This is a genomic window from Sphaerotilus uruguayifluvii (assembly GCF_013294065.1).
In the GTDB taxonomy this organism is placed as follows: Bacteria; Pseudomonadota; Gammaproteobacteria; order Burkholderiales; family Burkholderiaceae_C; genus Sphaerotilus; species Sphaerotilus uruguayifluvii.
On the sequence record NZ_JABSNM010000022.1, the window covers coordinates 1 to 52,923 of the forward strand.

Here is a 52,923-nt window from a genome sequence, read left to right on the forward strand (position 1 = left end):
TTTTTCTTCAAGCACCCTTGCAAGTGCTTGTCAGCATTGACGAATTCCGAGCGCAGAGTCTGACCGGCTTCCCTGATGTTGAAGGGATTGAGACCACAACGTCGAGCATGTCCGTGCGGTACTTCTGTCTGACCGGCTTCCCTGATGTTGAAGGGATTGAGACGGTGACACCAACGCGGATACCGGCGGAAAAGACGGTCTGACCGGCTTCCCTGATGTTGAAGGGATTGAGACGGTGATGACGAATGCAAAGTGTTCCACGATAGTCTGACCGGCTTCCCTGATGTTGAAGGGATTGAGACTGGACGTGGTAGCGCACTGAGCCAGGGCTCTCCGTCTGACCGGCTTCCCTGATGTTGAAGGGATTGAGACAATTCGAATTGCGCGAACTTCGACATGTTAATGTCTGACCGGCTTCCCTGATGTTGAAGGGATTGAGACACCACCTTGCAGCCCGAAGGCTCCAGAATGGCGGCGTCTGACCGGCTTCCCTGATGTTGAAGGGATTTTCTGAAACCCGCTTCTCGGCGACGAGGGCGGGTTTTTATTTGGGCGGCGCAGGGCGGGCGGCGGCAACCTTGCCAAACGGCGAGGGCTCCGGACGGGCATGGGACATTCTGTTCCCGACCACACGAGAGACCGCTCTCAGCAAGGAAGACCGATGAGTTTCAGGAAGAAGACCCCGATGACCGCCACGCTGCTGCTGGGCGCCGCGATCGCGCTGATGAGCGCGCCGCCCACCCGCGCGCAGAGCCCGGCCGCCGCCCCGAGCGTGGTCGTGCCGGACCTGAACGACAAGTGCTTCGGCGACATCGACCGCACGCTGCGCGCCGCCGGCCTGAAGCCCAAGACCACCGCCGTGCACGGCCCGGTCGATGCCGACGCCGCGCCCATCGGCTGCGCCTACCGCCAGAGCCCCAAGGCCGGCACCCGCGTGCCGCGCGGCAGCACGGTGCGCTACCGCAGCTGGTACGAGGCCGGCTGAGACCGCCCGCCCAGCCCGAGACAGCCCCCATTCCATTCATTCATTCATTCAGGGAGGACCCCATGACGACGATCCGTTCCACCTCGCTCGGCCTGCTGATGGCCGCCACGCTGCTGACGCTGGGCGCGCCGCGCGCCTTCGCCCAGCAGGAGACGAAGACGATCCCGACGCGCTTCGGCGCGCTGCAGATCAGCGACATGAACGCGCTGAGCTACCGCGGCCGCCCCTTCGCGCCGCCGATCGAGGGCGAAGGCGACCTGAACCCGCTGCGCACCTTCGTCCAGGGCGACCGCGACATCGTGCTGGTGCAGGACAACGCCGGCACGGCCTGCCCGGCCCAGCTCGTCTTCGTCACCGTGCGCCGCGAGGGCGTGCGCGCCACGCCGAAGTTCGGCTCCTGCAGCGACAGCTTCCAGATCCGCAGCAGCGGCGACGGCGTGATCACCGTGACCATGCCCGGCCACGCCGGCCCGTTCGAGCCGCCCGCCGAGCAACGCCGCGCGGCCGCCCGCCGCCATGTCTTCGTGCTGGCGGCCGACGGCACGCTGACCGAGAACGGCAAGCCGGTCCCGACGCACCCCTGATCCCCACCCGGACACACGCATGATCCTGCTGCCCCTCGATCCCGTCGCCGCCCCCGCTCCGGCTGAGGGGTCGCCGCTCGACTGCGTCGTCACCCGCCACGCCGGCGCGGCCGAGTGGGTGCAGCGCCGCCTGGGCCGCCCGGTGCGGGTGGTCGAGCACCTGCACCCGCACGAGATCGTGCCCGGTGCCCGCTACCACGGCGTGTTCCCGCTCAACCTGGCCGCGGCCATCTGCCGCGCGGGCGCGCAGTGCTGGGCCATCTCGATGCAGGTGCCCCCGACGCTGCGCGGCCAGGAACTGGGCGCCGACCAGCTCGACGCGCTCGGCGCCCGGCTGGTGCGCTACCAGGTCAGCGAGCTGCCGCCGCACCAGAACTGAACCGCCCGGCGCCCCGCGCTACAATGCGCCCCGCCGGTTCAGACCGAACCCCGTGGAGACGCCCCTCGCCGACAGTCAGCTTTTCGCCTCGTCGTTTTTTCTTCAAGCATCCTTGCAAGTGCTTGTCAGCATTGACGAATTCCGAGCGCAGAGGCTGACCGGCTTCCCTGATGTTGAAGGGATTGAGACGTGAACCATTCTTCACCACGACGGGTGAGGCTGACCGGCTTCCCTGATGTTGAAGGGATTGAGACACGTGCGCACCGACGAAGGCAGATAGCAGCACGGCTGACCGGCTTCCCTGATGTTGAAGGGATTGAGACCATGATTACATCCGAGCCATAGAGGAATTCAGCGGCTGACCGGCTTCCCTGATGTTGAAGGGATTGAGACAAGCTCAGAACGCTCATGATTTCTTCCTTGTGCGGCTGACCGGCTTCCCTGATGTTGAAGGGATTGAGACTCTTGCCGGCTACGCTGCATCGAATTCCTGATGGCTGACCGGCTTCCCTGATGTTGAAGGGATTGAGACGGGGGGTGGTCCCCAGCGAAGCAATTGCCAAGGGGCTGACCGGCTTCCCTGATGTTGAAGGGATTGAGACGTGCTGTTCATCGCTGACCATCCCAAACGACTCGGGCTGACCGGCTTCCCTGATGTTGAAGGGATTGAGACGATCTCTTCACCGTAGGTCAGTGTGGTCTCCCGGCTGACCGGCTTCCCTGATGTTGAAGGGATTGAGACTGGCTGCACTGCTCGCATCCTGCTCGCGACGGGCTGACCGGCTTCCCTGATGTTGAAGGGATTGAGACTCCGTGTACGGCGTCGGCCTGTCGATGACCTGGGTCTGACCGGCTTCCCTGATGTTAAAGGGATTGCGCCGGTCTGGTGGGCGGCTCACGCGTCGCCCACCTGCCCCGCGATTTCCAGCAGCTGTTCCGGCGTCGGCCGGTCCCATCCGTCGCCGATGCGGGTCGTGGCGTAGAAGCGCACCATCTCGTGCAGCACCATCGGATGCTGCCAGCCGTTGGTCTGCAGGCGCTTGCGGATGGTGGGGTGGACGCGGCGCGCCTCCATGTCGAGCAGCAGCGACTGCACCAGGCGATCCTGCTCCGCCGTCGGCAGGGCCTCCAGCTCAGTGACCACATGCGCACGCCGTCGGCGCTGCCATTCCTCATGCCAGCGCGCCTGCCGCTTCTGCTCGGCCAGCTTCAACGCTGCATCGGAAAGATCACGGCGCACCGGGGCAGCCGCAGCCGATGAGCGCTCGGGCACCGACGGCGGCGCAGCCTCGGGCGTCCGGCCGAATTCCTTGCTGCGCTCGGCCGCCAGCACGGTGCGCAGATAGCGCGCCGGATCGCGCAGCGGCTCGGGATAGGCCGAGGCCACGCGCCGCGCCAGCATCTCGACGGCCGATCGCATCAGCGCCTCGCCATGCTCGGCATGCAGCTGCGCCGCCGTCAGGTCATCGACCTCGAGCTGGTGCAGCCGAGCCGCCAGCGCCGGATCGATCGCGGGATGCGCACGCGCCGCGGCCGCCGGCCCGCCGGGCTGCTCCCGCAGTCGCACCTTGAACTGGAGGTCCGAGATGAAACGCCCCGACCGGGATTCGACCAGTTCAACCACCAGATCGGTCACCGCGTTGACCTCGGCGAGCGCTGGCTTGAGCACGTCGCGCTTGAAGAATCGGTATTCCTGGCTGCGGGTCTCGTCAGTCTCGGGCTTGCCGCTCAGCACCGGACGCCACCAGGACCACGGCTGACGCGCCGTCTGGCCGACCTCGCGGTAGCGCGAGCAGATCTCGTACAGAGCGATCGCCCCATGCGAGCGCAGCTGCGCGATGATCTCCAGCGACAGCTTGGCGAACACGCTGGGCCGCAGCAGCTCCTGGCGCAGCTTGACCGAATACGACCACTCGAGCCAGACCTGCCCGCGCACCTTGCGCAGCTCGGCATGCCCGATGAGCCCGCTGACCGCCCAGGTGCCCACCTCGCCGCTGGAGGGCGACTGCCACTCCACCAGGGTCGCCGCCATCGCGCGCAGGTGCTTCTTGATGAGCCCGGTGTCGTTCGAGTCGAAGTCCAGCGAGCGGATGATCGCGCTCATCGGGGCGCGATAGACCTCCTGGTCGACGCCCTGCTCCTGCGCCATGCGCAGCATGACGTTGTAGGACTTGCGAAACAGCGGCGTGATGCGCTGGCTCTGCGGGACGATGGCCAGCGCATTGACCGGCTTCTTCAGCAGGTCGGGATCGACACCCGACTTCGGCGCGGCCTCCGGCGTCAGCGGATCAGAAATCATCTCGTACAGGGAAGACACCATCGGCAGATCTCGGCAGGCACACGCGGGAATCCAGCCATCCCGCACGGCCGGACTGTAGCCGACCCGCAACCCAAGATCCCGAAAACACGCACTTCATGACGACGCCGAGCACTCACAAGCAAAGGGCCGGCAGCCCAACCATCGTCAACGCCTGTACCCGGCGATTTCCCTGTTCCACCTCACATCACTTCCCGTTCCACCTCACATCGACTCCCGTTCTACCTCACACATCCTCCCGTAACAGTTCACGCAAAATAACGCAAGTCATTGATTATTAAGGGTGTTTTTCGACCTAAAGGTATTAAAGGAGATTAAAGAGATTAAAGAACGCGAGAAAAATTTTTTCGGGGAAATTCCAGGGGCATGACGAGGTCTCGGCACAAGCAGGCAAAGACCCTGATCAACAGCGCGGGTGTTGAACGGTTCAACACCTCCTGATCACCGTGCTAGGCTGATGCCATTGGAGGTTCACAGACATGGAACAGCTCAACATTGACGGCCAGAAGAGCATCAGCCTGGGTGCGATTGCTCACCAGGCTGGACGAGCCACGGACATGATGACCCAGGTGCGCAGCGCGATGTTGTCACCCACTTCACGAAAGACCGCGCCCACATTCAACCTCAGCCAGCTGGCCCTCATGCTCGATGTCGAGAAGAGCACGCTGACACACAGGATGAACAAGGGCGATTTGCCCAGCGGGAAGCTCAACCCGTCGGGCACCCGACGGGAGTTCACGCTGGCTGAAGCGCGCGTCTGGATTCGTGAGTACCGCAAGGACAGATTGCGTCCGGCCGGGGCCGAGGCCATCACGATCAGCGTCGGCAACTTCAAGGGCGGCGTCGGCAAGACCACCACCGCGATGACCCTTGCGCAAGGGCTGACCTTGCTGGGTCACAAGGTCCTTGTCATCGACACCGACCCGCAGGGATCGCTGACCACCCTCTTCGGCAAGCTGCCGGATGCGGAGGTGACGGAACAGGACACCATCCTGCCGCTGATCCTGGGCAACGAGGACTCGATCCGCTACGCCATCCGTCCGACCTACTGGGACGGCATCGACCTGGTTGCCGCCGCACCGGCGCTGTTTGGTGCCGAGTTCGCGCTTCCGTCACGGCAGACGCAGGAACCGGAATTCGAGTTCTGGAACGTCCTGCACTATGGCGTCGACGATGTCCGGCCCGATTACGACGTGATCGTCATCGACACCCCGCCCTCGCTGTCCTACACGACGATCAATGCCTTCATGGCCTCGAACGGCATCGTCATGCCGCTGCCACCCAACGCGCTCGACTTCGCGTCGGCCGCGCAGTTCTGGTCGATCTTCTCGGACCTCACCGACGAACTGCTGACCCGGCGCGGGCTCGACAAGGAATTCGACTTCCTCCACATCCTGCTGTCGCGCGTCGACTCGTCCGATGTCACTGCCAACATCGTGCGTCAATGGATCCAGACCACCTACGCCGAGAAGGTGCTGCCGGTCGAGATTCCGAAGACCGCTGTGACCGCCACCGCCTCGGCCGAGTTCGGCACGGTCTACGACGTCGAGCGGTATGACGGCAATGCGAAGACGTTCAAGCGCGCACGCGATGCCTATGACCTGTTCGTGAGCTATGTCGAGACCTCGATCCAGTCGGTCTGGCGCAAGCAGGTGCACAGCCCGACGCTGCCGCAGATGGCACCTGTTGCGGCCAATCGAACTCGTAGGGGCAAGTGATGGCGAAGAAAATTTTTGAGAAGGCTGGACTGATCAATCTGCCGAACAAGCCTGCGGTGGCCGCATCCGATGTACCGGACAGTCCTGCGCAGGATCCCCGGCCCAAGACGGCGCCGGGAGCCATGTTGCAGTTCATGGGGCAACAGTCGGCCGCGGTCCGAGAGGTGGAGGAGCTTCGGACGCGACTGCAGGAGTTCGACGGCGCACAGGTGGTCCGCATGCTCGAACCTGCTCGGGTTGCGCCATCGCGTTGGGCCAATCGCCATGAAACGTCCTTCGCAGATGCCGAGTTCGCCTTGCTCAAGGACGAGATCCGCAGTGCGGGCGGCAATGTCCAGCCGATCAAGGTCCGTCCGCTGAAGCCTGGGCAAGTGTTGAACGGTTCAACACCTGGGGCTGTGGCTGACTTCGAGCTGATCTACGGTCACCGGCGCCATCGTGCCTGCCTCGAGCTGGGTCTCAAGGTGGCAGCACTGATCGAGCCGATGAGCGATCAGGAACTGTTCCAGCAGATGGACCGCGAGAACCGCTCTCGCAAGAACCTCAGCCCATGGGAACAGGGCTGCATGTACCGCAAGGCGCTCGACGAGGGGCTCTATCCGTCGCTGCGAAAACTGGCCGAAGCTGTCGGAGTCGACGTCGGCCAAGCCTCGCGAAGCGTGGCCTTGACCCGGCTGCCTGCGGAAATCATCCAGGCCTTCCCTTCGCCCAACGAGATCCAGTACCGCTGGGTGAAGGAACTCGCTGATGCAGCACAGCGTGATCCAGCAGGCATGCTTGCGGCGTCCCGCGAGATCGCCATGTCCCCGATGGCCGTGTCGTCAAAGGCGATCTTCGAACAGTTGATCTCCGAGCGAAATCAGCCTGCAAAAAGTGTTGAACCGTTCAACACTCCTGCTGAACCAGCGCAGGCTGCGTCGGTTGATCTGGTCGTCAGTGGCAAAGTTTTGGGGCAGATGCGCTACCGGAAGTCTGGTGGGGTCAGTATCGATCTGGACAACGTGACGTTGGATGAAGAGCAGAAGACCGAACTGCTGTGCCGGTTGGAAGATGTCTTGAGAGAGGTCTTGAAGTGGTAGAAAAGACCTGACGCAAATATGCTTGCGGCCAACGCCTTGATACGGTGCCAAAATGGAAAGATATCAAGATCATGGGTTCATGAGGGTATCCGTTGCGTATGGCGCGTATGCACCCGGACCTTTCCATGCTGACGGCTTGCGGGCGCATCGGAAAAGCACAAAAAAGAACATGAAAAGCGAGATATAGGTGTTGCATCCCATGTGATCATGTACCCACCCGCAGTTGGCCGCTGTTCAAAGCCAGAGACCTGATGCGGGGCGTCATCGAATCACTTCGACAGGACTGCGCGACATGAGCGAAATCCACCCCCAGGCCCGCACGACTCCTCGCACACGAGCCGAGATCAAAGCCAGTTCTGCTTCCCTGACGGAACTGGCCGAGCGCTACAACGTCAGCGTGGCCACGGTGCGCAAGTGGAAGCGCCGTGAAACGCCCGAGGATCTCTCCCACCGTCCGCACTCCTTGAGCACGACGCTCACCGCCGCGCAGGAGGCCATCGTGGTCGAGTTGCGCCGCCTGGTCCTGCTGCCGCTGGATGATCTGCTGGTCATCACGCGCGAGTTCATCAACCCGCACGCCTCCCGCTCTGGCCTGGACCGCTGCCTGCGTCGCCACGGCGTGGCCAACCTGCGCGCGTTGCAGGCCGAACTCGTCGGCGAGGATCCTGCGCCTCCCAAGACGTTCAAGGACTACGAGCCGGGCTTCGTGCATGTGGACATCAAGTACCTGCCGCAGATGCCCGACGAGGCTGCGCGCCGCTACCTGTTCGTGGCCATCGACCGCGCCACACGCTGGGTGTTCCTGCGCATCTACGCCCACCAGAGCGAGGCCAGCAGCACGGACTTCCTGCGCCGGCTCTGTCAGGCCGCGCCGATGAAGATCCAGACCGTGCTGACCGACAACGGCAGCCAGTTCACCGACCGTTTCACCAGCAGGACCAGAACCCCCAGCGGCCAGCATGCCTTCGACCAGCGGTGCCAGGCGCTTGGAATCGAGCACCGGCTGTGCCCGCCGCGTCACCCCCAGACCAACGGCATGGTCGAGCGCTTCAATGGCCGCATCAGCGAGGTCATCGCCCAGACCCGCTTCGCCTGCGCCGAAGAACTCGAGACCACTCTGACCCATTACGCGGCCACCTACAACCACCGCATTCCCCAGCGGGCTCTCGATCATCTCTCTCCCGTTCAGGCACTCAAGCAGTGGCGCACTCGCCGGCCCGACTTGTTCGTCAAGCGGGTTTATGAACAGGCGGGACTCGACATATAGGCAGATCGGCAGCACCGGGGAATGCGATCAGCGATCGCCCGGGCACACGAGAAGTTCGCATCGATTAATATGCCGGCCTTTTCACCTGCCCCGCGCGAAGAATGTTCTTGAACGTGCACGAGAACACGGCTTATTCCAGGCTGCCTCACCCTGACGATTTCGGGGTAGGCTTTTGCTTGCGAGGCCAGACCATCACGAGGGTGGATTCGCGTCGCCGCGAGCAGGCGGTTGAAAAGCTGATGGCCGAGCGGGGGCTGTCACGATGCCAGGCGATGCGCCTGCATCGTCAGCAGCGCAAGGACGACATGCGCCCTGCGTGCGACAAGATGCGCGAGGTCTTTCGCCACAACCTGCGGCGCGACCACGAGCACCATCGCTGCCGCAAGCCCATCGACGCGACGCGGTCCGGGCTCAATCAGCTCCTGATCGGACCTGCCTGCCCCGACCAGGCCACTGCACACTGGGAGGCTCTGGCCGGTGAGCGGCCCTTCCGCACCAACGGCGTGCTGGCCCTCGAGCATGTGATCCAGCCTCCGCCTGAGCTCGACATTCCCGCTTTCTGGGCCAGCGTCCAGACCGTGCTGTGTGCCCGCTTCGACCATCCGATCTCGTTCGTCATTCACCGCGACCAGTCGCGGGTGCATGCGCATTTCGTGGCGATGCCGATCATCCAGGGTGTCTGGGTCGGCGCGGACGGACTGCGCCTCGCGCATCACCCGGACCGCGTTGCCGAAGATGTTCTTCGCCATCTCCAAGATTCGCATCGAGTTTTCTTTGATGTGCAGGTGCTGGCGCGTCATTCCCAATTGGGTGTCCCCTCTTGTGTCACTGCACCTGACGCTTTCTGCTGCTCAGCAGACTGGCACTCCCTGCTCATGAGTGCGGACGCGCGCAATTCGCACTCCAGCCCTACCCGTTTCGATGCCTGTACGGACTTCTTCAGAGACCGTGACCTCCAGATAGTGCAAGACCCCGAATTGGCCTGCGAAGACGCGCTGTCGAGCGTCCATGCACTGGGGTACTTCGATTCGCCAGATGCCTGGGCGGACTATGACGACTCGGACGAGGCGCTGGGCCTGTTGGCCCAAGACAGTTTGACCGAACATCCGCGACAAAGAGCAGAGCGATGCCCAGGCCATCGTCATCACCGCTGGAGAGGCCGTCATCGCCGGCCGCTGCCCGTCCGGGTGCACAAACAACGCCAAGCATCACAGCCAAGTTTCGCTCACCCGATGCCGAGCCTATCGGGCCCCGTCCAGACGCCGCTGCGTCTCAGGTGGATACATGCCGCGTGGCGATGTGAGTGGATGCCCGAACAGTCCTGCAGTCGGCGGTCTCAGGGCACGATCCTGCGCTTCGAGTTCAAGCTGCTGTACAGCCTCTCGGTCGAGTCGGTTTGCCCAGACCCCGCTGCCGCGTCTCAAGCTGCCGCTGGGCATCAAGAATCTGCGCCAGATTCGGGAGGTCGGGCACGACGACGTCGACAAGAGCGGCTTGCCGTCGACCTCATCGGCGCGGGCAAGTGCCCGACCCCGCCTCTTCCGCAAGAGTCCGCGGGTCGACTCGCTCAAGGAGCTGCTCACCGGTCTGGCCGCTCAGTGCCGTCCTGTGATCCGAATCGACCTGGGCGAAGGCGAGGTACATCGCCGGGTCGACCTCGAGCTGCGCCTGCACGAAATCATCGACGACCATGTGCGCCACCTCGGGCTGACGTGGCCACGATCCAGCCGCGCCGGGCCAGCGAGCGCAAGCGAGGTGCGCAGCCTGGGCACAAGGGGATGTACCGGGCGGTACGTGTTCAGCCCCCCCTCCTTGACACGCCCGCCAAGGCCGTCAACCCGCTGAAGCCCGCGTAGACAGCGCGCGAGTGCGGCGGGAGAGTCAGGCTCGATGAACCCGCCCCCATCTCTCGAGCCCGAAGACCTGCCCGCCAAGCCGCAGACGCTGGCGCAGTGCCACGAAGTGATCGACACGCTGGGCCAGCAGCTGGCCCAGCTGCGCGAGCAGGTGGCGTGGCTGCAGGAGCGGGTGAAGCTGGACTCGCGCAACTCGTCGAAGCCGCCGTCGTCGGACGTGGCGGGGACGAGCCGGCCGCGCCGGGCCAGCGAGCGCAAGCGAGGCGGTCAGCCCGGGCACAAGGGGACGTACCGGGCGCTGCTGGACGAGGGCGAGGTCGATGCGGTGCACGATCTGCGGCCGCCCGAGGTGTGCGAGTGCGGCGGGCCGATCGAGCCGGGTCGGGCGCTGCGCCACCAGGTGACAGACCTGGCGCAGGCGGTGCGGGCCGAGGTGCAGGAGTACCGGCTGTACCGCGGGGTGTGCGGGCACTGCTGCAAGACGCACGAGAGCGTGCTGCCGGCCGGGGTGCCTCGTGGGCAGATCGGGCCGAGGGCGCTGGCCCTGATCGGGGCGCTGGGCACAAAGTACCACCTGACGCAGGACAAGATCCGCACGCTGCTGGGGGAGGTGCTGGGGGTGAGGTTCAGCCTGGGGGCGATCTCGCAGGCGCAAGGGGTGGTGGCGCGGGCGCTGCAGGCGCCGGTGCAGCAGGCGGCGGCGAGCTGCGCGGGTGCGGCGGTGCTGCACATGGACGAGACGAGCTGGCGCCAGGCGGGCTCGCCGACGCGGCACTGGGTGTGGGCGACGGTGCAGCCGCAGGTGGTGGTCTACCAGGTGCTGCCCTCGCGGGCGCGCTACGTAGCACAGGCGCTGGCGGGCGAGCGCCCGGCCGGCGTGCTGGTGACGGACCGCTACGCGGTGTACGACTGGGTGGCGCCCGAGCGGCGCCAGGTGTGCTGGGCGCACCTGCTGCGCGACTTCGAGCGCATCGCCGGCCGCGCCGGCCGGCGTCTGCTCGGGCTGGGGCGGGTGATGTTCCGCTGGCGCGCGCGCGGCGCCGGCCCGGCCGAATTCGAAAGGTTGCAGACCCGGGTGCGCCAGGCGCTCGAGCGCGGCACGCGCGCAGGCTGCCGACGCACCGCGCAGACCTGCGCCCACCTGCTCGCCCAGGAGGTCTCGCTGTGGACCTTCACCCGGCACGCCGGCGTTGAGCCCACCAACAACGCAGCCGAGCAGGCGCTGCGCACGGTGGTGCTCAAGCGCAAGATCAGCGGCCCGACGCGCTCGACGCGCGGCCAGCACTTCGTCGCCCGGGGCTTCTCCGTGATGGAGCGCTGCCGCCGCCAGGACCGCGACCTGCGCGCCTGGCTGGGCGCCGGCCCGATGCCCTCGCTGCTGCCCGGCGGCTGAGCGCGCCGGCTGGGCTCACTTCATCGCGTTGCTGTTCGTGCTTCCTGGTGGCGGGGCCTGCCGGGAGGTGTGGGGCTGGGCGCGTCAAGGAAGGGGCGCGTGAATACGTACTTCGCATGAGGAAGGGACATCCATGGGAGGGGTGACATCCACGGGAGGGGTGACATCCACGGGAGGGGTGACATCCACGGGAGGGGTGACATCCATGGGAGGGGTGACATCCATGGGAGGGGTGACATCCATGGGAGGGGTGACATCCATGGGAGGGGTGACATCCATGGGAGGGGTGACGCTGGTGCTAAGGGTTCGGGGCCGCGCAGTTGTCTGTGCGTGCGGTAACCCTGGGTGGTCCGCACGATGCCTCTTTGCCATCGACCCCGGGAAACATCTCGGCCTTGAGGCCGTACCCTCATCGAGGGCAACCGGGCTCTGTTCCATGGTCTGGTAGCGGAACCCCGATATGACGGGTCAAAGCAGCACCCGGTGATGCACATCGACTTGGACGCAGGCGAGGCGAGGTACACCGCCGGGCCGAGCTCGATCTGCCTCTGAACAAGATCATCGACGACCATGTGCACCACCTCGGGCTAGTGTGGCATCCCCCGTCGCTCAGTGGCCGTTTCGGCGAACCGATCCACCTCGGCGGCTGATGTCGCCAGAGCGCGAGCGCTCAAGCCGCCGTGCTCGCACTGGCGCCGCATCAACTGCTAAGGTGGCACTAAGGTTTTTGGCAGCGATCTTCACCGCGGCCGAGGCGGATTGATCACTCCCATCCGACTTGATGCCGTGCCGCGTGTGATCAAGAATCGGCATGCCGTCACCTCCGCATGGTGATCGGGGGCCGGTGCGCCGCATCTGCTCGGGGGCCCCTTTTCACGACGGCGTGCTGAACCTTGGGCAGCGATAGCCCTGCGCGCCTCGGGTCGATGCCAAGGTGTCTCCGCTCCAGACCGCAGCCCCTGTCCGAGGGGCGTACTCCGTACACTCAGGCCATGACCACGCCCGCGCTCCCTCGCCTCAAGCTGCCCCTGGGCATCCAGAACCTGCGCCAGATACGCGAAGGCGGCCACTACTACGTCGACAAGAGCGGCATGGCCGTCGATCTCATCGAGGCCGGCAAGTACTACTTCCTGAGCCGCCCGCGCCGCTTCGGCAAGAGCCTGCTGGTCGACACGCTCAAGGAGATTTTCGAGGGCAACCAGGCGCTGTTCACCGGCCTGGCCGCCGAATCCCGCTGGGACTGGTCCAAGCGCCATCCGGTGATCCGCATCAGCTTCTCCAGCGGCTCCGGCCTGCAAGGCCGCCTGCTGGCGCAGCGCATCCGCGAGAACCTGCGGGTCAACCGCGTCGCGCTCGACCTGCCGCTGCCCGTCGGACTGCCCGAAGAGGACCTGGCGGGCAACTTCGCCGACCTGATTCGCCAGGCCCATCAGAGCCGGGGCGAGCGCGCCGTCGTGCTGGTCGACGAGTACGACAAGCCGATGCTCGATCACCTCACCGATCCGGCCGTGGCCCAGGCCCAGCGCGACATGCTGAGCGAGCTCTACGGCACGCTCAAGGACTGCGACGAGCACTTGCGCTTCGTCTTCCTGACGGGCGTGTCGAAGTTCAGCAAGGTCAGCCTGTTCTCCGGGCTCAACAACCTCACCGACATCACGCTCGATGCTCGGTGGAGCGCACTGTGCGGCTACACCGACGAGGACATCGACACCGTCTTTGCGCCCGAGCTGCCCGGGCTGGACCGCGACGAGATCCGGCGCTGGTACAACGGCTATAACTGGCTCGGCACCGGGGTCTACAACCCTTACGACGTGCTCAACCTGTTCCAGAAGCGAGTGTTCGGCGCGTACTGGTTCGAGACGGGAACGCCGTCCTTCCTGGTCAAGCTGCTCGCCGAGCGCAAGGTCTTCCTGCCTCGGCTTCAGGTGCTGCACACCACGGCGGCGCTGCTCTCCAGTTTCGACGTCGACCGCATCACCCCGGAGGCGCTGCTGTTCCAGGCGGGCTATCTCACCATCCACGACGTGCGCCAGCCGGTGCTGGGCAAGTGGATGTACACGCTGGGCTATCCGAACCGCGAGGTCGAGGCGAGCCTGAACGAGGTGTTGCTGCCCGAGTACGGCGTGCCGGGTGACGCCGAGGCGCAGGAGCGGCTGACGGTGATCCTGCAGCGCGGTGCGCTCGACGAGCTGGAGGGCTTGATCCGCGCACTGTTCGCCAGCATTCCGAGCGACTGGTATCGCAGCAACCCGCTCGCCGGCTTCGAGGGCCATTACGCGAGCGTCTTCTACAGCCACTTCGCGGCGCTGGGGCTGGACGTGCGGGTGGAAGACGCCACCAGCCACGGGCGCATCGACATGGCGGTGCTGCACGCCGGGCGGGTGTTCCTGTTCGAGTTCAAGGTCGTCGACCGCCAGGCGACCGGACAGGCCCTCCGACAGATCAAGGACCGCGGCTACGCGGACAAGTACCGCGCCCGCGGCGAGCCGATCCACCTCGTCGGCATCGAGTTCGGCCGGGCCGAGCGCAACGTCGTCGGCTTCGAGGTGGAGACGATCTCGGCCGCCTGAGGGGCGATGCAGGCCGCTTCATCCCTGCGGCTTCAGGTGAGGTGCGGGGAAGGGTCGGTGACAGGGCGTGGCCTGCGCAAGTGCTTGATCGGACGGATTTTTCTGGATTCGCCGGGTCTCGATGGATCCGGTTTTTCATCAAAGAACACCGTCCATGATAATGAAACTTATCATGATCATGATTTCATCAAATCATCGAAAGATGACCCTTCGGCATTGGGCTCAGGGCGATGGCCGCCAGCGACGGCGCACCATGGAAAACGCACGGCGCGGCCCCGATCAACGTGATAAGCCCTCTGTCCGACGTGCGTCAGGCATAGGTTTCGTTGGTCGTATCTGATAAATCTGCGGATCCTGAACAGGTCCGCTGCCCATGCCCGACATCACCGACCCGCCCCCACCTGCCGTCGCTCGCGACATCGCCGCCTTGTGCGCTCATCTCGACCAGCACGTGCCCAAACGCCTGCCCGGCCAGAACCTGCTGATCGCCACCTGGAACCTGCGCGCCTTCGCCTCCCTGACCCGCGAATGGACCGCCTCCGCCAAGGCTTCCCCGAAACGCGACCTGCGCGCCCTGCTGGCCATCGGCGAGATCATCCGCCGCTTCGACGTGATCGCCCTCCAGGAGGTCAAGGGTGATCTGCGCGCGCTGCGCGATCTGCTGCGCTGGCTCGGCGATGACTGGGCCTTCCTGATGACTGACGTGACTCAGGGCGTCTCGGGCAACGACGAGCGCATGGCCTTCCTCTACGACACCACCCGCCTCAAGCCCTCCGGCCTGGCCTGCGAGCTGGTCGTGCCCCAGGAGTGGCTCCAGCAGGTCGGCCCCGACGCCCTCCAGCGCCAGTTCGCCCGCACGCCCTACGCCGTCAGCTTTCGCGCCGGCGCCACCACCTTCATCCTCGTGACCCTGCATGTGCTGTATGGCAGCTCCAGCACCGAGCGCATCCCCGAGCTCAAGGCCATCGCCCGCTGGATGCGCGACTGGGCCGACCAGACCAGCGACTGGTCGCAGAACCTCATCGTGCTGGGCGACTTCAACATCGATCGCCAGGGCGATCAGCTCTGGCAGGCTTTCACCTCCACCGGCCTGACGGTGCCAGATGCACTCAACAAGGTGCCTCGCACTCTCTTTTCCAACCCCGACAAGCCTGACCAGGGCGCCTTCTACGACCAGATCGCCTGGTTCAAGGACAGCGCAGGTCAGCAGCAGATGCACGCACGCCTGCGCCAGGCCGGTCACATCGACTTCACTCCCTTCCTCTATACCGACCAGAAGATGACCCGGCTGGCGCTCTCCCACCGCGTCTCGGATCACTTTCCTCTCTGGGCCGAGTTCGCACTCTGAGTGCGCCTGCGGGCCGTTTCTCCGCGACCTTATTTGAAAAATAAAATCATCACGGTTATCGTCGCGGAACGACACCGGCATGCTCACGACCTCCGACCACGATCTGTTCCGCCACCTCGGCGCCGACAAGGCTGACCTCTACCGGCGCATCCTGGCCGTGTTCGCCGCCGCCCTGCGCCAGTACCAGCTCCAGCTGCGTCCGGACGAGGTGCTCGCGCAAGGTGAATGGGCGGTGGGGGCGGTGCCGCGCATCGAGGACATCCAGGCGGCGCTGACACAACTGTCGGCCTGGGGAAACCTGGAAGCGCAGCCCGACATGGCCCGCGTGTCCAGCCTGAACGATTACTACCGGGCCCGTTTTCTCTACCGCCTGTCGGCGGGTGGCGAGGCGGTCGAGGCCGCGCTGGACGTGTTCGCTGCCAGCCTGCAGCGCCGGGCGGAGCTGCAGACGGTCGCACTCGAAGACATCACGATGCGGCTGCAGGCGCTGTGCCGGCTCGCGACCGAAGGACGTGGGCAAGGGGCGGTCCTTGATGCCGCCAAGGTCCACGAGACCCTGCGTGACCTCGCCCAGCGCTTCGAGGAGATGACCCGCAACGCGCAGCACTTCATGGCCGGCGTGGCCCGTCAGCTCGACCTGCGCCAGGCGGACGCCACTGCGGTGGTGCAGTACAAGCGGCGCCTGATCGACTACCTGGAGCGCTTCCTGGGCGATCTGGTGCGGCGCTCGGGCACGATCGCCGCCCACCTGAGCGCGCTGGAGCCGGACATCGAGTCGCTGCTGCAGGCCGTGGCCGCGCGCGAAGCCCGTGACGCCGCGCCCGACGCCGCGACCGATCTGGCTGCCGATCGGCTTGCACGTCACCAGGTCTGGCAGGGCCGCTGGCGGGGTCTGCGGAGCTGGTTCCTGCGCCACGGCGACACGCCGCCTCAGGCGGAACTGCTGCGCGCCCGGGCCCGCTCGGCGATCCCGCAGCTGCTCGGCGCCATCGCCGCCCTCAACGAGCGCCGCAGCGGGCGCAGCGACCGCGCCGCCGATTTCCGCCTGCTGGCCGGCTGGTTCGTCGATTGCGCAGACGACGCCCAGAGCCACCGGCTGGCCCGTGCGGCCTTCGCGCTGCACCCTGCGCGGCACCTGGCGATGACCGTGTCGTCCGATGCGCCGCTGCCCGCCAGCACGCCGTGGCACCAGGCCCCGCCGCTGGCCATTCAGCCGCGCCTGCGCGAACTCGGCGAAGCCGCGCCGCGCGGGGTCGCGCCCCCCGTGCAGGACCGCACCGTCGAGCGCGAGCACATCGCCCGGCAACTGGCGGAGGAATCCCGGCAGATCGAAGCGGCCCGCCAGCGCCTGGCGACCGGGCAGGTGCTGCGGCTGTCCGAGCTGTCGGCCGAGCGCCCGCTGGAGGGCGAATCGCTCGACCTGCTGCTGAGCCTGCTCGGTGAAGCCCTGGCGGAGCAGGCCGATCCCGATCAGCCCGTCGAGCGCCTGAGCGGCGACGGCCTGATGCGCATCCGCCTGGAGCCCCTCGCCGCTGACAGTCATGCCGAGATCGTGTCGGCCCGCGGCGTGCTCGGCGGCCGGGACCACCTCGTCACCATCACCCCGGCATGACCGCAGCCCCATGAGCGTCATTTCTCCACGGGACCGTCCCCCGGCGAATGCCCGCCGCCCGGACAGCCTCGCCATCGGGCAGTGGCAGCAGCAGCAACAGCGCGAGGCCTTGCGCACCGCGTTGCGGGCGCTGCTGATGACCCCGCTGATGCCCGCGAGCGACGCCGACTTCGCGGCGGTGCGCCAGCATGCGCAGGCCCTGCGCGAGTGGTTCGCCCGGGAAGCGGGCTGGACGCTGCAGGTCGAGCGCGACGGCGCGCGGCTGTACAAGCGCATGGCCGACACGGGCGACGCCACCCGCGGCCTGCCCGGCTACGACCGCCGACGCTATGCGTTGCTGTGCCTGGCCTGCGCGGTGCTGGAGCGGGCAGAGCCGCAGATCTCGCTGCGTCAGCTCGGCGAGCGCCTGCTGACGCTGGCCGCCGAGCCGACGCTGGCCGAGCGCGGCTGGGGGTTCACCCTCGGCACGGCGGGCGAGCGGCGTGAGCTGGTGGCCGTGTGCCGCACCCTGCTCGGGCTGGGCGTGCTGGTGCAGGTGGCCGGCGACGAGGACGGGTTCGTGCGCCATGCCGATCCGACCGACGCCGCAGCAGCTGCCCAGCACGATGTCCTCTACGACGTGCAGCGCCGTGCCCTGGGCGGGGTGTTCGCCGCCGTGCGCGGGCCGTCCACCTGGTCCGCCGACGAGACCCCCGACACGCTGGAGGCGCGGCTGCAGGCCCTTGGCGCCGACGTGGTGGCCGGCGGCGCCCTCGACAGCGACGAGGCCCGCCGCACCGCCTGGCGCCATCACCTGGCGCGCCGCCTGCTCGACGACCCGGTCGTCTACTTCGACACGCTCGACCCCGACCTGCGCGCCTATGCGGTGCAGCAGCGCGGCCCGATGGCGGCCCGCCTTTCGGAGGCCACGGGCCTGCAGCCCGAGCAGCGTGCCGAAGGGATTGCGCTGGTGGACGAGGACGGCCGCCTCACCGACACCGTGCTGCCCGGCGAAGGCACCGATGCCCACGTCGCCTTGCTGGTGGCGGGTCATCTGGCGTCTCGCGAAGGGGTCCATCGTGACGAGGTGATCGACTTCGTGCGCGGCTGCATGGCGCAGCACGGCCGCTTCTGGCGCAAGTCGGCCCGCGAGCCCGAGGCCGCGCCGGAGCTGGCCGCGCTGGCGCTCGACCGGCTGGAGCGGCTGCACCTGATCACTCGCACCGGCGATTGGCTGCAGCCGCGGCCTGCACTGGCGCGTTTCGCCACCCCGCTGGCCACCACGCCTCCCCGCCCGACAGGGACCGACCTGTTCGCCTCGCCGCACACGACATGATGGATTGCCTGTTCGACCGCCCCGCCCCCGCCCGCCCCGCTTTGCCCGAGCCACGGCGCACACGCTGGCAGCCGCTGCGGCTTGGGCTGGTCGAGCTGTTCCGCTACGACAGCGAGGAGTTCTGGTTCCGGGACGGCCACCTGCTGCTGCGGGGCAACAACGGCACCGGCAAGTCCAAGGTGCTGTCGCTGGTGCTGCCCTTCCTGCTGGACGCCCAGATCAAGTCCTCGCGCATCGAGCCCGACGGCGATCCGGGCAAGAAGATGGCGTGGAACCTGCTGCTGGGCACCTACCCGCGCCGCACTGGCTACACCTGGATCGAGTTCGGCCGCCGCGCCGCCGACGGCACGCCGCACTACCTGACGCTGGGCGCCGGGCTGCACGCCGTGGAGGGCCGCGCCCAGGTCGAGAGCTGGTTCTTCCTGCTCGAAGCGGCGGGCGAGCGCCCCGCCCCCCGCGTCGGTCAGGACCTCTGGCTGGTGAACACCCGCCGGCAGGTGCTCGCCCGCGACAAGCTGAGCGAGGCCATCGACGGTCGCGGTCAGGTGTTCGAGACCGCGCAGGCCTACCGGCTCGCGGTCGATCAGCGCCTGTTCGGCCTGGGCGACGAGCGCTACGGTGCGCTGATGGACACGCTGATCCAGTTGCGCCAGCCCCAGCTGTCCAGAAAGCCGGACGAGGGGGCGCTGTCGAACGCGCTGACCGAAGCCTTGCCGCCCCTGTCGCCCGACCTGCTCGGCGACGTGGCCGATGCGCTGCAGCGGCTGGAGGAAGATCGCCAGGAACTGGAGGGCCACGAGGCGCTGGAGCGTGCCGTGCGCCAGTTCCAGCGCCGCTACGGCCAGTACGCCGCCACCCTCGGCCGACGCCAGGCCCGGCTGCTGCGGCAGGCGCAGACCGAGTTCGACCAGGCCAGCCGCGCCAGCACCGAAGCCCGCGAGCACCTGCAGACGGCCCGGCAGCAAGAAGCAGCCGCAGAGGCGGCCTTCGAGCAGACCGAGCTGTCGGTGCATGCCTGCCGGGCGCGGCTGGACACCCTGCGGGCTGATCCGACCCTGCAGGATGCCAACCGGCTGGCCATCGCCGAGCGTGAAGCCCGGGCCCGCGAGCGGGCCGCGCAGGACACCCAGCGCGACCTGGAGGCCCTCGAACACCGCATTGCCCAGGAGGCCAGCGAGACCGAGCGGCTGGCCGGACAGCTGAACGCCCTGCGCCAGGCGCGCGACCAGGCGCGCCGCGAGGCCCTGCATCAGGCGTCGGGGCTGGGCCTGGACGCCGAACACGCCACTCACCCGCTGTTCACCCTCGACGACGAGGCGCTGACCACGCTGGCCGCCCCGGCATTCGACGCGGTGTGCGAACAACTGCGCCAGAGCGTGGCCGACCGCCGTGACGCCATCGCGCGGCTGATGCAGCACCACGAGGCCCTTCGAAAGGTGCAGTGGCAGCAGCAGGAACACCAGCGCCACCGTGACGACAGCCAGGCCGAGGCCGACGAGGCGATCGAGCGGGCCGCCCGGGCCGACGCGGCGGTCGAGCAGCAGGCGCAGCACTTGATCGAGGCCTGGCACGATCACCTGCACGGGTTGCAGGCCCTCCCGCTTTCGCCAGACGAGCGCACGAGCGCCTTGGCCGCGCTGGCCGACTGGGTGCGCGATCCCCAGGCGCTGGCCCCACCTCACCGGGCTCTTGAGGATGCGCGTCAGCGGGCGTTGCAGGCGTTGAGCGCACAGCAGGCCGCCCTGGACCAGACCGCACGCACCCTGGCCGAGACACGCGACCGGCTCGACCAGGAGCGCCAACGCCTGGCGTCGGGGGAAGAGGTCACACCGCTGGCCCCAGCCTGGCGCGATCCCGCCAGCCGTGTGGACCGCCCGGGGGCGCCGCTGTGGCAGCTGATCGAGTTCGACGACCCTGTGCCCGATGAGGCCCGCGCCGGTCTTGAAGCCGCGCTGGAGGCCAGTGGCCTGCTCGACGCCTGGGTCTCGCCCGACGGGCAGCTGCAGCACGATCCCCGGCACGACGGCGCACCTTGGCAGGACACGCAGGTGTGGGTCATGGCGGACGCACCGATGTTGCCGCGCGCGCAGTCATTGGCGGGCTGGGTTCGTGGGGCGCAGGTCGGCGCCGGTGTGCCGCCGGTGGCCGCTGCGGTGGTGGAGCGGATCCTCGGCGGCATCGCCTGCGGTGGGGACGATCCGGGGAACGCGGTGGCCTGGGTGTCGCCGCAGGGGCGCTTCAGGCTGGGCGCGCTGGTGGGGGCGCACACCAAGGCCGCGGCCTGCCACCTCGGCTTCGCCGCACGCCGGGCCGCGCGTCAACGCCGTTTGGCCGAGATCGAGGACGAACGACACCAACTGGCCGCGCAGCAGCAGATCCACGCGCAGCACATGCAGCAGCTGGCCGTGCACCGGGCTCAGGCCGACGGCGAGTGGCGCAGTGCGCCCGCCGACGATGCGCTGCGCCAGGCCCATCTGGAGGCCGAGGCCAGCGCCCGCGCCCTGACGGCGGCTCGCACGCGCTTGCAGGCCGCCGAAGACCGGTGCCGCGCGGCCCGTCAGCAGGTGGACGCGGCGCGGCAGGTCTTGCACGACGACGCCACTGACCTGCGGCTGCCCGAGCGCGCCGAGGCCCTGGCTGCCCTGCGCGAGCCGCTGGAGCAGCTCGCCCGGGCGCAGGGTGCGCTGGTGCGCGCACTGCAGGCGGCGCGCCTGCTCCACCCCGAACACCAGCGTCAACAGGCCCGGCAGGCGCGCACCGCCCAGGACCGCGCCGAGCGCCAGAGCCAGTGGGGCCTGCAGCGGCAGGAGGCCGAGGAGGCCCGGTCGCGCTGGGACACCTTGCGCGCCGCCGTCGGCGCCGAGGTGGACACCCTGCGGCGTCAGATCGCCCAGGCCGAGCAGCAGGTGCAGGCCCAGGAGCGGGCCCTGCGCGAGGCCAGCCAGTCCCGGCAGCAGGCAGGCGAGGCGCGAGCCGTCGCCGACGCACGGGCCGAGACCACCGCGCAGGCGTTCGCGCGCAGCACGCAGGCCCGCGCGGCCGCGGTCGCCCAGTTCCAGCGCTTTGCGGACACGGGCCTGCTGGCCGTGGCCCTGCCGGCGCTCCCGCAGCCGGAGGGCCGACAGCCCTGGACCATCGATCCAGCCCTGACGCTGGCCCGCTCGGCCGAGCGTGACCTGAGCGAGGTCCGCGACGACGACGAGACGCGCGACCGCCTGCAGCGCCAGATCTCGCAGGATCTGACCGAGCTGCAGGGCGCGCTGACCGCCCTCGGCCACCGGGCACAGGCCGAATCGAGCGACTTTGGGCTGGTCGTCAGCGTGCTCTACCAGAACCGCGCCGAGCGGCCCGACCAGCTCGCCGCCCGGCTGGCCGACGAGATCGCGCAGCGCCGCGAGCTGCTGACGGCCAACGAGCGCGAGGTGCTCGAAAACCACCTGCAGGCCGAGATCGCCGCCGAGGTGCAGAAGTTGCTGAAGGCCGCCGACCGCCAGGTGGAGGCGATCAACGCCGAGCTGCACAAGCGTCCGACCTCGACCGGCGTGCGCTACCGGCTGCGCTGGGAGCCCCTGGTCGAGGGCAGCGAAGGCGCACCGGTCGGGCTGGAGGCGGCGCGGCGCCACCTGCTGCACACCAACGCCGACCTGTGGTCCGCGGCCGACCGGCGCGTCATCGGCACGATGCTGCAGCAGCGCATCCTGGCCGAGCGGGCGCGAGCGGAGGCCGCGGGCACCGGCAGCCTGCGCGAGCAGCTGGCCCGCGCGCTCGACTACCGCCGCTGGCATGTCTTTCGGGTGCAGCGCTGGCAGGACGGCCAGTGGCGCAAGCTCAGCGGACCGGCCTCCAGCGGCGAGCGGGCGCTGGGTCTGACGGTGCCGCTGTTCGCGGCGGTGGCGAGTTTCTACGGCAGCGGTCCGCAGGCGCGTGCGCCCCGCCTGGTGCTGCTCGACGAAGCGTTCGCCGGCATCGACGACGCCGCTCGGGCGCACTGCATGGCCCTGATCCACGAGTTCGACCTCGACTTTGTCATCACCAGCGAACGCGAGTGGGCCTGCTACGCCGAGCTGCCCGGCGTGTCGATCTGTCAGTTGTTGCGTCGCGAAGGGGTGGAGGCGGTGCTGGTGTCGCGCTGGAGCTGGGATGGTCGCGCCCGCCGCCGCGAGGACGATCCCGACCGGCGCTTCGAGCCGGCCGAGGCATGAGCGCGGACCGGGAGCGGCTGCGGCGGGTGCTGGGCGGCGAGGCGGGATCCGGGCTGCGGCAGCGGCTGCGCCAGCGTTTCGAGCGCAGTCCGGCCGACGCCCCGCCGACGCGGATGCGACTGACCGCGTTGGCGCCGCATGAGCACGAGATGCTGGCGGGGCTGCTCGGGCAGGCGCCCAGACACAGCGAGGCGCTGCAGATCGATGTGCTCCGCATCGACGAGGCGCTTCGGCGTGCCGGGCTGGCCACTTCGCTGCGCGACGCGCTGGAGCAGCTCGACGGGCCGATCGTGGACCGCGCCGCCGAGCAGGCCACCCTCCAGGACCGCTGGGACGGCGTCGTCTCCGGGGTCGCGCCCGGCACCGGGCTGCACCGGCTGCTCCAGCGCCCGGAGGGCCGGGGGCTGCTCAAGCGTCTTGCGGGCGCACAGCCGCAGCGCGCCGAGCGCTTGCTGCGACAGGCCGAGGCTGTGCTGGCGCATCTGCCCGCGCAGGGTCTGACTCGCGCCCAGCTCGCCGCCGAGACGCTGGGCGATGCCCATGCGCTCGATGATGGACAGCCGCTGGCCACGCTCGTGCTCGCGGGCGCGCCGGACGCGGAAGACGATCCGGACCACGAAAGCCGGCGGGCGCGCTGGGCGCGGTGGGGCGTGCTGGTCAATGAGCTGGCTCGGCCGGTGCTGCACCTGAACCTGCCGACGACCGCGACGCCTGATGCCGGACCCTGTCCCGGCGAGCCCGCCTACACCTCGCTGCGGAAACTGCTGCGGGGCGCGCCCGTCTGGACCGTCGAGCAGCGGACGGTGTTCGTCTGCGAAAACCCGAACGTCGTGGCCATCGCGGCCGATCGGCTCGGGCGCGACTGCGCGCCGCTGGTCTGCACCGACGGCATGCCCGCGGCCGCGCAACGGGTGCTGCTGAACCAGTTGCGCGACGCCGGCGCACGGCTGCGCTATCACGGCGATTTTGACTGGGCGGGCCTGCGCATCGCTCGGCAGGTGCTGCAGGGCCAGGGGGCCGAACCCTGGCGCTTCGGTTGCGCCGACTATCTGGCCGCCGTGCAGACGCTGCCGCCCCTGGCCCGCGACCACGCGCTCGGGCCGGACGCGGCCGAGGCGCCGTGGGACGCTGCGCTCGCGCCAGCGATGCGGGAACAGGGCTGTGCGGTGGCCGAGGAGGCGGTCGTGGATCTGTTGCTGGACGATCTGCGCGAAGCGGACCGTGCCTTTTCCTCTCAGCGGCTCTGCTGCACAGCGCAGCCCCGAGTGTTCGTCGACTGACGGCGTGACGCCCTGAGCGGCGTATCGCCCAAGCAGTTCATGCCCCGATTGATCACCACAACCGCCGCAGACTCTGGGAATCAGCTGTCTGCTTGACGGGGGAGCTTACGGTATGCAAGGCCTGACTTCGTACCTCAAGAAGTCTGTCAACCGCTTCGATTCCGACATCTCGTCGTGCGGAACCAGCAGGTAGTGCCACGACTTGCTACCAACCGAGGCTGCGTGATCGGACGCATGCTTGCACCAGCGCACCGCAGCCGCCGCCTTGGCCTGCACCTCTTGGGTGTCGATGTCGGTGCGGGCCTTGGTCTCCACCATGAAGATCTTGTTGTCGATCTCAGCCACGAAGTCGGGGATGTACTCCGGCTGCTCAGTGCCCAGTTTGTAGTAGATCTGGAACTGTCCCTTGGCAGGCTTGAACCACTTCAGCGCGTCACGCTCGAGGATGACGGCAAAGCGGCGCTCGGTGTCCGAGTCGAACTTCTGCAGCGGGTACAGGCAGCGCGCGAAGCCGCCAAACAGCATCTGCTTGATCTTGCCCAGGTCGGTCACCGTCTCGCGGTAGTGGTGCGCGGTCTGACCGGCCACGGCCGTGTAGTTGCAGGGCTTGAGCTCGGTGAAGCCGCGGCTGACCTGCACTTCGTACTCGGTCGCCTCTTCCCAGAAGTGGGCCATCATCTCGGCGCGGATCAGTCGGGCCAGCTCGGCACCGTAGGTGTCGAACACCTCGTGCAGTTCAGCCTCCGAGTAGTTCTGCGCCTTGTAATGCGCCACCGCCTGCCCAGCCAGGTCGTACAGCAGCTCTGATTGGGTGAAGTAGTCGATGTCGTCGAAGTCGATCAGCTTCTTGACGATGTAGTCCTCGAAGCGCTGCTCCTTCACCCCGGCCTCGCGGCTCATGGTGAACTGTTCGTTCGTACGCAGCTCCTGACCCACGATCTCGCGCTGACCCGGTTGGAAGTTGGGCAAAGTGCCCAGCTTGAATGGATGGAAGCCTGTCGTCACCTCGCCCGTGGGCACCACCGCGATGCGGGGGATGTCGATGGTCTGCTGGACCACGATTTCGGTGGTCTTCGCCACCACGGCGGACAGGTCCAGCACGGGGGCGCTGTTATCAGCACCTTCGAGCAGATTGCCCTGGGTCGGCTTCAGCCGCTCGGTCACCTCGGCCAGGATGGCCGCCCGCACCTCGGGCTTGAGCAGCGCGTTGCTGGTAGGCACCAGGTCGCGCTTGACCTCGTACTTTCCGATCACGTCCATCACCACCCGGGCCGCCTGCCGCTCACCTTCCGTGGCGAAGACGGGAGCTGGCGCGGCAGGCGTCAGTGTAGCGCCGGTGTTCGCTGGCGCAGGGGCGATGGTCGGTGGCACCGTGAGGCCCAGACGTGTCATCGCGCCAGACCCGACCTGAACGCTGACCTTCTTGTCCTCTGCGCTTGGCGCTTCCAGGAAAAACTCTTTCAGGCGGATCGGAGAGTCGCCACGGTTCGCCTCGTCGATGATCTCTTGGAACTTGTCGTGGGCAACGATGTTCAGGCGGTCCACCGCCGAAACGCCCGTACGCTTGCCATAGGGCAGACGAAGACCACGGCCAATCGACTGCTCGATCAGGGTGCGTGCGTTCGCGGCTCGCAGCGGCACGATGGTGTACAGGTTGGTGACGTCCCAGCCTTCCTTGAGCATGTTGACGTGGATGACGATCTCGGTCGGCTCATCCACGCTCTCCACGGCCAGGAGCTTGGTGATCATCTCCTCCTCTTCCGCGCCCGTACGGCTGGAGTCCACCTGGATCACCTTGCCCTGGTAGCGGCCATCGAAAAGCTTGGATTCGATCGTTTCCTTCAGCTGCGACGCGTGCGTGGTGTCCCTGGCGATCACCAGCATGAAGGGCTTCACCACCTTCACCCCGTTCTCGCGGGCGTAGGTCAGCAGGTCGACCTTGGTGCTTTCGTGCAGGCGAACACCGTCTTCCAGCTTGATCCGCTCAATCTCTTCAGGAGTGTGCGCCTTGGCGTTGAAGTTGCGCTGGGTGACGGCGGCCGGTTCCTTGACGAAGCCGTCTTCCATCGCGCGCGCAAGGGAGTACTCCATCACCACGTTCTTGAACGCCACGGGGCCCTTGGTCGACTCGACAAACGGCGTGGCCGTGACCTCCAGGCCGAACAGCGGCTTCAGCTCGTTGATGGAACGCACGCCCGCGCTGGCGCGGTAGCGGTGCGACTCGTCCATGAGCAGCACCAGGTCCGGCAGGTTGGCCAGGTGGTTGAAGTAGCTGTCACCCAGCACTTCGCGCATCCGCTTGATGCGCGGTTCCTTGCCGCCACGTACCTCGGAGTTGATCTTCGAGATGTTGAAGATGTTGATGCGCACGTCGTGGGCAAAGCCAGCCGTCTGATCTTGCACCACCGCACCGGTCTGGTCGTAGTTGTCGCCCGTGATGATCAGGGGCGGCTGCTGCGCGAACTCCGCGATGCCCTTGAACACATACTTGGGCGTGTTGCGGGTGAAGTCGGCAATCAGCTTGTTGTAGATGGTCAGGTTGGGCGCCAGCACAAAGAAGTTGTTGATGCCGTGCGCCAGGTGCAGGTAGGCGATGAACGCCCCCATCAGCCGCGTCTTACCAACGCCCGTGGCCAGCGAGAAGCAAAGCGATGGGAACTCGCGCTCAAAGTCTTCCAGCGTGGGGAACTCCCCCTTGAGCGTCGCCAGGATGGACGCGACATCTTGGTCATGGCCCAACAGGCTGGGCGCAGCCTCCAGCGCCCGAACCAGTCTGCCTAGCGACTCCGACTGCGGTGGACGCAGCGAAAGGCGGCCCGTCACCGCGTTCTGTACCCGTGCATTCATGCTTCGTTCTCCCCGAACAGGCCGCTCTGCGCTTCGTTGGCGCTGGCCGTCTTCTTTGTTTTTCGAGTGACTGGGCTGGAGGCAACTGCTGGCTCGTCTTCCTGCGCCATGGGCAGGTTGGCCACGTTGAGGCTGTAGTCGTCATGCCCCCACTCGCAGCGGGCCAGCACCATCTTCGGAATCTTCTTCAGCGTCAGATTCGGCCAGCGAGCGGAGGCTTGCGCGGCCGTGATGCCGTGGAAGGCTGCGCAGCACACCAGCAGGCTCTTGTCACTGCCGACCTCATCAGACAGCGCTTGCAGTTGCTCTGCGGACAGATTTTGGGTTGTGACGTAGATAAAGTCCCGCTCGCTGGAATGCCCGTGTTGCCACCAGTACAGCTCCGATGGGGCGTAGGTGAAGCCTTCCAGCTTGGAGAGCGCTTCGGCTAACTGAGCAGCGTTGTACTCAGGGTTGATGACCGGGTTACCCCAGCGATCATTGATGATCAGGCTTGGGGCAAGACGGGAGTAACGAAATCCGCCCCCTCCCTTCCACCCCATCACCGAGCTGACTCCGCGTGAATCCACCCCGTCAATCACGTTACGCATTCGAGGCAAAACATGCGTGTGGCAATGCTCGCCCAATTCCACCATGATCCAGCGGCGCCCCATCTTGTGCGCAGTTGCGCCAGTTGTTCCAGATCCCGCGAATGAGTCCAGAACCCAGTCTCCGGGCTCGGTTGACATATCAATGATCCGACGGAGCAGCTGTTCAGGCTTCTTGCTTCGTGGGAAATCGACCCCACCCTCACTAGCGATATCTGCCTTTGGAATCTCTGAATGCGTCCATACGTTAGTTATGCTTGATGACTTGGTGATTTGACCATCAGACAGTTCTGCAGTGTCTTTTAACCATGCGAACAACTCTGCGTTGAAGTAGTAGAGAGTTGTTAGCTTGCCCTCGTGCTTGCCACGGCTTGGCGTGTAGTCGACCGTGTACAGATGACTCTTATCCATCAAGGAAACCAAGTCCCTTTGGAATTGGTTTTCCTTTTGTATCTGATTGGTTCGGAAGAGTGCATCAAAGTTGTCGGCAAACTCCGACCTGATTTGCTCTTCGCGCTCTTCAAATTTTGCGAGCGAGATGGTTTTTATTTCAAAACCGGTGTGCTTGAAAACCTTGACAAGCTCGCCGTTTGACTTTGATTCGAACTCCCTGACCAGCGTACGTTCTCCGGCATTGACCAGAGCTTTGTTGTATCTCTTCATCGTTTTGCCATCAAGCAACTCGTGGGATAGAACCCGCCTTTGAGGCAACTTGTTCTTCTTGTAGAGGAGAATACTCTCGCCGGTGCTAACAATAAAGCCGCCCAACCCCAGACCGGCAGCGCCAGATCGTTCGTATGTAATGTGAGAGATGAAATTCTGCCGCCCAAAGATCTCATCAAGAATTACCTTGCAGTAATGAACCTCATTGTCATCAAGTTGGATCCAGAACAATCCTTCGTCTGACAGCAAGCGGTGCAGAATAACAAGTCGATCGCGCATGAGTGAAAGCCAGAGCGAATGCTCTAGGCCGTCATCGTAGTGCTCAAAGGCCTGCCCTGTGTTGAAGGGGGGGTCAATATAAATACACTTTATTCTCCCGTGAAACTCCTGCTCGAGCGCCTTTAGGGCGAGCAGGTTGTCACCGAAGATCAGTCGATTATCGAAAATGTCGCCATCGGTCACGCGACGCTTGGCGTGATACGACTTCCCTGGATCTTCGAGCAGGATACGCGGCTCCAGCTTGGGCCGCTTTTCCTTTCCGATCCAGGTGAGTTCTAGTTTTTGCTTCGAATTGCTCATTAGTGGTACTTTCCGGAACGGTTGTTGAAGGCAGGCTTGGTGCCTTCAAGCACAGTAACTACCGCGGTATTCAGCATCGGATTTTCCAGGGATCCAGCGATGTAGTTGATGACACAGCCTGCGGCACGGTCGAAGGACGCGTGGATGATCTGTTCTGCGTCACACACCACGGCCAAGTTCGGGTTGTGGGTGACCATGATGATCTGGCGCTTCTTCTTGGCTTCGGACAGGACTGGCACCAAGAGCCGGAACACGGTCTCGTTGTCCAGGTTTTCCTCTGGCTGATCCAAGATGATGGGCGTCTTGCCATTGTCCACCAGCAGATAGAAGATAAGCAGCAGCGCGCCGCGCTGCCCGGGAGACAACTGCTCAATCTGCGTGTCCTGGAAGAGCAGCGAATACCGTGGTTCGAGAAAATCGAGTCCGAAGATCAGGTCGTAGACCGAAACGGCTGTTTGACCCTTCTTTAGGAGACTGGTGATGCCAACCTCGGTGCCAGAACTCTTGGCCGCCTGCACAAGCGTTTCATGCAAGGCCGTCGCGAAAGCCAGGGCACCTTCTTTGGTGTTCAGGTCCTGGCTGTCAAACAGCTTCTTGACGGTCAACAACGCCTCGTCCTGGCCACGCAGCGCACCTGATGTCTGTTTGATCAAGGCGAAGAGGCGCTCCGCGATGGCTTCGGCCGAAGCGGCCAGGGTCGCCTGGAACTGGAGACGATAGTCCTCGCGGATCAGGTCATTCGCTTTGATCAAGTCCTGCACCGGCTTGAAGAGCTCTTCTCGCGCCTTTCGCTGCGCATCCAAGGAGTCGAAGATTTCGGCTGTCAGCTGAAGTCGCTGTGCTTGCAGTTCCAAACGCTTGCCGGGCAACTCCTTGATCTGAGCCAGGCGAGTTTCCAAGCCCGTCTTGGTGTCCGGATCCGTCGGCGTACCGGTCAAGGCCTCAAGCTTCTTGGTCCACTCAGTGAGCTGCTGCTGGTAGGTTTCGAACTGCTGTTGACGTGCGTTGAGCTTGGTCGCGTGCGCCTTCTTCTCTTGCTCAAGGGCCTCGAGGGTGCCGGTCAAGGCGGCCGCCTCGGTTTGCAAAGCTGACTGCTGCTCACCAAAGGCCGCAGACCGCTCGTCGATCAGGCTGGTCTTGATCTCCAACTTCGCCACGTCAGCCCAGCTCAGACCCGCAAGCTGCAGGTCTGCCGCAACCTGCTGCTGAGCTTGGTCGTAGGCGCGTTGCAGCAAGCGCAGTTGCTCCCGAGCGTTGGCGATCGCCTTTTGCTTCCTGGCGATTGATGTCAGGTCCGCCTGGATCTGCTGCGTGCGCTTGGTGGATTCTTCAATCTTCTGAGCCGTTGCTGCGAGTGCTTCTGCGGCCTGCTTCTGCTCGGGCTCCATCGTCTCCGGTGGCGGTGCAACCTCGGCCGGCTTGATCTTCTGGTGCTCTTCGATTTCGCGTGTCTTGACCAACAACTGGTCCGTCAACTTCTTCTCTTCGATTGGCTGAAGCTGATCTTCAATGCGAGCGATGTCGCCGTTGAGGGTCTTGAGATCCTTGCGGAACTCTCCCAGCCGATTTCTCAGTGCCTGTTCCTGCTGTTCCGTGAGCTGATCAAAATCGAGAGCACCAAGACGCATCTCCTCGCTGGTGTGCGAAAAGATGACGGCCCTCAACTCCTGTTCAAAGGCGTCTGACTTGCCAGAGACGTGATCGTTGCAGAGCTCTTCGAAGTAGTTCTGAGGGATGTATCTGACCAGTTCCTGTTTTTCGTCCGTGGGAAGGGCGTCCAGCGTCCTCGCCTCGGTACTCTCGTCTCGCCACGACAGGGTGCCAGTGAAATGACGTGCGGGATCGCCGCTCTTGCCCAAGAAGCGGTCACGCTTCAGGAAGCTGAAGTGTTTGGCTTGCCGGGAGTGGCCGAGCGTGGCGATGACATCCGCCAGTGCGCTCTTGCCGCTGCCCTTGTTGCCGATGATGGCAACAAGGTCCGGATTGAGCAGGAGGTCGCAGCCGTTCAGCCAGTTGCCGATGCCAGCCTTGGTACCTGTCTTGGCAATTTCGATCGACTCGATGAAGTGAGTCTTGCTGGTCTCCACGGCTTGGAGCTTGGGAGGCTTGACGCCAATGTATGACCGCTTCGCAGGCTCCAGGATGGCCTGCTTGAGACCCTGGAAGGTGGGATCGGCCTTGATCCAAGTCTTCTTGTCGGAGGGGAAGTCCCCGTAGCCACGCTTGTTGTTGTCGCCGGCAACGCCGACGAAGCAATGCGCGTCGCTGCCAGACACGGCAAGACGCGGGACCGTTTTCAACGCACTGAAGAAGTTGTCAAAGAACTTTGCGTTGCCACCGGTCCTCACACCCGCGAAAGCCGCATGCAAGTCGACGCTGCGCGATTCGAAGATGGGGGAGCTCTGGAAGAGTCCCATGGCGTAGGCGTAGTGCTCATGCCACTTCACTTCCGCCAGGCCATCGTTGGTGTCAAAGGGCATGAACCCGATGGCCTGTCCCTGCTTGACCATGGCGATCGCAGTCCGGTACGACTCGGGGTTCAGTTCCGCGATGGTCGCGCCAGCGAGCAAGGCCTTCTCCTCTGACGCGTCCACGTCTGCCTTGTCGAATCCGTGAGTCTTCAGCTTGTCGGCGCCAGCCTCGCGGGCGAGCTGGACCAAGGCCGCGTCTGACAATGGGCGGTTTACCAGCTCGACCTTGAGTGCCTGCTTGAAGTCGAGCAGATCCTGATCCTCGATCTCATCAGAGAACAGAACGTGCGCGTTGAGCCGGCCCTTCATCGGAGCGGCCATTCGGAGCTCAATACCTGGGAAGACCTTCTTGTGAAGTGCTGGAGCTCCGGCCTCTTTGAGCCGTGCCTTTAGTGCAAGCCAGCCATCGAAGGTCCAGTAGTCCATGATGGCAAAGACTGCAGGCTCTGCCTTGTTCAGCGCCTCGATCATTTGATCGATGAGGGCACGCCGCTCGTCGGCATCTGCACAGTCCCTGAACTTTTTCCCCAGCCAGTGAAATGACGCTGGCGTGTGGATGTGCAGATCCCACTGGCGCCAGACCGACCCTCTGGCGGTCTCCCTTTTTGACATTAGATGAGCTCCCATTGAATACAAAACAGAGGCTGCTCGTTGACTTGTTGTTTGAGCTGACCCTCTAGCTGGCTGATGATGTCGTTGCGCTGGGCTTCGATTTCATCTTGCTTGTTGAAGAGTTCGCGCCGCAGCTTGGTGCGCATACTTTCGAGTTCACGTTGCTTTTTCTGCCACGATAACTTCTCTTCGAGCGTAGGCGCACTGGCTGCGGTGCGCCTAACCTCTTTGATTTGCCGATCGATTTCTTTGATCTCTTGCTCGATGCCCAACTTCAGGTCGTCGGCCCAGGCGTCCAGCTTCTGAACTTCTTGCTCAAAGTAGCCAAGGTTGCGCTGGTTGATCTCGCGCAGGAGGGCTTTCCTCCTGCCCAGCTGATCCTCGGAAAGCGCAGAGGGTGGTCCGTCGACGTCGGCTGGCCCCGAATGTTTCGCGGGCAGACGCAAAATCTTCGATGGATCATCTTCAGGTAAGGGCAAACCGTCTGCTGTGACTGCTGCGACGATGATCTGCTCTTCCAGATTGCCTAAGGCCTCCACCGACACACGGCTGACAGTGAGCCATCCAGACCTTCCGCGGTAGTTCTTCAACGTACTGATCTGGGTGCCGTAGGCGCCGTAGTTGAACAGGAGCTTGACAGTCGGCAACTCTCGAGACTTGGCTTGCCCGGCAACCCACTCTGCAAGTGGATGGCCTACACGGTACAGGTGTGCCGCACCCGAGCGCCGTGGCAGCTCGTAACGCCCCAGTTCGATGCCTGAAAGCTCGCGTGCGGGAAGCTCTCGCAGCACAAAGCCGTCGTCATCGAAATCAGCGCACCCCGCCAGTTCCGCCCGAGTCAGATCGAGCAGCATGCGCTCGTATTTGCCACGAGCCGCGCGGCTTGCCTCGGCGCTCATGCGCAGCTTGTCCTGCACCTCTTCATCGAAGTTCTCGAGCAGGATCTGCCGCGTCTTGACCATGGCTTCAGTGATCTCGCCGGACAGGTCGCGCTGCAGCTGCTCGAAGCTGGCCTTGATCTCTTCCGGATCTCGGCAGTTCTGGTAGATCTCCGCGATGCGGCGCTCAAAATCCACGCCCGAGCCGATGGCGCCCAGCACCTCGTCGCTGGCACCAAACACGCCTTCGAAGAGTTGGAACTTCTGGTCCAGCAGTTCGTAGACGCGGGCATCGGCTTCGTTGCTGCGGTCGACGAAGTTGACCACCACCACGTCAAACTTCTGCCCGTATCGATGACAGCGGCCGATGCGCTGTTCGATGCGTTGGGGGTTCCACGGGAGATCAAAATTGATGACCAGCGAGCAGAACTGGAGGTTGATGCCCTCGGCGCCGGCCTCGGTGGCGATCATTACCGTGCCGCGTTCCTTGAAGTGCTCGACCAGGGCTGCCCGGGTGTCCGCCGTGCGAGAACCCGTGATCCTGTCGGTACCCTGATGGCGCTTCAGCCAGTCGGCGTAGACAGCTTGCGCACGGGCGTCGCTGTTGGTGCCATTGAAGAGCACGATGCCCTCGCCGTACGGAGTCTTCTCCAGCAGGGCCAGCAGGTATTCCTGGGTCCGCTTGGACTCTGTGAAGATGATGGCCTTCTTGGCTGCGCCCAGTCGCCCCAGTTCGGCAAAGGCCTTGTCCAACGCCGTCAGCAGGGCCGTGCCTTTGGCGTTCTCACGGATGTTGGTGGCCAGTGTCTTGAAGTGACGCAGCTCGGCAATTTCTTGCGCCACGGCATCCCGTTGGTCTGCGGATGCAGACGTGTCACTGCCTGAGCGTTCATCCCATTCGTCGGCCGTTTCGTCGAGTGACTCGTAGTCCTCGTCGAGCACTTCCGTCAGGTTCGGCACATCGGGCGAAGCCTCCAGTTCGCCCTCCAGGCGCTTGGCCATGGTTTCGAGTGCGCCCGCGATGGCGTGCGTGGATGACGCCAGCAGCTTCCAGAGCACGAGCGAGATCAGCTGCCGCTGCCCCTCGGGCAGCGCCTTGAGGTTGGGCCGACGAAGGTAGTCGGCCACCAGGTTGGACAGCTCGCGTTCTTCGGTCGACGGGGTGAATTCCTCCACCATGGCGCGACGTGCCGTGTAAGGCACGTACTGCTGCACTTGCCGGCGCAGCGTTCGCTTGCACACCGATGCCAGGCGAGTGCGGAGCGCGGCGAAGGCCTGTTCGCGCGGCTGAGCGGTGAACTGCGAGCGGAAGCTGTCGATGTCGCCGAACACCCGATCGTCAATCATGCTGACCAGCCCATACAGCTCGAGCAGCGAGTTCTGCAGCGGCGTGGCCGTCAGCAGCACCTTGGAGTGGACGTGGGCCAGCGCCTCCTTTAGCGTCTTGGCGATGACGTTGCTGGTCTTGTAGACATTGCGCAGGCGATGCGCTTCATCCAGCACCACCAGATCCCATTCGACCGCCTTGATGTCTTTGGCTTTGGCCTTGGCGAACTGGTACGAGCAGATGACAGGGCCAGTTGCCCCCTGGAAGGGATTACGGCGGCCTTGTCTGCGCAGGGCGTTGTAGCTCTTGGCCTCCAGCAGAACACCTTGCAGGTTGAACTTGTCCAGCAGCTCCTGGTGCCACTGTTTGCGGAGGTTGGCGGGGACGATGATCAGGATGCGGCGGCGACGCTCAGCCCAGCGCTGGGAGATGACCAGCCCAGCTTCGATCGTCTTACCCAGTCCCACCTCGTCCGCTAGGATGACCCCGCGCGATAGCGGATTGGCACAGGCGAACAGCGCTGCTTCCACCTGGTGGGGATTGAGATCGACTTGGGAGTCCACCAGGGTGGTCGCCAGCGACTCGACCGAGTCGCCAGCCTGTCGCCGCGTGAGGAGCCAAGCGTAGTAGAGACGTTGGTGTTCTGTCAGTAAGTTTTCCATCAGCAGCGGGGGCAGATCTTTATGTCCGCCGTAGGTATCAACTCTCGTGCTTTGCCCGAGCTTCCGGAGTCGGGAAGATCACGAATCTTTGCATAGCTGATCACCTCGATCAGGAGAAAAAAGGAAAAAGTGTGCAGCGTGAATGGAAAATTACCACCAGATTGGAAAACAGGAAGAGGGAGCGAGTGTCAAACAACACTCACAGACGACTCTGTTGGACAAACCCGCCCGAAACCGCAATGACCCCAATCGCAGGTCAGGGCGGCCCCGACACGGTCTGCGCCCGGCCGATCTGACCGAAGCGGTTGGGCAAGAACGCGCACATGTAACTCCACCACCTAGAGCGTGTTATGAACTTCCCGCCGCCAGCACCGCTGCAGCCTTGGGGAGCATGAGGATGGCGAAGACGACGAAGTGCAAGCTGGCCAGCACCTGAGGCAAGCGCTCGAAATCACGGCTGAGCCGGCGAAAGCGCGACAGCCAGCCGAAACTGCGCTCGACCACCCAGCGTCGTGGCAGCAGGACAACCCCCTTCCTCGCCTCGGGCAGTTTGACGATCTGCAGGTCGATCTCGCTGGCCTGGGCGTCCTGCCTGGCCTGCTCGCCGGTGTAGCCCTGGTCCGCCCACGCCAGCTTGACCGTCTCGCCGGTGGCCTCCTGCACCGCCTCGCACAGCGCCTTGGCCTGCGCGCGCTCCTGCTCGTCGGCGGAGGTGACCGTCAGCGCGATCAACTGCCCCAGCGTGTCGACGGCCATGTGCACCTTGCTGCCACGCCGTCTCTTGTAGCCGTCGTAGCCCGCCCGCACACCACTTTCGCAACTGCTCTGCAGCGTGCGTCCGTCCAGAACGACCGCGCTGGGCTGGCCCCGGCGGCCTTCGCTGACCCGAATGATCGAGCGCATGTCGTTGAGCATCGCCTCGAAGCAGCCCGCCTCGTCCCAGCGCCGGAACTGCTGGTACACCATCTGCCAGGGCGGCAGGTCGTGCGGCAGCAGCCGCCACGGCGCACCGGCCCGCGCAAGCCAGCGCAGCGCGTTGAACACCTCCCCCAGGTCGTGCCGGCGCTGCGGTGCATTCACATCCATCAGCGTCAGGTACGGCGCCACGAAATGCCATTCCTCTTCGCTGACGTCGCTCGGGTAGGGTTTGCAGGTCACGGATTCAGATCCTCAGTGGCGCCAGATGGCTTGCGGGAAGTTCATAACACGCTCTAGGGATGCTCTGCACAAGTCGCCGCACGGCGTGCATGAGCGCTGAAATCGAGTCCCTCTGATGCCCAACGCGCCAGAAACGAGCCTCGCCAGCAGCCTTCGAGGCCGCTTTGCCCGTTTCCGGACGCACTCATGCCCACGCTCCCTGGATTCGCCGCTTGGCGATCCACAGATTGGCCAGCGTGAACAGCGTGTGCAACTGCGCCGTGTTCTTGGCCAGCCCGCGGTAGCGCACCTTCACATGGCCGAACTGGCGCTTGATGACCCGGAACGGGTGTTCGACCTTGGCCCGGATACGGGCCTTGATGCGCTCGATGTCGTCGGCCAGCGCCTGGACCGGGTCGCTGCGATCGAGGGCTTTGCGTTGGCCCGGCCGCATCGCTATGTGCCAGCTCACGCCGGCTCGGGCGTCGGGCCGTTTGCCCGCGCCCTGGTATCCCGCGTCGGCGTAGACATCGGTCTCTTGTCCATGCAGCAGCGCGTTGGCTTCGACCACGTCGTGGACGCTACCGGCCGTGCCGCGCACGGTATGCACCAGCCCGCTGTCGGCATCCACGGCAATGTGCGCCTTCATGCCGAAGTACCACTGCTGGCCCTTGCGGCTCTGCTTCATCTCGGGATCTCGCTCCCCCGAGGCGTTCTTGGTCGAGCTGGGCGCAGCGATCAGCGTGGCATCCACCACCGTCCCGCTCCGAAGCAGCAGGCCCCGGGCCGTCAGCAAATCGTTGACGGTGCGAAGCACCTGCTCACCCAGCTTGTGCTTCTCCAGCACGTGACGGATCCTCAGGATGGTTGACTCGTCGGGCAGTCGCTCATCCCAGCCGCCCAGGCCGGCGAACTCCCGGAACAGCGGCACGTCGTGCAGCGCATCCTCCATCGCCGGATCCGACAGGTTGAACCACTGCTGCATGAAGTGGATGCGCAGCATCGCCTCCACCGGAAACGGCGGACGCCCGCGCCGGCCTTCGGGCAGGTACGGCGCCACCAACGACACCAACTCCGTCCACGGCACCACGCGCTCCATCTCGCAGAGGAACTCCCGACGTCGCGTTCGCTTGCTCGACTGACCCAGACCCAGGCTTTGCTGCTTCATGGCTGCGATCGTCTCAACTCTTCATCTGGGCGCCAAGCACGGGTGGGGTGGACTTGTGCAGAGCATCCTTAACGCGGCAACCGAACGAGATTGACCCGATCACCGAACACCTGACGCACGCGCGGCAGCAAGTGGTCGTGGTGACTCAGAAACAGCACCTGAGTCTTGGTGGAGAGCTCACGCAGCGCTTGCAGACCTGCGGTCGAGCGTTCGTCATCGAAGTTGATGAACAAATCATCGGCGACGAAAGGCAGCGGCTTGGACTGCGCTAGGTGCAGTTCGAGCGCGGCAAGCCGTAGCGCCAGGTAGAGCTGATCGCGCGTGCCTTCGCTCATGCCAGCTACCTCGACTTGGCGGCCGTCTGCGCGCAGGGCCGACAGGCTGAGCGGCGTGCGCTCGTAGTCGACAAAGAGCTTGCTGTAGTGCCCTAGCGTAAGCTGGGCGAAGATTGCCCCCGCCCGGGTCAGCATCGGCCCTTGCTGCTGCTCGCGGTAGCGGTCGATGGCCCAGGTCAGCAGCGTGGCGGCGGTCTCCACCTTGATGTAGCGCTCCGATGCGTCGGCCATCTCGGCCAGCGCTTCCTGGCGCCGCGACTCAGCGGCCGCGGCCTCTTGTCCTCCCGCAATCGCCTTCAGGTCCTGATCGGCGCGCACGCGGGCTTCGGCCAGTTGGGTCAGCTGAGGCTGGGTCTGCTCCAGCGCATCGGACGTGCGCGCCAGCGCTGCCGTGAGCGCAGTCAGGTCACAGGCATCGACTTCGCCCAGCACAGTGTCCAGCCCCAGGCCATCCGAGTCCTGCGTCAGTCGTTGTCGTGCCTGTTCGATTTGCAGATGGAGCGCTCGCCACCGGTCTGAGCGTTCAACGAGCGACCCCACCTCCTCCAGCACATCGATGCCCGCCGCCGCCAGCAGAGGCGCGACCTGGGCCTGAACGTGTTCGACCGTCTGCTGCGCCTGCCGCAGTTGCCCGGCGGCATTGGCCAGCGACTCATCCGCCGCCTGCCGACGCTGCACGGCCGCTTGGGCCTCGGCCAGCCGCACGGATAGCTCTGCCGCCACCTGGTCAGGCGCCGTGCCGCACCGGGCCGGCTGCTGTAGCCGCACCAAAACCGCATCGGCCAGCGTGCGAAAGCGGTCGAGATCGGCCCGCATCGGATCAATGCGATCTTTCTGGGTCGCAGCGGCAGTTGTCAGGTGGGTCCGTACGATGTCCACCTTGGACAGCGCCTGCTCGGCGTCGTCCACCGACTGGACAAAATCACTCAACCGGGCCGTGGTCAGGGCCTGACGCCACGCGTGCGCCCAGGCGTCATGCGCGGCCTGTGCAGCAGCCGACTTGGCCTGCAACTCATCCAGGGCCGCACCCGCCGCGCTGATCTGCGCCTGCAACATCGTGCGCCGCGCCGCGGCGGCCTCTGCGCCGGTCAGAAACTGCTCGGCTTCGGTGATCATGGCCACCAGCGAGACGTCCGCCGCCACGACCCAACTGGCCTTGGCCAGCTCCTCCCTCAAGCGTTGGGCGGCACCGTCTGCGGCGGCCGCTTCTCGCGCCCGCTCGGCCTGTTTTTGCGCCACCAGCGACGCCGCGTGCAGGATGTGCTCGCGCCTCGAGAACCAAGACGGTGCATCACCCAGCGCCAAGCCCGCCACACCGACCGACTGGCACAAATGCTGCCAGTCAGCATCCAGCGCGGCTAGCGCCGCCCGCTTGTCGGCCACCGCGCGCGTGCGCTGCTGGAAATCGAGCTGGGCCCGGTCCACTTGCTGGCGAAGGCTCTGGAGCTCTGCAGCTTCCGTGGCCGAGTCGAGCTGAGTGTCGGCCAGTTCGTCAGACAAGAGTATGGCCGCCTCCAGTGCCGCCGCCCCGATCGCCAGGGTCACTTCGCCCTGCTTGATCGACGTCCACCGGGCATCGCGCGCTTGCCGTGCATCGCGCACCTCCACACCCGTGACAATGTGGCGCGCCTGCGCATACTGAGCGGCCGCCAGCGTCGAGGTCTCAAGCGTTTGCTGCGCCTGCGCAGCCAACTCGGTGGCGGCATCAAGCGCCGACTGCAGCCGCTGTCGCTCGCTGCCCAATTCGTTCAGTCTCGCCATCGAGATCGATGTGGTGGCCTGTATCGCCTCCAGGCCCAACATGGGGGGCTCCAGACGGCCAAGATGGTCGCGCAGGGCACGCTGCGCCTCCTGAACCGCCTGTCGCAACGCCGCCTGGGTGGCCGCGCTGTGCTTATAGCCCTGGGCGTCGGACACGGCATGGCGCAGGGACGCGGTGACCACCATCACCGGCATGGCCGTCAGCTCCATCTGCGCCGCCTCGGTCTCGGACTGCTTGTCCCTGAGCGCCTGTTGCGCGTTGGCCTGGGCCTGGCGAATCTGCCCGTGCGAGACAACCAGCCGCTGCACCTCGCGCAGCTGAATCGTCGTCGGCAGCACGCTGTCAGTCAGCGCAGCGATGTCGGCGGGCCACCCCAGCTCGAGCGCTGCGGCCTGTGCCAGATGCAGATGGCGCTGCCGCTCGCCCTGCTGCGTGACCAGATCTGCATCGTGGTCCCGCACGCGCTGGCCGAAAGCGATGAGTTCTTCGACCGGGTGCTGCGCATTCAGAATCTGCGTGTCGAGAACGATGGTGTCACGCACCTGGGTGAAATGCTGGACATCAGCTGCCCGTTGCTGCAGGGCCGTGTGGGCCACCGACAGCTCCGAGCGCCCCTTTTGCAAGGTCGAAGCGGCGTCGGCTGGCAGCGCCAAGACCGACCCCAGCGCGGCCAGCTCGTCTTGACACGCCCTGAGCGACTGAACCGTCGGAGCGAGGCGCCGAATCCGCTCCAAGCGCGTACGTTGCGTCTGCAGCGCCGAGCGCTTGTCGCTCACCTCGGCCATGTCGCGCTCCACGTCGGCCAGTCGCTCGCGCGCTTCCGTCCAGCCTTTGGTGCGAACCGTCAGCTCTTTCAGCTCCCGGCAGGCTTGCTCCCAACGGTCGTGGGCCACGTAGTAGGCCCGGCCAGCTGCAGCGCGGGGCGCCCAGAGCTTGTCTGCCTCGGCTGCCAGCGCCTCTTTGACCCGGCCCAGCCCCGCGATGCCGGCGGCTGACTGAAACAGTACCTGACTCACGTCCTTGGACGCATCCAGAATTGTTTGCCCGCCGCGCACTAGCTGCGCATGATCGAGGCCAAACATCTGCTCAAAGAAATCGCGATCCGAGGCACCCAAAAATACCGCCAAAGCCTCGTCCGGCAGAACAGCACCGTCTGGGGTGCGCAGCGTATTTTTGTTGCCCTTGGTGCGGTGGAATTCAATGGCGCGGGCGCCATCGCTCAGCTGCGCACCCAGACGGAGGTCAGGTTGCGGATGCAAAAATGCCATGGCCGCGCTGCGCATCGGGAAACCATACAGCAGCTCGGAAATGGCACGGCGCACGGTCGATTTCCCGGCCTCGTTGGGCCCGACGATGAAGTGAAAATCGTGCGCAGCAGAGGGCAGTACGACCTCCGCATCAGTGAATTTTCCGTAGCGAATGATATTCAGTTGCTGAATACGCATGGTCACTCCTGCTGCTGCAAATGCGCCAGCAGGCCCGGCGACACTCTCTTAATCAGCGCATGCAACTGGCCGTTGCGAATATCATCGATGAGCGGCACCATCGGATGCAAATCAAGCGGGGCTTTGGCCGCGAACGCGGCAAGCTTCTGGCGCAGATGCTCGACAAACTCTGGGTCTACCGCCGCTGTGGCCAATATGTCTTGCAATTCGGCGAAAGCATCGAGCCGCTCGTGCGACTGCTGCGCATCCATGAAGGCCTCGGTGTCGAGCTGAACTTTTTCCAGCCACAGGCGCTCGTGACCGATGCCGGCGATCTGGGCCAGCACCTCGCTGCGCAGCTGCGCCTCGAGGCCGAAGAGCTGGCCGTGCGCGCGGGTGCGGCCGTGTACCGTCACCCGGACAGCCCGCGCGGTTGGTCCCTCGTCCAGCAGCGCCGCCAATGCCTGGCCGATGCACCGGGACACCTCGATCAGCGAGGTACAGGCACTCGCATCCACGCGCACATGCTCCCAGCGCAAGATGTCGATGAAAAGGCGCTCGACCTGCGAGTGACCGCGATCATCCACCGTGACCAGCACCGCGCCCCGTCGACCACATTCGCGCACATGGCGCCCTTGCAGATTGCCGGGGAACACAATCGTGGAAGGACCGGTCCACTGGAAAAACTCATGCACGTGGCCCAGGGCCCAATACTGATAACCCTTGGCGTGCAATTCATCCACGGTACAGGGCGCATACGTGGCATGCGCTGCCGACCCTTCCAGAGCGGTATGCAAGACACCGATATTGTAGTAATTGGACAAAGCCGCCGGGTAGCGTTCGGCCAGATTGGTGGTCGTTTCTTTTTGCTTGAAACTCTGTCCGTGCAAGGCCACCGACAGCCCGTCGATACAAAACGTCTGCGGCTTGCTGGCGGAAAAGCATGACACGTTGTCGGGTAAATCAAGTTTTCGGGTCATCTCGCTTTCGGCATCGTGGTTGCCGAACAGCACATACACCGGGATGCCGGCCCGCTTCAGCCGCCCCATTTCCTTGCAGAAGAAGATCCCCGTGTTGTAGTCGCGCCAAGAACCGTCATACAGGTCACCGGCAATGATCATGAAGTCAACAGCTTCCTCGATGGCCCGGTCGACCAGTGCGGTCAAGGCGTCTCGCGTTGCGCCGCGCAATTGAGCTACCGGTGCATCTGGATATGCTGACAGTCCCTTGAGCGGACTATCGAGGTGGATGTCGGCTGCGTGAACAAACTTCATGGAATTTTTCTTTGGCAGAATTAGTTTCAGATATAAATATTTTTTATTATTTTAATACCCCCCACTTGACCCACTTGTGGCAAGAGGCCGATGGGGCCCGCTGCGTTCGATTCCATCCTCCCCCGACACACTCACCTCGAACGCGGTCATTCTCGTATTCGGCACGGTCACGGAAGGTCGAGGCCTGCCGAGGACCAGCCCAATGCGTGCAAGTTGCACAGACTTGCCAGTTCGCTGGCTTGCTGTTGCTCATGTCGACTCCTTGTACAAAGTCAGGGTTTCACCCCATTCGACCGGTGCAGCCGCCAACTCAGGCAGGACCCACATCACCGGGTAGGGTGGACTTTTCTGGGGCGCACGCCCCTTGCCATCGGTGAGGAAGATCAGCGCATCGGGTGGATCCTGGGCCGCCAAATCAAAGGGCGGGCGCAGATCCGTACCGCCGCCGCCACGCAAGTGCATGCTGGCGAGCGCGCTCAAATCTTCGCCGGATCGGAATGTGCGGGCCCGACGGATACGGGTATCGCATTCGACCAGAGTCAGCTCCAGCGCGTGATCGACGCTCATCAGTTCGGTGATCTCTGCCATGAACAGCGGCAGCAGCCGGCGGGTGCTACCGCTGGTGTCCAGGGCGAGCATCAGACGCAAGCCATCCGGGCGCAGATCTGGCAGCCACAGGCCGCGATGCCAATGGCGGCGAGAGGGGCGCTCCCAGCCGCGACGCCGCGCCTGCCGTCCGAGCACGAAATCCCGCAGCACGACACGCCAAGGCAGTCGGGCCGTGGCAGGCGGAAGATCAAGCAGTTGTGCCAGTCCATCGGGAAGATCACCCTGGTGGCGGTTCTGCTTGAGCGCGTCGCGCAGCCGCTGCTGCCATTGTGCTCGCAGCAGCTCATCCATCGGTTCGCCCAACCCTTTGGGCAGTTCATGCAAATCGAAGGAAGTCGGCAGATCCCGCGTCGATCGGTCGAGTAGAGCGCTGTAGACCTGCTCGGCACTGCGGCCGCGCAGCGAGGGGAAAAGCACGGCACCCGGCGGCAGTTTGAATCCATCCTGGACCAGCAGCCAGTTGACTTCATGGTCGATGGCAAGGTTCCAGCGCCAAGCTTGGCGATTCTGTTGCCGCCCCAGATGCCCGGCGACGCAGTGCCAGACCTCATGCGCCATCACGAACAGACGCTGCGCAGCATCCAGCGTGGCCAGAAAGTTCGGATTGAAGTAGATCCTGCGCCCATCGGTGGCAGCGGTCGGCAGGCGTGGATCGAGGACCAGCTCGACGGCCAGATGCAGCGTCAGCGACGCGGTGAAGGGGTGCCGCAGCAGAAAACGCGAACGATCTTGCTCAAGCTGCTGCAACCAGCGCCGGCGCCCGGCATCGTCCAGCTCGGTAAGGGCAGGATCAGGCGTGCTGCCGCAGGGAATCGGCTTCAACGACGCCTCCGCTGATGTGGGGCAGCCGATGCAGCAGGCAAGGCGTCGTGGGTCACCAGCGCTGCACCATGGTGCTCGGTCCAATGGGTGTAGAGCGGGTGAGAGAACAACGCGCGGGCCTTGTCTCCCTGCGGATCCTCCTGCTCGATATGCTTCAGCGCTGCCACCATCGACATCACCGCAAAGTCGCTGCCAAAGGTCAGCCCGGCGCGCAGGAAATGGGTCAGCCGCAGCTCGCGCTGTTCCTCCGGCCCGCTCCACAGATGCTGGGCCAGTCCGGTGGCCACGGCGTGGCGCAGATCCATGCGCTCGGGCAGGTCAAAGGGAATCTCGCCAAGCAACATCGCATCCAGATCAGGCAGGTCCTGGTGCAGTCGCATGAAGGCGAGGAACTCGGTGGCCGCTGCGGTGCCCACGAGGCCGTGCACCAACAGCTCCAGGTTGGTGGCATCGAGGCCGTCACTGCGGGTCAGCACATGCGCCACTCGCTCCCAGCTGCGCGGACTGGGCCAACCCCGATCGATGCTGCCGCTCATGTCGAGAAAGCAGTGCGGGCGATACTTCAGGAAAGCGATCACCATCGGATGCAGTTCACGCTGCTGCGCCCAGGCGATCCAGCCCGGCAGATCCACCTTGAACTCAAGATGACAGAAGCGGTTGGCCAGTGCGCTCGACAGCGGCTGGCTGACAGCCCGGTCTTCGCGCCGGTTGCCGGCCGCGCAGATCAGCCAGCCGGGTGGCACCTGGTAGAGGTCGCCCAAGCGCCTGTCCAGGATCATTTCGTAAGCGGCCACCTGCAGCATCCGGTCGGCCGAAGTAAGCTCATCGAACAGAAGGATGCCGCGGCTGTTCGGGTCACGCGGCCATTCGGACGACAGCAGCCAGCGCACCTGATCGCCGTGCGGAACCGGCAGACCACGCAGATCCACCGGCTCGCGCTGCGACAACCGGATGTCGATGAAGCCGATTCCCTCCTGTGCGCACAGCTCGCGGATCACCGTGCTTTTGCCGACGCCAGGGGCGCCCCAGATCATCAGCGGCGCCATGCAGGCCGCACCGCCGGGCTGCTCGAGCTGGCGCAACTGGTAACGCAGCAGCTCACGCACCTGCGTGATCGTGGCCGAAGGTGCCAGGGCCGCTTCCTTGCGGGACGAGCTGGTCTCTTCATCCTGTTGCATGAACCGAGGAAAAGACATCAGGCGGCCTTCCAGAGGGTGTGAGGAAAAGGGTGGTCCGGGGTGGATACCGGCTCGAATCTGTCTGGCAGTCGGCCACTCAGGATCAGGATCTGGGCCAGCTGCCCGAACTCGGGGCCTGACAGCAGGGAGTCCCCCTGGTGGGGTGGATCAGCCAGCAGCCGCACCAGATCGCAGCGGACCTGGACCGGGTCGTACCTGATCTGATGAGCCAGAAGCGCCAGGACCTGGCACCGGGGCAGATGCTTGAGCAGAAAGTCGTGGGCAGCCCGGCGCAGCGGGGGATGACAGCGCACCGGTGTGGCGTCGGCTTGCAGCATCTGGATCGAGAGACGAGCCAGATGCTGGCGTGTCAGCAAGGGCATCGGCCTGTGATCGCGAGCATGAACCAGCATCGCTGCGAAGAATTCCGGGAAGGCCGGCTGATCCTGGCCGCTGTGCGTCCACCACTCCAGCATCTGCTCGAGGATGTCGGTCTGATAGCAGAGGTCAGCGGCCATCGCGTCGCCCATCCGGGCAGCCTCGGGAAGATGACGACATCCCTGCCACAGCAGCCAGTCGGCGCGCCAGCCATCTGCACCCAGATCGGATGGCATGCTCCAGCGCCAAGCCAGATGATGACCAGCACGCCGGCGCAAGGAATACACCATCAGCCGATGGGCCAGTCTGCATCGGTGCTTCCAGACCGCGGCAGCGTCGATGCCCGATTGCAACATCTTCAGCAATGTCATCAGCACGCCGGGCAGCAGATCGCTCGTGCACATCGGCAGCACATGACACAGCAAGGTCCAGGCGTTCCGATCACCCGCATCACAGGCCTGCTGCAGCCGCCGAAACGTGCCGTCATCGATTTCCGCCATCTCGACCGCATCGAGTGACAGCGGCACATGCCCGATGCACCAGACCCGCGTGCCTGTCGCCAGAAGGGTCTCCTGCAGATGGAGACAGTGCTCCAGCCGCAGTCGTGAAGGCTGGCGCAGGACCAGCGCCTGCAGGGGGCTGTCGGCCAGATCGATCTGGTCGGCCGCCAGGTCGATCTCCACCGCAGAGCGAGCCCCGCTGCCTCCGCGCAGATCCAGGCGATCGGTGGCAGCCGTGCCGGTGATGTGTGCCAGTTGCCCGCAGCCAGTGATCTCGATGCGACCGACCGGGGCGTGCACCTCTAGCCGCTGCAGCGCAGGAGTCTGGCTGATCGTCAGCCGCTGCAGTGGCATGTCGCAGCGCAGTTGCTGCAACTCCGGAAGATCGATCAGCAACAGCTCCCGCCAGTTGTGGCCATCGGTGGGCTGCAGCACAAGCGAGTTCGAACCCGTCGTTCCGATCACCACCCGCACGTCGTCCTGTCTCGCCTCCGACGGCGTATCAGGCAGCGGGCCGATCCGTGCCGAGCGCCAGGAATCCTCTCGCTCGGCCTGGAGCAGAAACTTGCCGCCCTGCCAGCAGGCGTCAAGCTGCACCAGCTGCGCCTCGATGCGCAGCACGGGCCGTTGCGCTCCCGCATCGATGTGCACGAAGGCAGGGATCGACGCGGGCAGGCGCAGCCAGGCCAGCGCCGGGCAGCCCTGCACGGTCAGATGGATGTCCTCGCTTCCGTCCAGGTCACGCAGGTCCAGCTCCTGTAGCTCCGGGCTGTCGCACAGATCCAGGGCGCGCAGCGTCGGATGAACGATGCGCAGCACGGTGGCCTGCACATCGCAGACCCGTGCGCCACCGGCTGCGTCAGGCTGCGGGCTCAGGATCTGTTCGGTCCGGTGCCGCATTGGCATCAGCCCTGAAGCGGCACCGGCACGGTCTGCTCATGCTCCGCCTTGCCTTGCAGACCGTGGAGCAACTCCCAGACCTCGCCGTAGACATGGGCGCGCTCATAGCCCTGGGTGCGCCAGACCCGGCTCTTGAAGTTGTCGTAGTCCAGCGCCTCGATGGCGCGACTCATGGCCCGCGCCACCGCCTCGCGCGGCGCGCGTGCCCGGTAGCGATAATCGTTGCCCCGGGTGATGACAATCTCGCCGAGCTCCGGCAGCCAGTGCTCGCGCAGGTTCTCCAGGTCGGCCTGATTGCGCGAGCGCACCGTCAGCATGCCGTCGGAGCCATCGTTCGGCTTGCAGACGATGCTGAAAAAACCAATCGGGGTCAGCAACCACATGGGCAGGTCTCCTGTTTCAAAGGTAGAGGTCAGGCGGCACGGCCGCGGCGGGCCCAGCCCATGACGTAATCGCGCTGCTCGGACGTTTCAGGTGATTCGGGTCGGCGCCTCGATTTCGGGCAGGTGGCCCACAGCCGTGCCAGCTGATCGAGTGCTGCCTGACCGCTCAGCCGGTGTTGCTCGGCCAGCCAGCATCCAACGATCACGCCCGTGCGGCCGATGCCGCCCCAGCAGTGCAGGTAGACCTGTCGCCCGGCGGCAAGATGCCGCTCGATCGCGTCGAGTGCACCGTGCGTGACCGCATCGCTGGCGGGCACCGAGACATCAAGAATCGGATGACGCTCGTGATGGATGCCTTGCGGCAGCAGATGGGCGTAAGGCGCAAGCTCGCCGCCCTGGGTCAGGTCGATGAAGGCCTGAACGCCCGCCTCAACCATCGCATTCACCTTGTGACGGGCAGCCTCCTCATCAGAGGCGCCGGGATATTCGCCGGCGTGAAAGCGCCCCGGCAGGATCTCGTAGCTGTAGAAAGTCGGAACGGTCATCAGTGCCTCCAGCGTGGAATCAGTCCAGGGGGTGGACACAGACCTGCGCCGCGGTGACGGTGAAACACAGCCCGTTCTTCTTGATCACGGCTTCCCAGTTCGTGAATCCGGCTGGCGGCCGGTACATGAAGAAGCGCGTGTCGTACTGCCCTTCGACGCCGGTCATCTGGTGCATCGCCGTGGTGGCAGCCGCCTTCACGCCGTCATCGGTCTTGCGCTGCCCCACGTAGAAGTCGTTGCCCGGCCAAGACACATGATCCCAGGCGACCACGCTGAACAGGTCGCAGTCGGAGAAGTCGTCGCCGGCTTCCTCGTAGTCGCGGGGCGCGCAGAGCTGGGGCGTGTCCGGATGATCCTGGAGCGCACGGACCCGGAGCATCGGGGCACCGAACTGGTCTTGGCTGTCGGGCGTGCTTCTGTAGGGATCGAAGCGCACCAACGCCACATGGGTCAGCCGTGCGGCATGCTTGTGCAGCAGGGCCTTCAGTGCGGCGATCAGGTGCGGTTCGATCTTGCCCGAGAAATCTCCTGCATATGCACCGCAGCCCAGTCCCGGCACCGTGATCAGGGCGCGACGACCGCGCCGCGCAGCTTCCTGGTCGGCGTGCAGCAGCACCGGCAGCAGCCGACGCTCGTAGAGCTGGACGAATCCCGGGCCATGCAGTGCGTTGTCGCGCACGACCTCGTTCCAATCCGCTGGCGTGCAGTCGTTGCCGTTGTCCAGCAGCGCACCCGGCGTGAACAGCAGCGTCGCCTCGATCGGTTCGGCATGGATTTTCGGCTGACGATGCGTGCCGTCATCGTGCACCTGCACGGGTATGGCCACGCTGATGTCCCCCAGCAGGCCGAGCTCTCGCAGAGACCAGTCGGAGCCATCCCCGCAGACGGCACTCTCGGCAAAGATCTGGGGCTTGCGGGTCAGGAACAGCGCCTGAAGCATGGGAACCAAATGGTCCGGTGCGCCTGCGGAGCCCAGCACGTCCGCCAGACGGGCGCCGGGTTGGTCTCGGTCTGCGCGCAGATCCTGGGCGTACTGCTGGATCCGCTGCGCCGTCAGATCGCTCAGCAGCACCGTGTAGCGGCGGGTATCGGACATCGTGTTGCTCATGAAGACACCTCTTCTTTGTTGACGAGTGACGCCCCAAGGAAGCCAAAGGGCGAGAGAAACATCGGATTCAGAACGCCAGGCTTGACGTTCGTTCTCATGCGGAGATCGGTCCCGGCATGCGTTCATGGATGCGGCGCAGCAGCTCCAGCGCACCGCCTTGCAGGCTGGGCCCGTGGCCAGGGGGCAGACGCGAGCCGTCGGGGTTGAGCCGGATCCAGCGCATACCGGGCCCCCTGGCGAGGCGCTGGGCAAAGCTGCGCACCGAAACGATGGCCGAGCCCGCGCCGATCTCGAGCACCACCAGGCGGCAGTCCCGGACCTGCGTCAGCCAGTCGTCCAGCGCGTCGGCCTGGCGTTCGAAAGGCGTCGCGACCCAGGCGGCATCGTCGAACATCAGGATGGCCGGCCGCGCCACCGCACCGCAGTCCGGACAGCGCGGCAGCTCGCTGATCAGCCGACACTGGGCCTCGTCCACCTCGGGCTGGAAGCTGTCGGCCGACCAGACCCGCTCGCCGCAGGGGCGACTGCACTGCAGCAGGTGGATCGAGCCATGGCATTCATGCACGTGTGGCAGGCCCGCCCGCTGAAACTGCCCGTCGACATTCGAGGTGAAGACCCGCCCGCCCAGCGCCCGCTCGGCCATCCAGCGCTTCAGCAGCGCAAAGCCCTCATGCGGCACGGTCTGGCGGTACAGCGCCAGGCGATGGCCGTAGAAGCCCCAGGCCACACGCGCATCGCGGCGGAAAGCCGCCGGACTGGCGATGTCCTGGAAGCGCAGGCGCTGGCGCCCCAGTGCCGGATAGGCGCGCCAGAAACCCCGAGTGCCACGAAAGTCAGGCAGGCCGGAATCCACGCCCAGGCCGGCGCCAGCGGCGATCACCAGGGCGTCTGCCGCATGGATCTGCTGGGCGACGTCGTCGATCAGAGGCAGAAGAAGATCGAGATCGGTCACGACAGCATCTCCTGCATCGGGCTGGCACCACGTTCCAGCGGGCCCAGAAAACCGATGCCCCGGTGACTGCGGCCCTGACGCATCTCGCAGATCTGCGTCAGACGCTGGACCAGATCCTGGACATCGCGAGGCGCACTCAGCCGGCCGCCACGCCGCACCGAGGCAAAGTCGCCGGGCGTGAGCTCCTCCAGCGCCGCCACCCGGGCCAGGCTGGTCTCGTCGACTGACCAGCCCCAATGCTGAGCCAGGTCCTGCAGCATCTCGCGCGCCTGGGTCGGCTTCAGCGGTCCGAAGCGGATGCAGACATCGAAGCGGCGCAGGGCCGCACGGTCGACCTGATCGATCAGGTTGGTGGAAGCGATGAAGATGCCGTCGAAGGCTTCCATCTGGGTCAGCATCTCGTTGACCTGCGTGATCTCCCAGGGCCGCTGCGCACCGCGACGATCCATCAGGAAGCTGTCGGCCTCGTCGAGCAGCAGCACCGCACCTTCGCGCCGGGCCTGATCGAACATCTGTGCGATCTGCCGCTCGGCCACACCGACATAGGGCGACAGCAGATCCGAGGCGCGCCGCACCAGCAAGGGCCGGCCGACCTCGCGGGCCAGGTGCCGGCCGAACTCGGTCTTGCCCGTGCCGGGGAGGCCCCAGAAGCAGAGTCGGCCCGCCCCCTCGCGCACCAGGCCGTCGCGCAGCCTCTGCAGGTCGGTATCGGCGTGCAGCCAGTCGATCCGGTATGCGCCCTGGGCGGCGGAGCCGGACGGCAGACGGTCCATCTGCATGGCATGCAGGGTGTTGTTCATGACCTGGGTGAGGATCTGCACCGGCCCCAGGCGGCAGGAATCGGTCCCGGCCACCGTGGCGCAGACACGTACCGCGCGTTCGATGAGCCCCGGCGCCAGGCCTTCGTGGCGCGAGGCCTGCTCGATCCAGGCGGGTGGCAGCGGCAAGGCATGGGTCTGAAGATGCCGCTCCAGCATGCGCCGGCGCACTGCCTGCGGCGGCACCTCCATCTCCAGCACATAGTCGAAACGGCGCCGATAGGCGAAGTCCAGCCCCTGCAGATCGTTGGTCAGCCAGAAGGTCGGCACCGGGTTGTGCTCGAGCGCATGGTTGACCCAGCCCTTGATGCCGCTGCTGTTGCTGTGACGCCCCTGACGATCACTCGACCAGTACTCGAAGACATCGTCGACCTCATCGAAGATCAGCGCTGCGGGGGTCGTGCCGCTCAGCAGGTGCTGCGCGAAGCGGAAGGATTCGAAGCGGGCCTTGCCGCCATGCGGCTTGCCGTCGGGCTGGCGCACCGGGATCTCCAGGGCCTGCAGTCCGGCCGCCTGTGCCAGCACACGGGCCAGTTCGGTCTTGCCCGTGCCGGATCGCCCGTGGATCAGGATGTTGATGCCGCGGCGGCCCTGGCGCACGGCCGCCTCCAGGTAGGTCGACAGGACAACCAGGTTCTCGCGCAGATGAGCGAAGTCCTCCAGACCCAGAGACGAGGCAGGCGCCTGGGTGACGGCGTTCGGGAACAGATCGATCAGATCCTTGTTCTCGACCCACAGCGCTTCCGTCAGGCCGCTCGGCAGGTCGATCTTGAACTCGAAGGTGTACGAGCGAGCATCGTCCATCGTCAGCAGCGCGCAGCGACACAGCCGCGACGTGGCACTGAGCGCCTGCTGAATGTCGGCCGCCGACCGCGACAGACCCGTCGACAGCAGACGCACGGTCTGGGCCCGGTTCAACTCGCCTGCGGCGTTGAGCATCTCATGCAGTTGGCTGCACAGGCGCTGCAGCACGACGAAGTGCAGCAGTTCGCGCTCGACCGCTGTCAGGCCGAAGCGATCGCCAAGGCGGGCGATGTTGATCGCCAGCGTGGTGTCATCAGGCAGTTGGGGCGCAAGGGCTTCGAGCCGGGCGTGGGCATCCTTCAGCGCGGTGATCGCCCGCTCGATGCGCGGCGCCTGTTCGCTCTCGTCGCCGTCGCCGTCACCGACGGGCAGCTCAGCAAGGCTGTCCCGGAGCTGTTGCTCGACATCGTCCAGCGAGAACAGGATGCGCAGGATCCAGAGCTCCAGCACGGGCGCATAACGCTCGTCGAGCCCAAGACTCGCCACGTTGATGAAGGTGAGGCCGTCTGCGTTCGTGTTCATCGTGCGATCCGCTGATGTGTCTATATGTGTCAGTGTCTGCAGAGGTGCGACAGAACACGTCGCACCCGATGCGCGCCTCAATCGGGCTCGAATCGCTCCGTGAACGGCATCACGAACCGTCCGTCGTAGATGTCGAGCGCCTGCTTCAGGCCCTGACGGATGTCCTCGCGCAGCGCCGATGGCGCCAGCACCTGCACGTCCGCGGACCGGCCGAGCAGCCACCAGCGCAGCTCCCAGGTATCGGCCACCGTCACCTGCACATGGCGGCGGCCGTCGTGCATGGACTCGATCTCCTGATCCGGCCCGAGAGGCGCTTCCCGCAGCATGTTGGCCATCATCTGGGAGCAGGCCAGGGACAGGCTCAGGGGCGGATCGTCCGGGCGCATGCCGAACTGGGCCTGACCGCTGGCGAGCCAGTCGTCCAGCGTCCATTCGGGGTCAGGCAGGCTGACCGGCTGACCCGTCGAGCGGGCCCGGCGAAACCGGTGCAGCGCGTAGAAGCCGGGGGGCTTGCGCCAGCCCTGGGAGGCGATCAGATAGGTGATGCTGCCGCGCAGCACCATGCCCAGCGGATGAAGGATGTAGCGCTGCGAGTGCACCCGATCCGGGGTGGTCGGTGACACCCGTGCGTAATAGACCTCGACCTGCTCGCCCTTCAGCAGCGCGTGGGAGAGGGTGTTGTGGATCCTGTCGTCCACCCTGGGTGCGCGCTGCATCAGCCCAGGTGACACCACCCGCACCTTGTCGACCCAGCGTGGCATGCCCGCCGGCCCGTCGATCTTCTTGAGCTGCCGGCGAGCCTCCTCGAAGACGGTCTCGAAGCTGTCGGCCATGTGGCCGGGCAGTGCGGTGCGCAGGTGCTTTTCCGCCAGCGCCACCATCAGCGCCTCGTGGGCATTCATGCCGCCAATGCCCTGGTCTGCCTCGACACCCCACCGCCAGCTGTGCGGCTTGCTGTTCTCGTTGACCTCCAGCGGAAAGTGCTCGCGCAGCATCTGCAGGTCTCGCTGGACCGAGCGGATCGTCACGACATGACCTCGCTCGGCCAGCCGTGTGTGCAGCGTCTGCGCCGACACATAGGAACGCCTGGGAATGGCCTGCAGCAGGTCGAGCAGTCGGGTCAGGGTCTTGGGCTTGGATTGCGCGGGCATGGCGGCGATCTGTCGGTAGGGCATGGGACACGACCCGCGTGCGGGTCACGGTCGGTCGATGCCGTCCGAAAAGACGTCAGCGCCGCACCGATGAATTCGACAGCCCCCGGAGCCGCTGAAGCGGATCGGTGGGGACGGCAGCACAGTGTCTTTGCCCGTCGGCCCGTGTGCCCTGCGCCGCAACATTGCCGCCAGACCGCGCGCCAGAAAAAGAAAAACCCGCTCTCGTCACCGAGAACGGGTTTCAGAAAATCCCTTCAACATCAGGGAAGCCGGTCAGACTTCATCACCCGCATCTCCGAAGAAGGTGGCCTGGTCTCAATCCCTTCAACATCAGGGAAGCCGGTCAGACGTTCACTCGGCGCAATTTTGCGTTGAGCACCTGTCTCAATCCCTTCAACATCAGGGAAGCCGGTCAGACGTACAACCGCCGACTTACCAATGGCAGAAACTGAGTCTCAATCCCTTCAACATCAGGGAAGCCGGTCAGACGCCACCGTCGTACTGCTACCCGCCACGGCGGTGGGTCTCAATCCCTTCAACATCAGGGAAGCCGGTCAGACGCCACCGTCGTACTGCTACCCGCCACGGCGGTGGGTCTCAATCCCTTCAACATCAGGGA

33 protein-coding genes and 2 CRISPR repeat arrays are annotated in these 52,923 nt (G+C 65.3%); of the genes, 13 read left to right on the forward strand and 20 right to left on the reverse strand.

Annotated features, from left to right (window positions below; genetic code table 11):
* The first annotated feature begins 57 nt into the window (after window positions 1-57).
* Window positions 58-513: a CRISPR direct-repeat array (repeat unit 37 nt; unit sequence GTCTGACCGGCTTCCCTGATGTTGAAGGGATTGAGAC).
* A 148-nt stretch (window positions 514-661) separates the two neighbouring features.
* From HNQ01_RS18825 to csx16, 3 genes are all read left to right on the forward strand, one after another.
* On the forward strand, window positions 662-985 hold the full coding sequence (locus HNQ01_RS18825) for a PASTA domain-containing protein (RefSeq protein ID WP_173807040.1): 324 nt from the start codon (window positions 662-664) through the stop codon (window positions 983-985).
* Window positions 986-1,047: 62 nt separating this feature from the next.
* Complete coding sequence (locus HNQ01_RS18830) at window positions 1,048-1,569, forward strand: hypothetical protein (protein ID WP_173807041.1); 522 nt, start codon at window positions 1,048-1,050, stop codon at window positions 1,567-1,569.
* Between the two features lie 19 nt (window positions 1,570-1,588).
* A complete protein-coding gene (gene csx16 / locus HNQ01_RS18835) occupies window positions 1,589-1,948 on the forward strand; it encodes a CRISPR-associated protein Csx16 (protein WP_173807042.1) in 360 nt (119 codons plus the stop codon).
* 152 nt (window positions 1,949-2,100) lie between these two features.
* Window positions 2,101-2,828: a CRISPR direct-repeat array (repeat unit 37 nt; unit sequence GGCTGACCGGCTTCCCTGATGTTGAAGGGATTGAGAC).
* Window positions 2,829-2,843: 15 nt separating this feature from the next.
* Here the strand turns inward: csx16 and HNQ01_RS18840 are convergent.
* Window positions 2,844-4,268, reverse strand: coding sequence for a replication initiation protein (locus HNQ01_RS18840; protein WP_173807043.1), 1,425 nt, complete (start codon window positions 4,266-4,268; stop codon window positions 2,844-2,846).
* A gap of 476 nt (window positions 4,269-4,744) precedes the next feature.
* Between HNQ01_RS18840 and HNQ01_RS18845 the strand changes: the two genes are divergently transcribed.
* The 3 genes from HNQ01_RS18845 (at window position 4,745) to HNQ01_RS18855 (ending at window position 8,329) form a co-directional block, all read left to right on the forward strand.
* Entirely contained in the window at window positions 4,745-5,983 is a 1,239-nt protein-coding gene (locus HNQ01_RS18845) for an AAA family ATPase (RefSeq protein WP_286180974.1), read from the forward strand.
* Entirely contained in the window at window positions 5,983-7,062 is a 1,080-nt protein-coding gene (locus tag HNQ01_RS18850; protein ID WP_173807044.1) for a ParB/RepB/Spo0J family partition protein, read from the forward strand. Before HNQ01_RS18845 ends, HNQ01_RS18850 begins: the two co-directional genes overlap by 1 nt.
* 292 nt (window positions 7,063-7,354) lie before the next feature.
* A complete protein-coding gene (locus HNQ01_RS18855; RefSeq protein WP_173807045.1) occupies window positions 7,355-8,329 on the forward strand; it encodes an IS481 family transposase in 975 nt (324 codons plus the stop codon).
* A 257-nt stretch (window positions 8,330-8,586) separates the two neighbouring features.
* On the opposite strand, the gene HNQ01_RS18860 is transcribed toward HNQ01_RS18855, so the two are convergent.
* Both HNQ01_RS18860 and HNQ01_RS18865 read right to left on the reverse strand, forming a co-directional pair.
* Complete coding sequence (locus HNQ01_RS18860) at window positions 8,587-9,078, reverse strand: hypothetical protein (RefSeq protein WP_217427618.1); 492 nt, start codon at window positions 9,076-9,078, stop codon at window positions 8,587-8,589.
* Between the two features lie 757 nt (window positions 9,079-9,835).
* Window positions 9,836-10,021, reverse strand: coding sequence for a hypothetical protein (locus HNQ01_RS18865; protein WP_173807047.1), 186 nt, complete (start codon window positions 10,019-10,021; stop codon window positions 9,836-9,838).
* A 198-nt stretch (window positions 10,022-10,219) separates the two neighbouring features.
* Here HNQ01_RS18865 and tnpC point away from each other — a divergent pair, with 198 nt between their 5' ends.
* The 7 genes from tnpC to HNQ01_RS18900 all read left to right on the forward strand — a co-directional run bounded on the left by tnpC (window position 10,220) and on the right by HNQ01_RS18900 (window position 23,905).
* Window positions 10,220-11,578 (forward strand): IS66 family transposase, encoded by a 1,359-nt coding sequence (tnpC, locus tag HNQ01_RS18870; protein ID WP_173807048.1) that lies wholly within the window; start codon window positions 10,220-10,222, stop codon window positions 11,576-11,578.
* A gap of 992 nt (window positions 11,579-12,570) precedes the next feature.
* Window positions 12,571-14,148, forward strand: a complete 1,578-nt coding sequence (locus HNQ01_RS18875) for an ATP-binding protein (RefSeq protein ID WP_173807049.1) — start codon at window positions 12,571-12,573, stop codon at window positions 14,146-14,148.
* Between the two features lie 373 nt (window positions 14,149-14,521).
* Window positions 14,522-15,496 carry an endonuclease/exonuclease/phosphatase family protein gene (locus HNQ01_RS18880; protein ID WP_173807050.1) on the forward strand — a complete coding sequence of 325 codons (975 nt, stop codon included), beginning with the start codon at window positions 14,522-14,524 and terminating at the stop codon, window positions 15,494-15,496.
* Between the two features lie 79 nt (window positions 15,497-15,575).
* Window positions 15,576-17,108, forward strand: coding sequence for a TIGR02677 family protein (locus HNQ01_RS18885; protein ID WP_173807051.1), 1,533 nt, complete (start codon window positions 15,576-15,578; stop codon window positions 17,106-17,108).
* Window positions 17,109-17,118: 10 nt separating this feature from the next.
* A complete protein-coding gene (locus tag HNQ01_RS18890) occupies window positions 17,119-18,423 on the forward strand; it encodes a TIGR02678 family protein (protein WP_173807052.1) in 1,305 nt (434 codons plus the stop codon).
* Window positions 18,423-22,625 (forward strand): TIGR02680 family protein, encoded by a 4,203-nt coding sequence (locus tag HNQ01_RS18895; RefSeq protein ID WP_286180976.1) that lies wholly within the window; start codon window positions 18,423-18,425, stop codon window positions 22,623-22,625. The genes HNQ01_RS18890 and HNQ01_RS18895 overlap by 1 nt, the downstream gene beginning before the upstream one ends.
* Window positions 22,622-23,905, forward strand: coding sequence for a TIGR02679 family protein (locus tag HNQ01_RS18900; RefSeq protein WP_173807054.1), 1,284 nt, complete (start codon window positions 22,622-22,624; stop codon window positions 23,903-23,905). The genes HNQ01_RS18895 and HNQ01_RS18900 overlap by 4 nt, the downstream gene beginning before the upstream one ends.
* Before the next feature lie 105 nt (window positions 23,906-24,010).
* Here HNQ01_RS18900 and HNQ01_RS18905 read toward each other — a convergent pair whose 3' ends face one another.
* The 17 genes from HNQ01_RS18905 to HNQ01_RS18985 form a co-directional block, all read right to left on the reverse strand.
* Complete coding sequence (locus tag HNQ01_RS18905) at window positions 24,011-26,752, reverse strand: DEAD/DEAH box helicase family protein (RefSeq protein ID WP_173807055.1); 2,742 nt, start codon at window positions 26,750-26,752, stop codon at window positions 24,011-24,013.
* On the reverse strand, window positions 26,749-28,581 hold the full coding sequence (locus tag HNQ01_RS18910) for a site-specific DNA-methyltransferase (RefSeq protein WP_173807056.1): 1,833 nt from the start codon (window positions 28,579-28,581) through the stop codon (window positions 26,749-26,751). Before HNQ01_RS18910 ends, HNQ01_RS18905 begins: the two co-directional genes overlap by 4 nt.
* Window positions 28,581-31,664 carry a TrlF family AAA-like ATPase gene (locus tag HNQ01_RS18915; protein ID WP_173807057.1) on the reverse strand — a complete coding sequence of 1,028 codons (3,084 nt, stop codon included), beginning with the start codon at window positions 31,662-31,664 and terminating at the stop codon, window positions 28,581-28,583. The genes HNQ01_RS18910 and HNQ01_RS18915 overlap by 1 nt, the downstream gene beginning before the upstream one ends.
* Window positions 31,664-34,531: an SNF2-related protein gene (locus tag HNQ01_RS18920; protein ID WP_173807058.1), complete on the reverse strand. Its 2,868-nt coding sequence runs from the start codon at window positions 34,529-34,531 to the stop codon at window positions 31,664-31,666. Before HNQ01_RS18920 ends, HNQ01_RS18915 begins: the two co-directional genes overlap by 1 nt.
* A gap of 348 nt (window positions 34,532-34,879) precedes the next feature.
* On the reverse strand, window positions 34,880-35,689 hold the full coding sequence (locus HNQ01_RS18925) for an IS5 family transposase (protein WP_173807059.1): 810 nt from the start codon (window positions 35,687-35,689) through the stop codon (window positions 34,880-34,882).
* A 184-nt stretch (window positions 35,690-35,873) separates the two neighbouring features.
* Complete coding sequence (locus HNQ01_RS18930; protein WP_173807060.1) at window positions 35,874-36,836, reverse strand: IS5 family transposase; 963 nt, start codon at window positions 36,834-36,836, stop codon at window positions 35,874-35,876.
* 68 nt (window positions 36,837-36,904) lie between these two features.
* Window positions 36,905-40,378, reverse strand: a complete 3,474-nt coding sequence (locus tag HNQ01_RS18935; RefSeq protein WP_173807061.1) for an ATP-binding protein — start codon at window positions 40,376-40,378, stop codon at window positions 36,905-36,907.
* Window positions 40,379-40,380: 2 nt separating this feature from the next.
* Window positions 40,381-41,631: a metallophosphoesterase family protein gene (locus tag HNQ01_RS18940; RefSeq protein WP_173807062.1), complete on the reverse strand. Its 1,251-nt coding sequence runs from the start codon at window positions 41,629-41,631 to the stop codon at window positions 40,381-40,383.
* 249 nt (window positions 41,632-41,880) lie between these two features.
* Window positions 41,881-43,062, reverse strand: coding sequence for a vWA domain-containing protein (locus HNQ01_RS18945; RefSeq protein WP_173807063.1), 1,182 nt, complete (start codon window positions 43,060-43,062; stop codon window positions 41,881-41,883).
* Complete coding sequence (locus HNQ01_RS18950) at window positions 43,059-44,240, reverse strand: ATP-binding protein (RefSeq protein ID WP_173807064.1); 1,182 nt, start codon at window positions 44,238-44,240, stop codon at window positions 43,059-43,061. Before HNQ01_RS18950 ends, HNQ01_RS18945 begins: the two co-directional genes overlap by 4 nt.
* Window positions 44,241-44,257: 17 nt before the next feature.
* A complete protein-coding gene (locus HNQ01_RS18955; RefSeq protein ID WP_173807065.1) occupies window positions 44,258-46,018 on the reverse strand; it encodes a hypothetical protein in 1,761 nt (586 codons plus the stop codon).
* A gap of 5 nt (window positions 46,019-46,023) precedes the next feature.
* On the reverse strand, window positions 46,024-46,401 hold the full coding sequence (locus HNQ01_RS18960; RefSeq protein WP_173807066.1) for a hypothetical protein: 378 nt from the start codon (window positions 46,399-46,401) through the stop codon (window positions 46,024-46,026).
* Window positions 46,402-46,430: 29 nt separating this feature from the next.
* Window positions 46,431-46,946, reverse strand: coding sequence for a protein-tyrosine phosphatase family protein (locus HNQ01_RS18965; RefSeq protein ID WP_173807067.1), 516 nt, complete (start codon window positions 46,944-46,946; stop codon window positions 46,431-46,433).
* A 19-nt stretch (window positions 46,947-46,965) separates the two neighbouring features.
* Window positions 46,966-48,054, reverse strand: a complete 1,089-nt coding sequence (locus HNQ01_RS18970; RefSeq protein WP_173807068.1) for a DUF4804 domain-containing protein — start codon at window positions 48,052-48,054, stop codon at window positions 46,966-46,968.
* 94 nt (window positions 48,055-48,148) lie between these two features.
* A complete protein-coding gene (locus HNQ01_RS18975) occupies window positions 48,149-49,006 on the reverse strand; it encodes an SIR2 family NAD-dependent protein deacylase (protein ID WP_173807069.1) in 858 nt (285 codons plus the stop codon).
* Window positions 49,003-51,150 carry an AAA family ATPase gene (locus tag HNQ01_RS18980; RefSeq protein ID WP_173807070.1) on the reverse strand — a complete coding sequence of 716 codons (2,148 nt, stop codon included), beginning with the start codon at window positions 51,148-51,150 and terminating at the stop codon, window positions 49,003-49,005. The genes HNQ01_RS18975 and HNQ01_RS18980 overlap by 4 nt, the downstream gene beginning before the upstream one ends.
* 77 nt (window positions 51,151-51,227) lie before the next feature.
* Window positions 51,228-52,325 (reverse strand): helix-turn-helix transcriptional regulator, encoded by a 1,098-nt coding sequence (locus HNQ01_RS18985; protein ID WP_173807071.1) that lies wholly within the window; start codon window positions 52,323-52,325, stop codon window positions 51,228-51,230.
* Window positions 52,326-52,923 lie beyond the last annotated feature (598 nt).

What these genes read in the sequence shown, in the direction of transcription:
- HNQ01_RS18865 (WP_173807047.1), bottom strand. Translation starts at nt 10,021, where the DNA reads ATGGTCGTCGATGATTTCGTGCAGGCGCAGCTCGAGGTCGACCCGGCG.
- HNQ01_RS18855 (WP_173807045.1), top strand. Translation starts at nt 7,355, where the DNA reads ATGAGCGAAATCCACCCCCAGGCCCGCACGACTCCTCGCACACGAGCC.
- csx16 (WP_173807042.1), top strand. Translation starts at nt 1,589, where the DNA reads ATGATCCTGCTGCCCCTCGATCCCGTCGCCGCCCCCGCTCCGGCTGAG.
- HNQ01_RS18915 (WP_173807057.1), bottom strand. Translation starts at nt 31,664, where the DNA reads ATGTCAAAAAGGGAGACCGCCAGAGGGTCGGTCTGGCGCCAGTGGGAT.
- HNQ01_RS18885 (WP_173807051.1), top strand. Translation starts at nt 15,576, where the DNA reads ATGCTCACGACCTCCGACCACGATCTGTTCCGCCACCTCGGCGCCGAC.
- HNQ01_RS18950 (WP_173807064.1), bottom strand. Translation starts at nt 44,240, where the DNA reads ATGCAACAGGATGAAGAGACCAGCTCGTCCCGCAAGGAAGCGGCCCTG.
- HNQ01_RS18965 (WP_173807067.1), bottom strand. Translation starts at nt 46,946, where the DNA reads ATGACCGTTCCGACTTTCTACAGCTACGAGATCCTGCCGGGGCGCTTT.
- HNQ01_RS18970 (WP_173807068.1), bottom strand. Translation starts at nt 48,054, where the DNA reads ATGAGCAACACGATGTCCGATACCCGCCGCTACACGGTGCTGCTGAGC.
- HNQ01_RS18905 (WP_173807055.1), bottom strand. Translation starts at nt 26,752, where the DNA reads ATGAATGCACGGGTACAGAACGCGGTGACGGGCCGCCTTTCGCTGCGT.
- HNQ01_RS18955 (WP_173807065.1), bottom strand. Translation starts at nt 46,018, where the DNA reads ATGCGGCACCGGACCGAACAGATCCTGAGCCCGCAGCCTGACGCAGCC.
- HNQ01_RS18840 (WP_173807043.1), bottom strand. Translation starts at nt 4,268, where the DNA reads ATGGTGTCTTCCCTGTACGAGATGATTTCTGATCCGCTGACGCCGGAG.
- HNQ01_RS18960 (WP_173807066.1), bottom strand. Translation starts at nt 46,401, where the DNA reads ATGTGGTTGCTGACCCCGATTGGTTTTTTCAGCATCGTCTGCAAGCCG.
- HNQ01_RS18940 (WP_173807062.1), bottom strand. Translation starts at nt 41,631, where the DNA reads ATGAAGTTTGTTCACGCAGCCGACATCCACCTCGATAGTCCGCTCAAG.
- HNQ01_RS18850 (WP_173807044.1), top strand. Translation starts at nt 5,983, where the DNA reads ATGGCGAAGAAAATTTTTGAGAAGGCTGGACTGATCAATCTGCCGAAC.
- HNQ01_RS18920 (WP_173807058.1), bottom strand. Translation starts at nt 34,531, where the DNA reads ATGGAAAACTTACTGACAGAACACCAACGTCTCTACTACGCTTGGCTC.
- HNQ01_RS18845 (WP_286180974.1), top strand. Translation starts at nt 4,745, where the DNA reads ATGGAACAGCTCAACATTGACGGCCAGAAGAGCATCAGCCTGGGTGCG.
- HNQ01_RS18910 (WP_173807056.1), bottom strand. Translation starts at nt 28,581, where the DNA reads ATGAGCAATTCGAAGCAAAAACTAGAACTCACCTGGATCGGAAAGGAA.
- HNQ01_RS18935 (WP_173807061.1), bottom strand. Translation starts at nt 40,378, where the DNA reads ATGCGTATTCAGCAACTGAATATCATTCGCTACGGAAAATTCACTGAT.
- HNQ01_RS18875 (WP_173807049.1), top strand. Translation starts at nt 12,571, where the DNA reads ATGACCACGCCCGCGCTCCCTCGCCTCAAGCTGCCCCTGGGCATCCAG.
- HNQ01_RS18830 (WP_173807041.1), top strand. Translation starts at nt 1,048, where the DNA reads ATGACGACGATCCGTTCCACCTCGCTCGGCCTGCTGATGGCCGCCACG.
- HNQ01_RS18930 (WP_173807060.1), bottom strand. Translation starts at nt 36,836, where the DNA reads ATGAAGCAGCAAAGCCTGGGTCTGGGTCAGTCGAGCAAGCGAACGCGA.
- HNQ01_RS18900 (WP_173807054.1), top strand. Translation starts at nt 22,622, where the DNA reads ATGAGCGCGGACCGGGAGCGGCTGCGGCGGGTGCTGGGCGGCGAGGCG.
- HNQ01_RS18890 (WP_173807052.1), top strand. Translation starts at nt 17,119, where the DNA reads ATGAGCGTCATTTCTCCACGGGACCGTCCCCCGGCGAATGCCCGCCGC.
- HNQ01_RS18895 (WP_286180976.1), top strand. Translation starts at nt 18,423, where the DNA reads ATGGATTGCCTGTTCGACCGCCCCGCCCCCGCCCGCCCCGCTTTGCCC.
- HNQ01_RS18985 (WP_173807071.1), bottom strand. Translation starts at nt 52,325, where the DNA reads ATGCCCTACCGACAGATCGCCGCCATGCCCGCGCAATCCAAGCCCAAG.
- HNQ01_RS18860 (WP_217427618.1), bottom strand. Translation starts at nt 9,078, where the DNA reads ATGGCGAAGAACATCTTCGGCAACGCGGTCCGGGTGATGCGCGAGGCG.
- tnpC (WP_173807048.1), top strand. Translation starts at nt 10,220, where the DNA reads ATGAACCCGCCCCCATCTCTCGAGCCCGAAGACCTGCCCGCCAAGCCG.
- HNQ01_RS18880 (WP_173807050.1), top strand. Translation starts at nt 14,522, where the DNA reads ATGCCCGACATCACCGACCCGCCCCCACCTGCCGTCGCTCGCGACATC.
- HNQ01_RS18980 (WP_173807070.1), bottom strand. Translation starts at nt 51,150, where the DNA reads ATGAACACGAACGCAGACGGCCTCACCTTCATCAACGTGGCGAGTCTT.
- HNQ01_RS18825 (WP_173807040.1), top strand. Translation starts at nt 662, where the DNA reads ATGAGTTTCAGGAAGAAGACCCCGATGACCGCCACGCTGCTGCTGGGC.